The sequence below is a fragment of the Enterococcus sp. AZ109 genome, assembly GCF_051714625.1.
Taxonomy (GTDB): Bacteria; Bacillota; Bacilli; order Lactobacillales; family Enterococcaceae; genus Enterococcus_A.
Genome location: NZ_JBIOSF010000001.1, coordinates 403,700 through 461,370, shown reverse-complemented (window position 1 = coordinate 461,370; position 57,671 = coordinate 403,700). Strand labels below are relative to the sequence as shown.

52 protein-coding genes, 1 pseudogene and 1 riboswitch (2 of these 54 running past the window's edge) are annotated in these 57,671 nt (G+C 39.7%); of the genes and pseudogenes, 40 read left to right on the top strand and 13 right to left on the bottom strand.

Features of this window, described 5'->3' with window-relative positions:
- The 3 genes from IGI42_RS02215 to IGI42_RS02205 all read right to left on the bottom strand — a co-directional run.
- Nucleotides 1–604, bottom strand: the 5' portion of a protein-coding gene (locus IGI42_RS02215) for a transposase (RefSeq protein ID WP_438714017.1). It extends 113 nt beyond the left edge of the window; the window shows 604 of its 717 coding nt (coding positions 1–604); its start codon is at nucleotides 602–604; its stop codon lies off the left edge, out of view.
- Entirely contained in the window at nucleotides 594–2,123 is a 1,530-nt protein-coding gene (locus IGI42_RS02210) for a DUF1538 domain-containing protein (RefSeq protein WP_438714016.1), read from the bottom strand. The genes IGI42_RS02215 and IGI42_RS02210 overlap by 11 nt, the downstream gene beginning before the upstream one ends.
- A 123-nt stretch (nucleotides 2,124–2,246) precedes the next feature.
- Nucleotides 2,247–2,702, bottom strand: coding sequence for a MarR family winged helix-turn-helix transcriptional regulator (locus IGI42_RS02205; protein WP_438714014.1), 456 nt, complete (start codon nucleotides 2,700–2,702; stop codon nucleotides 2,247–2,249).
- Between the two features lie 295 nt (nucleotides 2,703–2,997).
- Between IGI42_RS02205 and IGI42_RS02200 the strand changes: the two genes are divergently transcribed.
- Together IGI42_RS02200 and IGI42_RS02195 are read left to right on the top strand one after the other, a co-directional pair.
- A complete protein-coding gene (locus IGI42_RS02200; protein WP_438714013.1) occupies nucleotides 2,998–4,437 on the top strand; it encodes a PLP-dependent aminotransferase family protein in 1,440 nt (479 codons plus the stop codon).
- A complete protein-coding gene (locus IGI42_RS02195; protein WP_438714012.1) occupies nucleotides 4,421–5,149 on the top strand; it encodes a nitroreductase family protein in 729 nt (242 codons plus the stop codon). Before IGI42_RS02200 ends, IGI42_RS02195 begins: the two co-directional genes overlap by 17 nt.
- A gap of 119 nt (nucleotides 5,150–5,268) precedes the next feature.
- Here IGI42_RS02195 and IGI42_RS02190 read toward each other — a convergent pair whose 3' ends face one another.
- The gene (locus IGI42_RS02190) at nucleotides 5,269–6,180 is read right to left on the bottom strand and encodes a LysR family transcriptional regulator (protein ID WP_438714011.1); all 912 of its coding nucleotides are present in this window, start codon (nucleotides 6,178–6,180) and stop codon (nucleotides 5,269–5,271) included.
- Nucleotides 6,181–6,298: 118 nt separating this feature from the next.
- On the opposite strand from IGI42_RS02190, the gene IGI42_RS02185 reads away from it, so the two are divergent.
- From IGI42_RS02185 to IGI42_RS02130, 12 genes are all read left to right on the top strand, one after another.
- Nucleotides 6,299–6,955, top strand: coding sequence for an L-threonylcarbamoyladenylate synthase (locus IGI42_RS02185; protein ID WP_438714009.1), 657 nt, complete (start codon nucleotides 6,299–6,301; stop codon nucleotides 6,953–6,955).
- Nucleotides 6,956–6,960: 5 nt separating this feature from the next.
- Complete coding sequence (locus tag IGI42_RS02180) at nucleotides 6,961–7,470, top strand: YbhB/YbcL family Raf kinase inhibitor-like protein (protein ID WP_438714007.1); 510 nt, start codon at nucleotides 6,961–6,963, stop codon at nucleotides 7,468–7,470.
- Between the two features lie 84 nt (nucleotides 7,471–7,554).
- Nucleotides 7,555–7,724: riboswitch (M-box (ykoK) riboswitch) on the top strand.
- A 159-nt stretch (nucleotides 7,725–7,883) separates the two neighbouring features.
- Nucleotides 7,884–10,484: a magnesium-translocating P-type ATPase gene (gene mgtA / locus IGI42_RS02175; protein ID WP_438716998.1), complete on the top strand. Its 2,601-nt coding sequence runs from the start codon at nucleotides 7,884–7,886 to the stop codon at nucleotides 10,482–10,484.
- 384 nt (nucleotides 10,485–10,868) lie between these two features.
- The gene (pdhA, locus tag IGI42_RS02170; protein WP_438714006.1) at nucleotides 10,869–11,978 is read left to right on the top strand and encodes a pyruvate dehydrogenase (acetyl-transferring) E1 component subunit alpha; all 1,110 of its coding nucleotides are present in this window, start codon (nucleotides 10,869–10,871) and stop codon (nucleotides 11,976–11,978) included.
- Nucleotides 11,979–11,980: 2 nt separating this feature from the next.
- Nucleotides 11,981–12,958: an alpha-ketoacid dehydrogenase subunit beta gene (locus IGI42_RS02165; protein WP_438714004.1), complete on the top strand. Its 978-nt coding sequence runs from the start codon at nucleotides 11,981–11,983 to the stop codon at nucleotides 12,956–12,958.
- A gap of 20 nt (nucleotides 12,959–12,978) precedes the next feature.
- Nucleotides 12,979–14,628, top strand: coding sequence for a dihydrolipoyllysine-residue acetyltransferase (locus tag IGI42_RS02160; protein WP_438714002.1), 1,650 nt, complete (start codon nucleotides 12,979–12,981; stop codon nucleotides 14,626–14,628).
- Between the two features lie 7 nt (nucleotides 14,629–14,635).
- Nucleotides 14,636–16,042: a dihydrolipoyl dehydrogenase gene (gene lpdA / locus IGI42_RS02155; protein ID WP_438714001.1), complete on the top strand. Its 1,407-nt coding sequence runs from the start codon at nucleotides 14,636–14,638 to the stop codon at nucleotides 16,040–16,042.
- 231 nt (nucleotides 16,043–16,273) lie between these two features.
- On the top strand, nucleotides 16,274–18,589 hold the full coding sequence (locus tag IGI42_RS02150) for an FtsX-like permease family protein (protein WP_438714000.1): 2,316 nt from the start codon (nucleotides 16,274–16,276) through the stop codon (nucleotides 18,587–18,589).
- Nucleotides 18,590–18,600: 11 nt separating this feature from the next.
- Entirely contained in the window at nucleotides 18,601–19,359 is a 759-nt protein-coding gene (locus tag IGI42_RS02145; protein WP_438713999.1) for an ABC transporter ATP-binding protein, read from the top strand.
- A gap of 73 nt (nucleotides 19,360–19,432) precedes the next feature.
- Nucleotides 19,433–20,122: a response regulator transcription factor gene (locus IGI42_RS02140; RefSeq protein ID WP_438713998.1), complete on the top strand. Its 690-nt coding sequence runs from the start codon at nucleotides 19,433–19,435 to the stop codon at nucleotides 20,120–20,122.
- Nucleotides 20,109–21,026: a sensor histidine kinase gene (locus IGI42_RS02135; protein ID WP_438713997.1), complete on the top strand. Its 918-nt coding sequence runs from the start codon at nucleotides 20,109–20,111 to the stop codon at nucleotides 21,024–21,026. The genes IGI42_RS02140 and IGI42_RS02135 overlap by 14 nt, the downstream gene beginning before the upstream one ends.
- Before the next feature lie 127 nt (nucleotides 21,027–21,153).
- Nucleotides 21,154–21,897, top strand: a complete 744-nt coding sequence (locus IGI42_RS02130; protein ID WP_438713995.1) for a hypothetical protein — start codon at nucleotides 21,154–21,156, stop codon at nucleotides 21,895–21,897.
- A 94-nt stretch (nucleotides 21,898–21,991) separates the two neighbouring features.
- On the opposite strand, the gene IGI42_RS02125 is transcribed toward IGI42_RS02130, so the two are convergent.
- Both IGI42_RS02125 and IGI42_RS02120 read right to left on the bottom strand, forming a co-directional pair.
- Nucleotides 21,992–22,339: a type II toxin-antitoxin system PemK/MazF family toxin gene (locus tag IGI42_RS02125; protein ID WP_438713994.1), complete on the bottom strand. Its 348-nt coding sequence runs from the start codon at nucleotides 22,337–22,339 to the stop codon at nucleotides 21,992–21,994.
- Nucleotides 22,333–22,605, bottom strand: a complete 273-nt coding sequence (locus IGI42_RS02120) for an AbrB/MazE/SpoVT family DNA-binding domain-containing protein (protein ID WP_438713992.1) — start codon at nucleotides 22,603–22,605, stop codon at nucleotides 22,333–22,335. The genes IGI42_RS02125 and IGI42_RS02120 overlap by 7 nt, the downstream gene beginning before the upstream one ends.
- Before the next feature lie 211 nt (nucleotides 22,606–22,816).
- Between IGI42_RS02120 and IGI42_RS02115 the strand changes: the two genes are divergently transcribed.
- The 4 genes from IGI42_RS02115 to IGI42_RS02100 all read left to right on the top strand — a co-directional run bounded on the left by IGI42_RS02115 (nucleotide 22,817) and on the right by IGI42_RS02100 (nucleotide 24,662).
- Nucleotides 22,817–23,056: a helix-turn-helix transcriptional regulator gene (locus tag IGI42_RS02115; RefSeq protein ID WP_438713991.1), complete on the top strand. Its 240-nt coding sequence runs from the start codon at nucleotides 22,817–22,819 to the stop codon at nucleotides 23,054–23,056.
- Nucleotides 23,049–23,363 carry a hypothetical protein gene (locus IGI42_RS02110; protein ID WP_438713989.1) on the top strand — a complete coding sequence of 105 codons (315 nt, stop codon included), beginning with the start codon at nucleotides 23,049–23,051 and terminating at the stop codon, nucleotides 23,361–23,363. The genes IGI42_RS02115 and IGI42_RS02110 overlap by 8 nt, the downstream gene beginning before the upstream one ends.
- A 3-nt stretch (nucleotides 23,364–23,366) precedes the next feature.
- The gene (locus tag IGI42_RS02105; RefSeq protein ID WP_438713988.1) at nucleotides 23,367–23,576 is read left to right on the top strand and encodes a hypothetical protein; all 210 of its coding nucleotides are present in this window, start codon (nucleotides 23,367–23,369) and stop codon (nucleotides 23,574–23,576) included.
- Nucleotides 23,577–24,170: 594 nt separating this feature from the next.
- Nucleotides 24,171–24,662: a GNAT family N-acetyltransferase gene (locus IGI42_RS02100; RefSeq protein WP_438713987.1), complete on the top strand. Its 492-nt coding sequence runs from the start codon at nucleotides 24,171–24,173 to the stop codon at nucleotides 24,660–24,662.
- A gap of 37 nt (nucleotides 24,663–24,699) precedes the next feature.
- On the opposite strand, the gene IGI42_RS02095 is transcribed toward IGI42_RS02100, so the two are convergent.
- On the bottom strand, nucleotides 24,700–25,062 hold the full coding sequence (locus tag IGI42_RS02095; protein WP_438713985.1) for a hypothetical protein: 363 nt from the start codon (nucleotides 25,060–25,062) through the stop codon (nucleotides 24,700–24,702).
- Nucleotides 25,063–25,200: 138 nt separating this feature from the next.
- On the bottom strand, nucleotides 25,201–26,448 hold the full coding sequence (locus IGI42_RS02090) for a PucR family transcriptional regulator (protein WP_438713984.1): 1,248 nt from the start codon (nucleotides 26,446–26,448) through the stop codon (nucleotides 25,201–25,203).
- A 125-nt stretch (nucleotides 26,449–26,573) separates the two neighbouring features.
- On the opposite strand from IGI42_RS02090, the gene IGI42_RS02085 reads away from it, so the two are divergent.
- On the top strand, nucleotides 26,574–28,511 hold the full coding sequence (locus IGI42_RS02085; RefSeq protein WP_438713982.1) for an FAD-dependent oxidoreductase: 1,938 nt from the start codon (nucleotides 26,574–26,576) through the stop codon (nucleotides 28,509–28,511).
- Nucleotides 28,512–28,931: 420 nt separating this feature from the next.
- On the opposite strand, the gene IGI42_RS02080 is transcribed toward IGI42_RS02085, so the two are convergent.
- Both IGI42_RS02080 and IGI42_RS02075 read right to left on the bottom strand, forming a co-directional pair.
- Nucleotides 28,932–29,468, bottom strand: a complete 537-nt coding sequence (locus IGI42_RS02080; RefSeq protein WP_438713980.1) for a ClbS/DfsB family four-helix bundle protein — start codon at nucleotides 29,466–29,468, stop codon at nucleotides 28,932–28,934.
- 283 nt (nucleotides 29,469–29,751) lie between these two features.
- Nucleotides 29,752–30,393 (bottom strand): type 1 glutamine amidotransferase family protein, encoded by a 642-nt coding sequence (locus IGI42_RS02075; RefSeq protein ID WP_438713979.1) that lies wholly within the window; start codon nucleotides 30,391–30,393, stop codon nucleotides 29,752–29,754.
- Nucleotides 30,394–30,521: 128 nt separating this feature from the next.
- Here IGI42_RS02075 and IGI42_RS02070 point away from each other — a divergent pair, with 128 nt between their 5' ends.
- From IGI42_RS02070 to IGI42_RS02050, 5 genes are all read left to right on the top strand, one after another.
- A complete protein-coding gene (locus IGI42_RS02070; protein ID WP_438713977.1) occupies nucleotides 30,522–31,454 on the top strand; it encodes a helix-turn-helix transcriptional regulator in 933 nt (310 codons plus the stop codon).
- A gap of 108 nt (nucleotides 31,455–31,562) precedes the next feature.
- Complete coding sequence (locus IGI42_RS02065) at nucleotides 31,563–32,498, top strand: ABC transporter ATP-binding protein (protein WP_438713976.1); 936 nt, start codon at nucleotides 31,563–31,565, stop codon at nucleotides 32,496–32,498.
- 16 nt (nucleotides 32,499–32,514) lie between these two features.
- Nucleotides 32,515–33,255, top strand: coding sequence for an ABC transporter permease (locus IGI42_RS02060; RefSeq protein WP_438713974.1), 741 nt, complete (start codon nucleotides 32,515–32,517; stop codon nucleotides 33,253–33,255).
- Nucleotides 33,252–34,214 (top strand): ABC transporter permease, encoded by a 963-nt coding sequence (locus tag IGI42_RS02055; protein ID WP_438713972.1) that lies wholly within the window; start codon nucleotides 33,252–33,254, stop codon nucleotides 34,212–34,214. The genes IGI42_RS02060 and IGI42_RS02055 overlap by 4 nt, the downstream gene beginning before the upstream one ends.
- A 32-nt stretch (nucleotides 34,215–34,246) precedes the next feature.
- Nucleotides 34,247–36,808: a LuxR C-terminal-related transcriptional regulator gene (locus IGI42_RS02050; protein WP_438713971.1), complete on the top strand. Its 2,562-nt coding sequence runs from the start codon at nucleotides 34,247–34,249 to the stop codon at nucleotides 36,806–36,808.
- A 276-nt stretch (nucleotides 36,809–37,084) separates the two neighbouring features.
- Here the strand turns inward: IGI42_RS02050 and IGI42_RS02045 are convergent, their stop codons facing one another.
- Both IGI42_RS02045 and IGI42_RS02040 read right to left on the bottom strand, forming a co-directional pair.
- Nucleotides 37,085–37,693 (bottom strand): DUF2922 domain-containing protein, encoded by a 609-nt coding sequence (locus IGI42_RS02045; protein ID WP_438713969.1) that lies wholly within the window; start codon nucleotides 37,691–37,693, stop codon nucleotides 37,085–37,087.
- A gap of 59 nt (nucleotides 37,694–37,752) precedes the next feature.
- Nucleotides 37,753–38,136: a hypothetical protein gene (locus IGI42_RS02040; RefSeq protein ID WP_438713967.1), complete on the bottom strand. Its 384-nt coding sequence runs from the start codon at nucleotides 38,134–38,136 to the stop codon at nucleotides 37,753–37,755.
- A 963-nt stretch (nucleotides 38,137–39,099) separates the two neighbouring features.
- Here IGI42_RS02040 and IGI42_RS02035 point away from each other — a divergent pair.
- From IGI42_RS02035 to IGI42_RS01980, 12 genes are all read left to right on the top strand, one after another.
- A complete protein-coding gene (locus IGI42_RS02035) occupies nucleotides 39,100–39,372 on the top strand; it encodes a UPF0223 family protein (RefSeq protein ID WP_438713966.1) in 273 nt (90 codons plus the stop codon).
- 44 nt (nucleotides 39,373–39,416) lie between these two features.
- Nucleotides 39,417–40,175, top strand: a complete 759-nt coding sequence (locus IGI42_RS02030; protein ID WP_438713965.1) for an inositol monophosphatase family protein — start codon at nucleotides 39,417–39,419, stop codon at nucleotides 40,173–40,175.
- A 108-nt stretch (nucleotides 40,176–40,283) separates the two neighbouring features.
- On the top strand, nucleotides 40,284–42,125 hold the full coding sequence (gene typA, locus IGI42_RS02025; protein WP_438713963.1) for a translational GTPase TypA: 1,842 nt from the start codon (nucleotides 40,284–40,286) through the stop codon (nucleotides 42,123–42,125).
- Nucleotides 42,126–42,965: 840 nt separating this feature from the next.
- A complete protein-coding gene (locus IGI42_RS02020; RefSeq protein ID WP_438713962.1) occupies nucleotides 42,966–43,268 on the top strand; it encodes a DUF1507 family protein in 303 nt (100 codons plus the stop codon).
- Between the two features lie 3 nt (nucleotides 43,269–43,271).
- Nucleotides 43,272–44,465 (top strand): FtsW/RodA/SpoVE family cell cycle protein, encoded by a 1,194-nt coding sequence (locus tag IGI42_RS02015; protein ID WP_438713961.1) that lies wholly within the window; start codon nucleotides 43,272–43,274, stop codon nucleotides 44,463–44,465.
- A gap of 5 nt (nucleotides 44,466–44,470) precedes the next feature.
- The gene (locus IGI42_RS02010; RefSeq protein ID WP_438713959.1) at nucleotides 44,471–47,896 is read left to right on the top strand and encodes a pyruvate carboxylase; all 3,426 of its coding nucleotides are present in this window, start codon (nucleotides 44,471–44,473) and stop codon (nucleotides 47,894–47,896) included.
- 12 nt (nucleotides 47,897–47,908) lie between these two features.
- Nucleotides 47,909–49,024, top strand: a complete 1,116-nt coding sequence (locus IGI42_RS02005; RefSeq protein ID WP_438713958.1) for a CAP-associated domain-containing protein — start codon at nucleotides 47,909–47,911, stop codon at nucleotides 49,022–49,024.
- Nucleotides 49,021–49,446: a YlbF family regulator gene (locus tag IGI42_RS02000; RefSeq protein WP_438713956.1), complete on the top strand. Its 426-nt coding sequence runs from the start codon at nucleotides 49,021–49,023 to the stop codon at nucleotides 49,444–49,446. Before IGI42_RS02005 ends, IGI42_RS02000 begins: the two co-directional genes overlap by 4 nt.
- Nucleotides 49,439–49,780 (top strand): YlbG family protein, encoded by a 342-nt coding sequence (locus tag IGI42_RS01995; protein ID WP_438713954.1) that lies wholly within the window; start codon nucleotides 49,439–49,441, stop codon nucleotides 49,778–49,780. Before IGI42_RS02000 ends, IGI42_RS01995 begins: the two co-directional genes overlap by 8 nt.
- 278 nt (nucleotides 49,781–50,058) lie before the next feature.
- Nucleotides 50,059–50,649, top strand: coding sequence for a 16S rRNA (guanine(966)-N(2))-methyltransferase RsmD (rsmD, locus tag IGI42_RS01990; RefSeq protein WP_438713952.1), 591 nt, complete (start codon nucleotides 50,059–50,061; stop codon nucleotides 50,647–50,649).
- A complete protein-coding gene (gene coaD / locus IGI42_RS01985; protein WP_438713951.1) occupies nucleotides 50,650–51,144 on the top strand; it encodes a pantetheine-phosphate adenylyltransferase in 495 nt (164 codons plus the stop codon).
- Complete coding sequence (locus tag IGI42_RS01980) at nucleotides 51,125–52,180, top strand: SepM family pheromone-processing serine protease (protein ID WP_438713950.1); 1,056 nt, start codon at nucleotides 51,125–51,127, stop codon at nucleotides 52,178–52,180. Before coaD ends, IGI42_RS01980 begins: the two co-directional genes overlap by 20 nt.
- Nucleotides 52,181–52,225: 45 nt before the next feature.
- Here IGI42_RS01980 and IGI42_RS01975 read toward each other — a convergent pair.
- Nucleotides 52,226–53,169 (bottom strand): annotated as a pseudogene (locus IGI42_RS01975) (magnesium transporter CorA family protein).
- A 243-nt stretch (nucleotides 53,170–53,412) separates the two neighbouring features.
- On the opposite strand from IGI42_RS01975, the gene IGI42_RS01970 reads away from it, so the two are divergent.
- The 4 genes in view from IGI42_RS01970 to holA are tightly spaced (at most 32 nt apart) and all read left to right on the top strand, a layout consistent with a single transcriptional unit that may run on beyond the window.
- On the top strand, nucleotides 53,413–54,030 hold the full coding sequence (locus IGI42_RS01970) for a helix-hairpin-helix domain-containing protein (protein ID WP_438713948.1): 618 nt from the start codon (nucleotides 53,413–53,415) through the stop codon (nucleotides 54,028–54,030).
- Nucleotides 54,031–54,056: 26 nt separating this feature from the next.
- Nucleotides 54,057–54,548 carry a ComE operon protein 2 gene (locus IGI42_RS01965; RefSeq protein WP_438713946.1) on the top strand — a complete coding sequence of 164 codons (492 nt, stop codon included), beginning with the start codon at nucleotides 54,057–54,059 and terminating at the stop codon, nucleotides 54,546–54,548.
- A gap of 7 nt (nucleotides 54,549–54,555) precedes the next feature.
- On the top strand, nucleotides 54,556–56,781 hold the full coding sequence (locus IGI42_RS01960) for a DNA internalization-related competence protein ComEC/Rec2 (protein ID WP_438713944.1): 2,226 nt from the start codon (nucleotides 54,556–54,558) through the stop codon (nucleotides 56,779–56,781).
- A gap of 32 nt (nucleotides 56,782–56,813) precedes the next feature.
- Nucleotides 56,814–57,671, top strand: the 5' portion of a protein-coding gene (holA, locus tag IGI42_RS01955) for a DNA polymerase III subunit delta (RefSeq protein WP_438713943.1). The gene runs 171 nt beyond the window's last position; only the first 858 of its 1,029 coding nucleotides appear in the window; it begins with the start codon at nucleotides 56,814–56,816; its stop codon lies beyond the right edge, outside the window.

The window sequence follows — 57,671 nt, the reverse complement described above, 5'->3', positions numbered from 1 at the left end:
GTCGTTTCTTGTCCTGGTCAACTAACAAAAAGATCATTTCTTTTTCAGGTTGGATGCTGATGCCCCATTTTTTCATGGTTTCTTTGGAATCCAATCTCCGGGCGTGGAGTACCGTACCACCAGCTGATCCAGCTGCATTAGCGGCTTCCATAACTTCTTCGCTAAAACCTTGGTTGACCGTAACCATTATTAGACTATGCTTAGCATCCTTAATCATCCGTTTTTCCTCCTGTTGTATATGTTGGTGGAGCTCTTCTTCCATTTCAGAATTTAATATCTTTAAAATATAGGAGCTAGCTCCTGTAATGGGGAATGTAAAGGCACAACCCCTATTTGGCTTGTGAAGACACAACTTCTGATTAAGTTCTTCAAAAAGCTCCTGCACGCAATCTTTTAAAATAGGACAGAAAAAAACCGCTTTTCCGGATACTCCTAAGCCTAAAAGATCCATCAGCTCACTTCTGGCTGTTCCTTCTCCTGCACATAAATACTGGACTGGAGAATAGTGTGTTTCTAAAATAGTGTGGGCTTTTTTTAAGTCCTTTTGACCTACAATTAAAACCAACATACGAACAGCAGGTTTATTCGTTCCCTTAATTGTCATTTTCAGTATCCTCCAAATCCTCTATTTCGTTAAGCTCTTCCATTGATAGTTCAGCAATTCTAGCATCTCGTTTTTCTTTCACTTGATAAATGACCCCCATTATTTGAATGGCAATCAGAGGAGTCATCGCAACTAGCGCAACTACCCCAAAGGCATCAGTCATGATGTTACCGCCCAACGCTTCACAGACACCAATGCTAAGAGGGAGTAAAAACGTGCTGGTCATCGGGCCACTGGCAACCCCACCAGAGTCAAAGGCAATCCCAACAAAAATCTTAGGAACAAATTTAGTCAAAATCAGAGCGATAAGATAGCCAGGTAAAACTATCCAATAAATACTGATCCCCGTAATGGAACGCATCATGGCTAAGCCGACACTGACAGAAACGCCTAAAGAAAGTGATAAATTCATAGCAGAAGCAGAAATTGAGCCACCGGTAATGGTTTCTACTTGCCGATTTAATACTTGAATAGCAGGTTCTGCTTTTACAATGAAATAGCCGATGAGCATACCAATCGGGATAAGCAACCATTTATACTGACTGGCAGCCAGATCGCCACCAAGCAGACTTCCAACTGGTGCAAAGCCAACACTCACACCAGCTAAAAACAATACCAGTCCAATATAAGTATACACTAGACCTACGACCATTCGTAGAAAATGACGATGATGATAACGATGACTAATAAGCTGTAATGCTAAAAACATAAAAGCGATTGGTAAAATAGAAACAAGCACATCTTTGGCGTAATGGGGAAGGACCAACATAAATTCTCGCACGACATCTTGAGTCGTTACTACGCCGATAATTTCAGTTTTTGTATAATCTGCACTTTCCGGTCGAAAGAAAATACCCAGTAACATTACTGCTAAAATGGGACCGACACTAGAAATGGCTACTAATCCAAAACTGTCGTCACTAGCGTGGGCATCACTTCTGACGGAAGCAAGCCCAACACCTAAAGCAAGGATAAAAGGTACCGTGATTGGTCCGGTTGTCGCACCACCAGAGTCAAAGGCCAAAGCCAAAAAATTGTCTGGTGTAAAAATGCTGACGATAATTACAATCCCATAAAGGATCATTAGGATAATAGATAAATTGATACGAAATAAAATTCTTAAGACAGCAATCATTAGGCAAATGCCAACCCCACCAGCTATGGTCCAAACTAAGGTACTGCTGGGAATGGCTGGAACTTGGTCAGCTAAGACCTGTAAATCTGGTTCGGCAATGGTAATCATCATACCAATTGCAAAGATAGTCACAGCGAGAAACGTAGTTTTTTTTATTTTTGATAATTGTACACCAATACCTTCACCAAGAGGCGTCATGGCCATCTCTGCTCCAAGTTGGAAAAATCCCATTCCGACAATTAGCATAGCGGCTCCAGTAAGAAACATAGCAATTGTTCCAATCTCCATCGGCACAAGAAAAATACTAATAATTAAAACGATAGCTGTGATGGGGAGTACTGCTGACAATGATTCTAAGGTTTTTTCTTTTAGTTTTTGATTCATAGCGTCATTCCTTTTTTTATTATTTGTGTGATGATATCTTGTTGTAAGTAGCAAATCAGTTAGTTTGGAAAAGAGTGACCTTCAGGGATTTAATTAACTAGTTGTTAAAGTGAAAAGGGGAATTTACTTCGGTAATTTCCGCTTCTGGTACTTTGTTAGGAGATCCTGCAATTCATTCAATCCTTCTAAGATTTTCTTGAAGGAATCCTCGGCATCCTCATTGAAATATAGAGCAAATTTTTCATCGATTTTAGCGTTTATTTTAACGAATAATTGATGACCTTCATTCGTTAAACGTAAAGCAAAAACTCTTTGATCCTTTTCATCCCGATGATGTTCAATCAGCTGCTTTTCCTCTAGCTTTTTTCTAACAGTAGCAAAATTGCTTTTTAGAATACCCACTCGCTTACTAAGTTGCCCAGCCATGAGATCAGGTTCGCGCTCTAGTTCTGCTAAAATCATGAATTGCTGCAGAGTTAAGCCATATTCTTCGCAAATAGGAATGATTGCATCTTGCATGAGTTCTTTCAGTAAATGGGAACTTCGAAAAATCTCCTGTTTTAGCCTAAAAAATTCCATATGCTCCTCCTTTAGGTGTCGATAATTGACTATGCTTAGTAGGGAAAATTGTCAAAGCTAAGCTGCTGTATACGCTGAAATTTAAGCACATAGTCTTAAAATATTATCTTAATTTAAGACTATTGGAAAAAGTAGTCACTGTCAATAGCTAAAAAAGCAATTTTTAGGTTTTATCCATAGTTCTCTTTACTGAACAATACAGACAGAAGAACAAACTTAAGTGCATCAACACATTGACAGTTCTGTTAAATTGGTTTAGCGTTAAGTCATCCAATAAAGATGACGAGGTTAGAATATGTGGAAATTAGATGAGACCAAGAAAATTCCAGTTTATCAGCAGATTATGGAACAGGTGATCGAGTATATCCAAACTGGACAGTTAAGTCCCGGGGATCGGCTACCTTCAGAGCGGAAGCTCGCTGCTAGCTATCAGGTAAATCGTTCAACTGTTGTCCATGCTTTAGAAGAATTGGTCAGTTTAGGCTGGATCGTTCGCCAACAGGGTAGCGGTACCTTAGTCAATGAAGGGAGATGGGGACGCAGCGCAACTCCTCGGATGAACTGGCGCCAATTATTGAGTCGGGAAACACCACGGACTGAGCCTTATCTGGTTGAACTGCAACACAGGATAAATGATCCTGAAGCTTTGGATTTATACACGGGGGAGCTGCCGCTGGATTTGATTCCGGATTTTCGTCTGCCGGCTTACACCTGGGAAGAATTGTTGGTGGAAGAAAAGAAACAAAAAGCGCTAGGCTATCCGCCGTTGCAAAGGGTGATCTGTGAACGTCTTGCTCGTGAACAAGAGCTAGCGGTAGGCACAAACGAAGTGCTGATTACTTCAGGTGCCCAGCAAGCTCTTTTCTTATTGCTACAGGTGATGTTGGAAGCTGGGGATAGTGTGGCTATCGAAGATCCGTCATTTCTATATTCTCTGCCGATCTTTGACACTGCTGGCGTACGATTATATGGTGTGCCCATGGATAAGGAGGGAATGCAAATTGATGCTTTAGAACAACTAATTTTAGTTAAGAAGATTAAGTTGATTATCATTAATCCAACCTTCCAAAATCCGACTGGGAGTACCATGACTTTAAAACGACGAAAAGAATTAATCGCCTTAAGTCAAAAGTACCAGTTGCCTATAGTAGAGGATGACGTGTTTAGCGAATTAAATTTCGAAAAGCTGCCGCCTTCGTTAAAAACATTGGCTCGCCATCAAGTGATTCATTTGGGGTCATTGTCGAAAGTTTTCGGATCTTCTATTAAAATTGGCTGGATTATTGCCGATCAAAATCTGATTCAGCGCTTAGCTGAAGCTAAGCAAATGATGGATTTCTCTATAAGTGTATTTCCCCAAGTTGTGGCTTATACAGCATTAACTGATCAGAATTTTTCTACCAATCGTCAGCAGCTAATTGACACGTTGAAGCAAAAGCGTGACTGCTTTTACCGGTATGCCGAGACTGTTGCCGACGATTGGCATTTCGAACCGATTGCTGGTGGTCTATATGTTTGGTTGCACTGGCGCCATCAAAAATTAACGCGTAAAGATTGGTCACATTTTTTACAAGAAAAACTCTTAGTAGCCCCCTCATTTCTCTTCAGTAATGATACAATGGCTATGCGGGTAAATTACACGCGGATGACGGAAGAGGAGTGCCGAATCTTTTTCGTCAAACTGAAAAAAATATCGGGATTAATAGGAGGACGTAAGAGTGAAAGAAGCAATTGAAGTGATGAATAATCATCGCACATACCGTGACTTTGATGAAAACTACCAATTAACAGAGGACGAATTAAACCAAATTTTAACTGCCAGCCGTCAAGCACCGAGCTGGATGAACGGTCAAATGTACAGCATTGTCGTGATCAAGGATCGAGACATCCGCAAAAAACTTGTAGAAATGAATCCTGGCAATCCCCATATGCTAAAGAGTTCAGTATTTTTATTGTTCTTAGCTGACTTGAAACGCACACAAAAAGTTGCTGAGCATTATCAAGTAGATTATCCAATCGCTGAAGGCATCGATCCATTGATTACTGCCGTGACGGATACAGCTTTAGCACTTGAAAATGCCGTTATCGCTACTGAAGCTCTAGGTTTAGGGAGTGTCGTAGTAGGAAGCATTCGTAAAGACATCAAAGAAATCAGTGAACTTTTGCATTTACCAGACTACGTTCTGCCGGTTGCCGGTCTGAGTATTGGTAAACCAACTGTAGAAATGCGCATCAAACCACGTTTGCCTGAAAAAGCAGTAATCCACTATGATGGCTATCAAGACTACGATTATCAAGAAATCGAAAATTATGATAAAACGATGGAAATTTTTGCTGAGGCCAGAGAGACTAAGCTGTGGAGCAAAAAATTTGCGGATTATTTCAGCAATAAACCAAATACTGGTGTAGATACATTTGTGAAAGAACAGAAATTTTTAAAAGACTAAAGTTTAACGCCTTCCTCATACAAAATGAGCGAAAGGCGTTTTTATTTTTTTGAATCTTTTAAAAGACTGTATGAAAACCTTTTTTATAGAAGACTTTGACGATTAAACGATCGTCATTTCTAAACATTGCGTGTACTGTCAGTAAAGTGGATGCTTTTTGTTACGGATAAAAAATCTACTAAAATTTGTTGGAACGCTTGAATCGCAGGGTTACTTTTTTTGTAGCAAAAATAAATAGTGGAGACTGAGGAAACGGGTAATTGATCAATTTCTAGAAGCAACAGCTTGTCATTTGTTATTTCTTCAAGCACCGAGCTATATGGAAGAAAAGCATAGCCGATGGCGTTCAAAAGAAAGCTCTTAATCACATCAATCTGAGTTAAATTCATAGTTGTAAGATTCGGATATAATTCTCGAAGGTAGGGAATAATTTCTTCTATATAATAAGGATGATCATTCACTAACATACGATGGGTTGCTGCTAACTGCTGGAAATTTAAGTTTGAAAAGTCCTCATGATTAGGAATCACCAATACAATGTTATCTTCCCAAACTTTTTGATAGGCTACATTTTTATTCTGCGGTTCTATTCGGGATAAGCCGAAGTCTACTTTGTTCATTAAAATATCTGTTTCGATATCCATTGATTTTACTACCTCAAGTTGCAAATCGATCTCTGGATGCTGTGAAAGTAAATGCTTATAGAACTTGGGCATAAGGGTACTTGCGATGAAAGGAGCCGTTGCGCAGGAAAATTTCTGTTGAAACCCACTTTCAAAGCGATTAATTTCTTCTAACCCGTGTTCAAATTCTTTCAACATCGCTTGTGCAGTTGGTAGAAACAAGCGACCGACTTTGGTAAGTTCCACATTTCGTCCACTTTTTTCAAACAACTTGCTATCCAGTGATTTTTCCAGATTACGGATGTGTTGACTGACAGTAGGTTGAGCCAAGTAAAGTTTTTCAGCAGTTTTACTGTAGTTGGAGTATTTGGCTGCGATCACGAATGTTTGAAGCCATTTTAATGCCATTCTTTCACCTCATTCAATTGATTACGAATCATAATGGAAATTCAATTAATTAATTATTAGATCTGATGTTTTCACTAGTATACACTGAGTATTAGAAGGAAACGAGAGGAAGAATGTCATGAAAGAAAAATTATTAACGCCATCAAAAACAAATTTCCAATTAGCTAGTCACTGTATTAACGAAGGCGGAGTCATTGTAACACCCAGTGATACAAATCTGGCATTAACCCTTGATCCATGGAATGAAGCAGCAATTGAACGGGCTTTCGCCATCAAAAAACGTCCGGCTAACGCAGCATTGACATTGTTTTTCCTTCAGCCATTGGACTGGCAGAAATATGCTTCGATCGAAAATCAAGAGATCGTTGAAAAACTAGTGAATGCTTTTTGGCCAGGACCATTGAATATTATCTTGAAGGCAAAAGCTAACGTACCGCCAAAGATGCTCTGTGGCAGTGAGACAGTCGCTATGAGTTGTTTAAGTAATCCGGTATGGCGTAGTTTTATGGAGGTACATCAGCATCCGGTTACAATGATCTCAGCCAATCTTTCAGGTCAAGCGGAAGGTATTCTGGTAGATATGAAGATCGTGCTAGAACAGGTGGGAAGATCAGTGGATTATATTATAGTAGGTGAGTCCCAAGGAACAACGACTTCTAGTACGATCATTGATCTGACTGTTGAAACACCGACGATTATTCGGTTAGGGGACATTACACCAAAAGATATTGAAGCTGTGATAGGCTTACTGCCGAAAATAAAAGAAGGGAAGTAAATGAAATGAGAATTGAAACAATATTTGAAGATGGAATGATTCCAGCAAGATTTGGAAAAGCCGCTGAAAATGAAGACATCAGGGCAGGTAATCCTGTTAGATCGTTTCCCTTTTCCATCAAGGAGGCTCCAGATGAAACAAAATTTTTTGCCTTGACCTTAATTGATTATGATGCGGTACAAGTCTGTTCATTTCCTTGGATTCACTGGCTGATGGCAAATATTCCAGTAGCTTTAACTGACATTCCAGAAAATTTCAGCTTAACCAATCAAGCACCAACGATTCAAGGTAAAAACAGTTTTTCCAGTTCTTTTTTGGCAGGTGATTTTTCTGCGATCGATGAATTATTTGTTGGGCCAACACCTCCAGACCAAGATCATATTTATACCCTAACCGTGTACGCTTTACCTAGTGAACTTGATTTGCAGTCGGGGTACTTTTTAAATGAATTTTTAAAAGCGGCAAATAGCTGTACGTTGGCCAAAGCTGAAATTCAGCTGATTGGAAGAGCGTGATTGAGAAGAACTCCTTTCTCACGTGATTCTAATTGCCTATTAGTTGACACATACGTGTATCTTTACTATAGTGGAATTGGAAATTAAATTAATTGTTAGGTGAGGCTCCTATATGGACACAAGCTGCTGCCGCGAAAGAATCGAGAGAGTCTTAGTTGGTGGAACAGGGATCATCGTGAAGGTGATTCATAACGCAGCTGACAGATCAGTCTGTCTACGCCCTATAGTGCTAAAGCTCGACGATGACCATGATTGCTTTTGCGCGTGCTCATTTTCGAGTGCGCGTTTTTTCGTGTGCTAAAGTATAGAAGAAAGGTGAGGATCAATGGATCATCCAGACAGTAGTCGACCGAAAAATAATAGAACCGTGGAGGAGATGAATGTTTTCTCTGCAAAGAGGAGGAAATACGATGATGAACAAAAAGAACCTCATCGCTCGCAAAGTAAGCAAAGATCAAGAGTTGAAAAAACTCGCTCAATTATCTGATCGTGATCTATTCTTAAATCTGCGTACGTCGTTAAAAGGCTTATCAGAAGAGGATGCCAAGGCACGTTTGGAAGAATATGGTCCCAATGAAGTATCTGCACAAAAGCCAACGCCTGCAATCATTTTATTTTTTCAAGCATTTAATGATTTATTTGTATATGTATTAGCGTTATTAATGGTGGTATCAATTCTGACTTCTGATTATGAAGCGGCTATTGTTATGGGAATTATGATTTTAGCTAGTGTGCTGATTACCTTTATTCAAGAATATCGTTCCCAAAAAGCCAGTATTGCGTTGCGAGAAATGATTGAAAATACGGCAGCGATTACTCGAGAGGGTCAGACGAAAGAAATTCCGATGGACGAAGTAGTTCCAGGGGATATTTTAACTTTGGCAACTGGGGACATGATTCCAGCAGATGCAGTGTTAATTTGGACAAAAGATTTGTTTGTTAATCAATCTTCATTAACAGGCGAATCGATGCCAGTAGAAAAATCAGCTACTGTGGTCGATGACGATGAGAACAATGCTTTAGATATGTCTAATTTAGTTTTTATGGGGACGGATGTACTCAGTGGTCAAGGACGTGCAATCATTTTAAAAACGGGTCAGCAAACCTTTTTCGGTGACATTGCGAAAAATGCGACCACCAAACGGGGAAAAACTTCCTTTGATATCGGCTTAGCCCGAGTGAGTAAAGTGTTGCTGCGCTTGATTATGGTGCTTTTTCCTTTAGTATTCTTAATTAATGGTATTACAAAAGGTGATTGGGGGAACGCCTTCTTCTTCGCCATTGCTGTAGCGGTTGGTTTGACCCCTGAAATGTTGCCAATGATCGTCAGCTCAAACTTGGCTAAAGGAGCTTTGACCCTCTCAAAACATAAAGTGATCGTCAAAGAACTGCCGTCGATCCAAAATTTAGGCAGTATGGACGTGCTTTGTACCGATAAAACGGGCACGATCACTGAAGACCGCGTAGTACTGGTGCAGCACTTAGATCCGTTAGGTAAAGAAAATACCCAAGTACTGGATCTGGCATTTTTGAATTCGAATTATCAAACCGGCTGGAAAAATCTGATGGATATTGCTGTAATTAATTACTATGAAGAAGAAAAGCGCCAATTGCCTTTTAATGAGATTCAAAAGATTGATGAAATTCCCTTTGATTTTTCCCGTCGCCGCTTAACGGTTGTTGTGAAGGCTGATGAACATCAATGGATGATCACTAAAGGTGCTGTAGAAGAGATGGCATCGATTTGCAAATATGTGGAAATTGATGGTAAAGTACTGGAATTTACTGAAGAATTGCACCAACAATTAAAAGAAGTGAATGAACGGATGAACCGTCAGGGGATGCGAGTGATCACTGTAGCTGTTAAACGGGATGCCCACGATGAAGCGGTTTACAGCACGGAAGATGAAAAAGATATGACCTTAATCGGTTTCATGGGATTCTTAGACCCAGCTAAAGAATCGGCAATTACCGCAATTGCTTCCTTACACGAACATGGAGTTGCCGTTAAAGTATTAACAGGTGACAATGCGATTGTAGCGCAAAAGGTTTGCCAAGACGTAGGTATTGACGCACAACGCTTCGTATTAGGCAATCAAGTCGATCAAATGAGTGATGAAGAATTGCAGCAAGCAGCTAATCAGACTCATCTGTTCGCTAAATTGAACCCGATGCAAAAGGCTCGGATTATTGAAGCTTTACAAACAACTGGACACACAGTCGGCTTCATGGGTGATGGAATCAATGACGCACCCGCACTACGAAAAGCCGATGTAGGAATCTCCGTGGACACCGCTGCCGATATTACGAAAGATGCTAGCTCAATTATTTTGCTGGAGAAGAGCTTGAATGTACTAGAAAGTGGTGTAATCGAAGGCCGAAGAGTATTTAGTAATATGATGAAATATATCAAGATTACGATTAGTTCTAATTTTGGAAATGTCTTCTCAATCTTAATTGCTAGTGCTTTCTTGCCATTCTTACCTATGCTGTCCTTGCAATTGCTATTACAAAATTTGATTTATGATATCGCTCAATTAACGATTCCATGGGATCACGTGGATGAGGAAGAACTGCTGACGCCAACTAAATGGGAAACCAAAGGGTTGATGAAGTTCACTGTTTGTATTGGACCGGTCAGCTCGATTTTCGATGTAATTACCTTCTTGGTGATGTGGTTTGTTTTTGGTGCAAATACAATAGCCAATCAAAGCTTATTCCAAACAGGATGGTTCATGGTAGGACTTGCAACTCAAGCTTTGGTCGTCTTAATGGTAAGAACCCGGAAAATCCCTTTCATCCAAAGTCGACCATCCTTGCCGGTTTTCGGCAGTATTATGGCTGCAGTGGTTATCGGGATGTTGATTGTTCTGACACCATTTAGAGAACAGTTCGAATTTGTCCAATTACCTGCCAGCTATTGGATTTGGTTTGTGGGAATTGTCGCAGCTTATATGGTTGCTGTGCAATTGGCTAAGTATCTCTACATCAAAATTGCAAAAGAATGGATATAATTGTAACAGAGTGACGAATTTCGTTACTCTGTTTCTTTTTTTGTGTTTAGAAGAAGAATTCTCAGATTGCATTGTTTCTAATTTCACATAATATTTATCTTATCCCTTCGGAAAAGAAAACGTTGATCGGTTAATCCTTCAACGGTGCTATTGGATAGAACGTTTTCAATCTTTCATTGGATAAAGGACTAAAATTAGAAGAGATTGTTTTTTTTATCACAATATCTTCAGGAAAATCGCTTCATTTTCTTCAAAATACCACAGCATATTGGTTGTGTTTCCTTAATAAAAATGTTACTTTAGATATGTAAGCAACAGAACAATGATACAGATTGAAGGTCTGTGTTACTTTCTAAAGACTTAAAGAGAGGATTGTGTTACAACATGGCAAAGAAAAAGAATGCAATTGATTTTGAAGCCCTGCTGGAAAAAATCAATGCCGATTTCCCAGTATATCAAGCACTTGATCAAGAGGGGAAAGTCGTAAATAAGGATTTAGTTCCTGACTTAACAGATGAGGAATTAGTAGAATTAATGACTAGAATGGTATGGTCTCGTGTATTGGATCAACGTTCAACTGCATTGAACCGTCAAGGTCGTCTTGGCTTTTATGCACCAACCGCAGGACAAGAAGCGAGTCAACTGGCTAGCCATTTCGCTTTTGAAAAAGAAGATGTATTACTTCCTGGTTATCGAGATGTTCCTCAGCTTGTTCAACATGGACTTCCATTGTCAGAAGCATTTCTATGGTCTCGTGGCCATGCTGCCGGTAACCTATATGCTGACGATTTGCAAGCACTTCCGCCACAAATTATTATTGGCGCACAATACGTGCAAGCGGCTGGTGTAGCATTGGGTCTTAAAAAACGCAACAAAAAGAACGTAGTCATCACTTACACGGGTGATGGTGGTTCTTCTCAAGGTGACTTCTATGAAGCTATCAACTTTGCAGGCGCTTATAAAGCCAATGCAGTTTTCTATATTCAAAATAACGGTTTTGCAATTTCGACACCACGTGAAAAACAAACCGCAGCAACTACACTAGCACAAAAAGCTATTGCAGCTGGAATTCCGGGTATTCAAGTGGATGGCATGGACCCACTAGCAGTATATATGGTTTCTAAAATGGCTCGTGAATGGGCAATTAACGGAAACGGACCTGTCTTAATTGAAACATTGACTTATCGTTATGGTCCACATACCTTGTCAGGTGATGACCCAACTCGTTACCGTACCAAAGATATGGACAGCGAATGGCAACAAAAAGACCCATTAGTGCGCTTCCGTAATTATTTAACGGAAAAAGGACTATGGTCTGAAGAAAAAGAAGAACAAATCATTGAACAAACAAAAGACGAAATCAAGCAAGCAATTGCGGATGCTGACCGAGCACCAAAACAAAAAGTATCGGATTTCTTAAAAAATATGTATGAAGTACAACCACAAAACATTAAAGAACAAATTGAATTCTACGAAGCGAAGGAGTCGAAATAAACATGGCACAAAAAACAATGATCCAAGCAATTACAGATGCCTTAGCTCTGATGCTTGAAAAAGATGAAGATGTCCTAGTTTTTGGTGAAGACGTTGGTAAAAATGGCGGCGTATTCCGAGCAACTGAAGGGCTGCAAGAAAAATTCGGTGAAGAACGCGTATTTGATACACCACTTGCTGAATCTGGTATCGGTGGCTTAGCATTCGGATTAGCACTTGAAGGCTTCCGTGCCGTTCCCGAAATCCAATTCTTCGGCTTCGTATTTGAAACCATGGATGAAATCGTCGGCCAAATGGCTCGGACGCGTTACCGCATGGGTAATACACGTAATCTGCCAATCACGATTCGTTCACCATTTGGCGGCGGCGTGCATACACCTGAACTTCACTCAGATAACTTAGAAGGGTTGATGGCGCAATCACCAGGTTTACGTGTAGTAATTCCATCAAATCCATACGATGCAAAAGGCCTATTGATTGCATCTATTCGTAATAATGATCCAGTGGTTTTCTTGGAACACATGAAGCTTTACCGCTCATTCCGTGAGGAAGTTCCAGAAGGTATTTATGAAGTGCCATTAGATAAAGCGGCAGTTACTAGAGAAGGAACTGATGTGTCAATCATCACTTATGGAGCAATGGTTCGTGAAGCAGTCAAAGCTGCTGACAACTTAGCAAAAGAAAACATTAGTGTTGAAATTATTGACTTACGTACGGTTGCACCACTAGATGTAGAAACAATCATTAAATCAGTGGAAAAAACTGGCCGTGTAGTTGTTGTACAAGAAGCTCAAAAACAAGCGGGCGTTTCAGCGCAAGTAATTTCTGAAATTTCCGAACGTGCTATTCTTTCATTAGAAGCACCAATCGGACGTGTTTCTGCTCCAGATACGATTTTCCCATTTGGACAAGCAGAAGGCATCTGGCTTCCTAATGCAGCAGATATCGAAGCAAAAGTGAAAGAAATCGTAGAGTTTTAAGAAAAGGAGCGAATACAAACATGGCTTTCAAATTCAAGCTGCCAGACATTGGTGAAGGTATCGCAGAAGGCGAGATTGTTAAATGGTTTGTAAAACCAGGCGATAAGATCGAAGAAGACGATACATTATTAGAAGTACAAAATGACAAATCTGTGGAAGAAATTCCTTCTCCTGTTACAGGAACAGTTAAAAATATTTTAGTTGAAGAAGGTACTGTTGCCAACGTTGGCGACGTACTAGTTGAAATTGACGCACCTGGTCACGAAGATGAGGAAGAAGAAGCATCTCCAGCACCTGCTGAATCTCAAACTCCTGCGCAACCAGCAGCGGTACCGACTGAAGCTGCCAGCAATGGCGGTGGCGTTTTCCAATTCAAATTACCGGATATTGGTGAAGGAATTGCAGAAGGCGAAATCGTTAAGTGGTTTGTAAAAGACGGCGACAAGATTGAAGAAGACGATACTTTATTAGAAGTCCAAAACGACAAATCAGTCGAAGAAATCCCTTCTCCAGTTACTGGAACAGTCAAGAAGATTGTTGTGTCTGAAGGAACAGTAGCCAATGTTGGCGATGTTCTAGTGGAAATCGATGCACCGGGACACAATAGCGATACAGCAACCAGTGCACCAGCTGAAGTAAGTAAACCAGCTGAAAAAGTAGAAACATCTGCTGAAGCAGGAACGGTTGTAACAGCAGCTGATCCAAACAAACGTGTGTTAGCAATGCCTTCAGTTCGTCAATACGCTCGTGAAAAAGACGTAGACATCAGCCAAGTGAATCCTACTGGTAAAGGTGGACGAGTAACTAAAGAAGATATTGACACCTTTGTATCTGGCGGCGGACAAGCAACAGCTAAACCAGCTGAAAGCACTGAAGCAGCACAAGAAACAACAGCTCAAGCTTCTACAGCAACTGAGTCTGCAAAACCAGCAGCACCAGCGAAACCTTACACTTCAGATATGGGCGAAATGGAAACCCGGGAGAAACTGACACCAATGCGTAAAGCAATTTCTAAAGCAATGGTCAACAGCAAGCACACGGCTCCACACGTAACCTTGCATGACGAAGTAGAAGTTTCAAAACTTTGGGATCACCGCAAGAAATTCAAACAAGTGGCTGCCGACAATGGCACAAAACTTACTTTCTTGCCGTATGTTGTTAAAGCATTAACTGCAACAGCGAAGAAATTCCCAGTCTTGAATGCTTCAATTGATGATGCCGCTCAAGAAATTGTTTACAAAAATTACTACAACATTGGTATCGCAACTGATACGGATGCTGGCTTATACGTACCAAATATTAAAAATGCTAACATGAAGGGCATGTTTGCAATCGCTGATGAAATCAACGAAAAAGCTGCCTTAGCTCATGACGGCAAACTTTCTGCTGACGATATGCGCAACGGAACAATTACAATTTCAAATATCGGTTCAGTTGGCGGCGGCTTCTTTACTCCAGTGATTAACTATCCAGAAGTAGCGATCCTGGGAGTAGGTACAATTGCGCAACAACCAATTGTCAATGCTGACGGCGAACTAGCCGTTGGACGAGTAATGAAATTATCTCTAAGCTTTGACCACCGCATTGTCGATGGTGCAACTGCACAACAAGCCATGAACAACATCAAACGTCTATTGGCTGAACCAGAATTATTACTAATGGAAGGATGATAGAAACATGGTAGTTGGAGATTTTGCTATAGAATTAGATACAGTCGTTATCGGTTCCGGACCTGGCGGGTATGTTGCCGCTATCCGGGCTGCTGAAATGGGTCAAACCGTGGCCATTATTGAACGGGAATTTATTGGAGGCGTCTGTCTGAATGTCGGATGTATCCCTTCAAAAGCCCTAATCTCAGCTGGACACCATTACCAAGAAGCCCTAGATTCTTCTACTTTTGGTGTGACTACTGAAAACGTAAAATTAGACTTTGAAAAAACCCAAGAATGGAAACAAAACGGAGTCGTAAATAAATTGACTTCTGGTGTGAAATTCTTGTTGAAAAAACACAAAGTTGAAATTATTGAAGGAGAAGCTTTCTTCGTAGATGACAAAACTTTGCGTGTAATCCATCCAGATTCAGCGCAAACTTATTCATTCAACAATGCCATTGTGGCAACCGGTTCTCGCCCAATCGAAATCCCAGGATTCAAATTTGGCGGACGTGTGTTGGACTCAACTGGTGGCTTATCGTTGAAAGAAGTACCGAAAAAATTTGTCATCATTGGTGGCGGCGTAATCGGTGCTGAACTAGGTGCAGCCTATGCTAACCTAGGTTCAGAAGTAACAATTATTGAAGGAACACCACAAATTTTACCTACTTATGAAAAAGACATGGTGAAAATTGTCGAAGATGACTTCAAGAAAAAAGGTGTCAAGATCATCACTTCAGCGATGGCCCGCGAAGCTGTAGACAATGGCGACAGCGTAAGTGTTCGTTATGAAGTGGATGGCAAAGAAGAAACCATCGAAGCAGACTACGTAATGGTAACTGTCGGTCGCCGACCTAACACCAACGACATGGGACTAGAGCAAGCAGGCGTTGAAATGAACGAACGCGGCTTGATCCAAGTGGACAACCAAGGTCGTACCAATATTCCAAATATCTATGCAATTGGGGATGTTGTACCAGGAGCTGCTTTAGCTCATAAAGCCAGCTACGAAGCAAAAATCGCTGCTGAAGCCATCTCTGGCAAGAAAGTAGCCGTGGATTACAAAGCAATGCCAGCTGTTGCCTTTACTGATCCTGAATTAGCTTCTGTTGGTATGACGATCAAAGAAGCCAAAGAAGCCGGACTTGAAGCAAAAGCCTTCAAATTCCCATTCTCTGGCAACGGACGTGCCTTGTCACTTGCTAAAACTGAAGGCTTTATCCGCCTAGTAACTACTGTTGAAGACAACGTGATTATCGGTGCTCAATTAGCTGGTGTTGGTGCCAGTGACATGGTTTCAGAATTAGCATTAGCGATCGAATCAGGTATGAATGCTGAAGACATCGCCTTGACCATTCACCCACATCCATCATTAGGTGAAATTGTGATGGACGCTTCCGAGCTAGCGTTGGGAATGCCAATTCATATTTAATAGCAGATTTAATGAAGCAGAAGATGCCGCTTGGTGTCTTCTGCTTTTTTATTTACATTGAAAGCTTGGATTTTTCTTAATCAGGATACTATTTCAGCGTTTTTGTCTAATGTTAAGTGGAATCTTCTTCATTTATTTTAATATTCAGTTAACACTTCTTGTACATTCAGAAAACCTTGGCTGGTTATAGTAGAGACAGTTCTTATTATAAAGGAGTTAGGAGTGAACAAGATGTATTTTAGAATTATAAAAAATGACGTGCTGCAAAGCAAGCTAATCACGATTACAACAACGATGTTTGTCACGGTAGCAGCTTTGTTGGTGGCTTTGGCAATCATCCTTAGTATCAATTTGTCGGGGGCGATTGATACCTTGCTAGAAAAATCCGAGGTTCCTCATTTGATGCAAATGCATACCGGGGATCTGGATGAGGATCGGATGCAGGCGTTCGTTAAAAATAATGACAATGTGGATCGTTATGAAGATTCAATGTTTTTAAACATTGAAGGATCGAAAATTCAGGTGGGGGAGTACAACTTTTCCGACAATGTTGATGACAATGGCTTGGCAACCCAAAACAAGCAGATGGACTATTTGCTGGATGAGAACAATCAGCCAATTTTTCCGAAGCCAGGTGAGATGTATGTACCTATCTCCTTGAAGAAGGCAGGTACCGCAAAGCTCGGTGACAAAGTGACGATTGCAGGCAGAGCGTTTAAGGTGGATGGTTTTGTCCGAGATGGCATGATGAACTCGCCCATGACCGGATCGAAACGCTTTTTGGTCCACCAGGAAGACTATGATGCGCTGGTTCCATCCGGTACGCCTGAGCATATGATTCAATTTCGCTTAAAAGATTTGTCTAAGCTCAATGAGTTTGAAGCGGCTTATCGCAAAGCGAACTTGGAGATGAATGGGCCGATGTCTACTTACAAATTGTTCCGCCTAGCAAGTGCGATATCTGACGGTATGCTGATCGCAATTTTATTGTTAGTCAGTTTACTGGTAGTTTTGATGACGTTCCTGTGCATTCGATTTACGTTATTAGCGAAGATCGAGGCGGATTATCAAGAAATTGGTGTAATGAAGGCCATCGGGATGCAAGTACGTGACGTCAAGAAAATCTATATGGCCAAATATGTTGCCATTGCAGCTATCGGCAGCTTATTGGGTTACTTGATTTCATTGCCACTTAGCAACATTCTGCTTGAAAATATCAAGCTGACTTTTGGTGAAAGCAACAATGAATATTTAAGTAAGCTACTAGCAATTGCTGGAGTCTGCATCGTGCTGGGTCTGCTGACTTTGTATGTTTCGTTACTGCTGAACCGGTTTAAAAAGATTTCAGCAGTGGAGGCGATTCGTTTTAGTGGAGCCAATGAGAAAATTTCCAGCAAAACCGGCTTTAATCTAAGACGTCTGCAGATGCTTTCGTACAATATGCGCTTAGGGATCATCGATATTGTCAACCGGAAGAAAATATATGTGACAATGCTGCTAGTGTTTATCATTTCTTCTTTTATCATGGTTGTGCCATGGATGACTTATCATACAATTTCTGATGACTCATTTGTTAAATACATTGGTTACAGTGAAGATGTTGATGTGGTAGCTAGTTTGTATGATTCGCCGAATAGCTTGGATCAAGAACAGGCGATTGAACAGCTTTTAGCCAATGATCCAACTGTTGTAGACTACAATAAAATTGTTGCAAAAAGCTTCAATGTTAAAGAAACAAAGTCGGAAGGTATTTTGCGGATTGAACTAGGCAATCATCAAAAATTCCCGGTGGATTATCAAGCAGGTAAAGCGCCCATAGCTGAAAACGAGATCGCATTATCAACGATTAATGCGGAAGAATATGGCAAGAAGGTAGGAGACACCTTAACGATTATTCAAAATGACAAGGAAAAGCAGCTGACTGTAAGCGGTATTTACACTAATACCTTTAATGGAGGGAAAACGGCAAAAGCTTGCTTTAAGGATGAGGAAACGGAAAAAATGTTTACCAACGTCTATGTCCATTTGAAACCTAATGTTGATGTGGAAGCTAAGGCTGATCAATACAAAAGGGACCTGTCTTTTGCAAAGGTCAACAGTGTTCCCGCCTTTCGAGAGCAGACCATTGGACCAACTGTACGCTCGTTATTAGTAGCCGCAATTGGGGCGATGATTACTGCTTTGTTGATTACAGGATTAATTACTGCCTTATTTATGAAGCTGCTGGTGACCAAAGACAAACGCGAAATTGCCACCTTGAAGGCTCTTGGTTTTACCAATCAGGATTTGGCCAGTCAGTATTTGACTCGTAGTATTGTGATCTTGGTACTGGGATTGTTTACCGGAGCAATATTAGCGATGACAGTGGGTAAAGGGATGGCAGGAGTATTGGTGTCCTTTATGGGCTTAAGTTCTGTCCGTTTTACCGGGAGTCTGTCGATTTACCTAGGTTGCCCATTACTAATGATTATAACCACTGTTTTAGCAACAAAACTTGTAACCAACCGTACCGGCGAGATCGAAGTTGCCGAGAATTTGAAAGATTAAGGATGATGAAAATGAAAACACTGATTCAAGGGAAAAAAATAATTAAAAGTTTTGGCGACGGCTTGGAAAAGGTTCAAATACTTAAAGACGTAGATATCCAAATCGAAGAGGGACAATTCGTAGCGATAATGGGGCCATCTGGCTCGGGTAAGTCCACTTTGATGTACGCTCTCAGCGGCATGGACACGATTGATTCTGGGGAGGTTATCTTTGATGATCAAGTCATCAATCAAATGAATGAGGTAGAGTTGGCGGATTTACGTCGACAAAAGATGGGCTTTATCTTCCAGCAGCCGACTTTTTTGAAAAACTTGTCTATTATCGACAATATCATTCTACCTAATCTGAAAGAAAAAGCGAGTAGCATGGATGATTTGGCAAAGAGGGCGGAGGACTTAATGAGCAAAGTTGGCATTGGTGAACTAAAGGATCGAAAAATCAATCAGGTTTCTGGCGGACAGCTGCAGCGAGCGGGCATTTGTCGGGCATTGATGGGTCAACCACGAGTTATTTTTGGTGATGAACCTACTGGGGCATTAAATTCTAAAGCCGCTCAGGAGATTTTGACTATTCTGTCGAAAATTAACGCAGAAGGAACAACGATTATTATTGTGACCCATGATGCTAAAGTTGCTGCTCAAAGTGAACGGGTGCTATTTGTGGGAGACGGTCAGCTGATAGATGAGCTGTATCTAGGGAAATTTAATAATCAAGCGTTAGAGCGTCGTATGGAATTGGTTACTCAAACTGTGGTTAAGACTGAAATCTAAAAATAGCTGCAATTTTTTATCGGCTGTGTGATAAACTTTTAGTAAAGAAATTAGGCAGGGTGAGTTGGGAAAAATGACGTATACGATTTTGCATGTTGATGATGAAAAAGAGATTATTAAGCTGTTGAAGATGTATTTGAAAAGCGAAGAGATGACACTGTTAGAGGCTTACAATGGTGAGCAAGCCCTAGAGATTATTCACAAAAATCATATTGACTTATTGATTGTAGACGTCATGATGCCAAAGATAGATGGCTTCGAGCTGATTCGCACTGTTAGAAAAGTGAGTAATATGCCGATCTTAGTCATTTCTGCTCGCGTAGAAGCTTCCGATCGGATCTTCGGTTTGGAGATAGGGGCGGACGATTATTTGACAAAACCCTTTGATCCTCATGAAGCCATTGCTCGGGTGAAGGCGTTACTACGACGGTACCATGGGTTGGGGGTTGTGGGAAAAGACTCTGGGGCTGAATTGGTGGTGGGGGATTTGAAGCTGGATCTTCATTGCTGTCTCGCAGTTGTTTCTGGTCAAGCAATAGAACTGACGGCAGTAGAGTTTCGCGTATTAAAGCTGCTGATGGAGCAGCCGGGACGTGTATTTACCAAGGAACAAATTTATGCGCATGGCTGGGAGGATTCTTTAACCGGCTATAACAATGTTCGTGTCATGATGAGTAAACTAAGAGAAAAAATCGGCAACGAACGTATTCGTACAATTCGGGGATTGGGTTATCGATTGGAGGTGGCAAATGAAGGATCTTAAGCGAGCAATATTAAAGGCTTTTGTCGCTTACTTTTTTGGACTGACTATCACGACTTCTTTGTTGGAAGAATTATTCAGCGGAGTCATTTCACCGCAGTTTCCAGAGGAGTACCGGCTAATTATCATGCCGGTGTGCGGAGTATTGCAAATCTTATCTATTGTGCTGTTTTCCTTTTTGTTCTATCGCAGTCTGGATCGGAAAATTACCAAAAAGAGCCAACAGCTGGCTAAAGAGCAAAGTACCCTTTTCGCTAATATTGCCCATGATCTAAAAACACCCTTAACTAGTATTACTGGATTTTCTAAAGCTTTATGCGAGGATATCGTAAAACCAGAGGAAACAAAAGAGGTCTCAGCAATTATCTATCAAAAGTCAGTGGTTGCTAATGAACTGCTAGATTTGATGTTTCATTATACTAAATTGAATTCTGCTGAGTATGTGTTGAAGAAAAAAACAGCAGACATCAGCTATCTGCTAAAAGAGACAATAGCGGATAATTATGACCTATTAGAACAACACGGAATCGAATTAGTCTTAACTTTACCTGAAGAACCGCTCTATTGTTTAATCGATCAAACAGAAATGAAACGTGTTTTTTCAAATTTGATTGTCAATGCCTGTAAACACAACCCACCTCAAACTAAGTTAACAATTTCTATCGGTCAGGCGAAGGGTAACGCCACGATTATTTTCGCTGATAACGGTACACCGATTCCTGCGACTAAACGTGAGCGTCTGTTTGAGCCCTTTGTTAGTGAAAATGAAACTGAACGTAATTTCAAAGGAAGCGGGTTAGGATTAGCAATCACTAAGAGTATTATCGAAAAACATGGTTTCACTATCGATTTAAGCCATAATGATGGTGAATATGTGAAAAAATTTGTTATTAATCTTATGGAGTGATATATATAGCTGAGATCTAACGCTCTCCACCTAGTCATATTTATTGACAGTCCAATAACTTGAACGTTTATAATTAAAAGAGATAAACGAAAAAGTAAGGTGATTAGGGAAAAGGAGTAGCAAGGTTATGGAAGTTTTGGAAGAAAATCTGATGAATCTGTTGGTGGTTATCGGCTTTGTCGTCATTCATTTAGGATCTCGGTACTTTTTGTTGAATAAGCTAAATGCCGAATTTATGATGTCTTTTGCAGCCGGTGTGGGCGTATCGTATGCAATCATTCATCTGCTACCGCAGCTAGCGTATTCGCAATCGGTACTGGTTGATGAATTCGGCTGGGATTCAGGTATACATTACACACACACGATTTATGCGATTGTTTTGTTGGGGTTAGTCATTTCATACGTTATGTACAAATTGGAAGAACACAACTTTGCGATCGTGGAAAAGCGTGATCTTACTAGTGCTGAAATTGCCTATTTTTGGTCTGATATCTCTTTTTATGCCATTTATAACGTTATGATCGGTTATTTGGTGATCGCAAATACTTTTTCTGGTCACTTTCATATTATGACTTATTTTGTCGCTTTTGGCCTGCACTTTTTAATGAATGATTGGTCGTTAAGTCATCATCATGGAGAAATGTATTACATACGGGGCCGCTACGTACTTTCTTTAAGTATTGTCGTTGGAGCCGCGTTGTCACTTTTAATCCAATTGCCTTATTCTGTCGTTCTGTCGATTGAGGCGTTTATTACCGGGGCGATGCTGATGAACATTATTAAGTTCGAGCTGCCGGATGGAAATCAGGGGAGTATTAAGTCCTTTTTGATTGGGACAATTTGTTCCAGTGTCTTGTTTATTTTTGTGTAAGCTTATAAATTTTATAGAAATAGGGATCAGGGCAGGTAAGCTGATCCCTATTTTTTTAGGTTTGGACTCTGAAAATGTTGAAATAATCATCAGTTTAGTTGTTCTTTTCAAACACTGCTTTCACTTTAACTAGCAGCTCATTAAGAAAAGATTCATTTGCTTTTTCTAAAAATTTGCACTCTCTAGCTTCGTAATCAATTGTTACTAGCTGATCCAGCATTACCTTTCCTTTTGTTTTCATTCCATGCTCTGGTTTTATTTCAATGTAAAGGGGATAGTTCCTGAGCGTAGTTGAAATGGGGGCGACGATCACAATTTTTGAATATTCGGCAATAACTTTGTGACTTAGAACAATATAGGGTCTACTGCCGGTTTGTTCATGTCCGGCACGTGGAGCGGTATTTAATAACAGAATATCACCTTGCATGGGAGTTCTTACCATTTTTCGTTACCTACTGATTCGCCTAAGTCTTGCAATTCTGTGCGAATCCCCTCCGCATTATAGTCTGCAAATAGCTCATTGATAGTAATTTCTTCAGGGGTATTTTCCTTTAAAGCTTCAATGATAAGTCTCTTTTTGCCGTCCGTTTCCTCAGTTACTACTGACAAGGTATCATTCGTTTTGATATCCAAAAACATCATCAAACTTTTTGATAATCGAACACCATTACTATTTCCCCATTTTTTAACATTTAACCGTTCTTCCATTATGATTTCTCCTCTCATGTTTATACTATGTATAAACTTATTGTATCATTTTAGTATAATTATGTATATACACTCGTCATGATTTGATAGTGAATTTATTGCTGCAGATTAATTACAGGTAGTCATCCGCATTTAAATATACCATTACAGTATAAGTTTACTTTACTTTAGTATAGAAATACTTTATGGTGGAGGTGTGAGGTGAGGACGAGTGAAGAAACAGTTGAATGACTCTATTGTAAATAAAGTCTATGAGCATAGAGTGCTTGCAAGGCTTTCTCAGCGGGAACTTGCTGAGCAGGTCGGGGTTTCAAAGCAAACGATTTTTGTGATGGAAAAAGGAAATTATGTACCTTCATTGATTTTAGCGTGTCGTATCGCCAAATTTTTCAACGTTGATATTGATGAAATATTTCAGTATGTAGAGGATGGAGGAACAACTAATGAATAATCTTGATCAATGGATTAACAGCAGTCCTAGTTTATCAAATACTCTGCTTGTTTTTATGTGTTTGGCTGCTGCAGTAATAGTTCTCAGCGTTTTTCTGATTTTCTTTAAAATGGGTGACGACGAACGATCCGATTTATTGGCTTACAAGACCGCCGCGATAGTTCTCTTGATCAATTGTGGGTTAAACAGTGGATTGTTGTTTTATACGGTTCATAATTGGAAATTATTCTTGTGTGCCAATTTTGTGATTGCTGCGCTAATTGGATTGTTCTTCGCAAGTGCTAAATATGTAAAGTTTGTGAGGTAGCAAATGGCTGAATATGAGAAAGACTTCGTCATGAGACAAGCAAAGGATCTAGCTAAAGGACTAAGCCAATTCTTGGAACAAGACGCTATAGATCAAATTCTTGATGTCAATCAAGAAAGTACTCAAAAAAAGCAATTGGATAAATTTATCGAAAACGAACTAGAACGGATTAAGAAAGATGAAGCGAAAAATCATGATGAAGTTGAAGATTAGCTGCCCAAAATAATCGATACATCTCAAATTTCATTTACATCCTAAATACAATGCTATATTCTTAAGATAAAGTATTATAATGAGAAGTTATTATGAAAAAAATCATTGTATGGAACATCAGGCAGATAATACGAACACTCATCTTCCTGGGTTTTTAGTATATTGGTGTACCCACGCTTACGAATATGGTTACGCAGAGCGCATAAGTTTTTGGTTGTTCTTCCCGCTATCAATCATATTTTTTTGTTGGGTTTTAATCGGACAGATTACAATAATCAAAGTTGGAAGAAATCGACTTGAAGCGGTGACTTTTTTCGGTCTAGAAAAGAAAGACTTTGATAGGCGTCACATCACAGTAAAGTTTGGCAAAAGGGTGAAACCACACTACAGAGCGGTAACGATGTACCCCATCGATATCGTCGGCAATCATACATCCAAAAGAACAAGAATCAACTGTGATTGGGGAAGGTCTGAATCTTTTAAGGAATTTTGGGCAGGCCTGTAAACAGAAAGACAAATCTGTTTTTCGGATAATTTCCCTAGTGTGTTACAGTGTTTATATCCATCTTGGAAATAATGATAAGAAGTGATCATGTGAAGATTAAATTTAGAACACCGACTGAAAAAGATATTGATGACATTATGGCAATTGAAAATGCTGGCTTTTCTCCAGAGGAAGCTGCTACAAGAGAAGCTATGCTTGAACGGATTAGGATAATAGGGGATAGCTTCATCGTAGCGGTAAACGAGGAAGATGATCCGCTGGGCTACGCTGTCGGACCGGTCATACCAGAGAGATACCTGTACGACGAATTATTTGAAAAGACGATTCCAAATCCCAAGACTGGAGGGTATCAGTCTGTTCTTAGTCTTGCAGTTGCTCCCAATTATCGGAAATTTAGTATTGGCAGCATGCTGCTGAAAGAGTTGGCAAAAGTCTCTAAAGAACATGATAGAGCAGGAATAACTTTGACCTGTTTAGAAAACGTGATTCCTTTTTACGAAAAAAATGGATACCAAATAGAAGGTATATCAGATTCTCAGCATGCAGGGGAAATTTGGTACAATATGGTGTTAGATTTATAGAGCTGGCTAATTAGTCGGTTTTTTTGGTTATAACCATTTAGCCAATAGAAGTTTTTCGATAATGCCTATCAAGCGATTCCCACCATTTTGTTGCAAAATACACCACCAGAAGTCCAAAGATTATCTGAATAATCCCACCAACATAGTTGTACAGCAAATAATTCAATAACAAAATACCAACTTGTGAAATGATTAGTAGGGATAACAAAGAAACTTGATTCTTTCGGGGAAAAGAATGAACAATCAAATAAACAGAAACACTCGAAGCTGCTACTATAGCTAATAAAACCAAAGACGAAAATAGAGTCCAATTGCGAAATACGTTCGTTCCGATGGACATAACTGCAAATACGGAAGTACTCATGGCTAATAGCAGCCAGGTTGGGATCTTTTTATTCATTAAAATGTTCTCCTTATCATTCAACAATAGTTTAGTTGCTTTATGGAATGAAATTTTTGGAACATGAGTATAGCATATTCAGGTTTTGTGAAAAAGTCTTACCTTACTAAAGGTTTACTGTAGCTTAACCACTTCAAACTAATGCTCTTCCAATTTTTCCGCCCAACGAAACAGCTTACTGGAATGATAAAATTTCAGCAGCAATTCTCCTTCATTCACATCACCAATCAACTCTCCAATATGCTTGAGTTTTTGCTGCATGGTATTTCGATGAATATACAAGCACTCAGCAGATTTCCGGATATTGCAGCTATTCTCAAGATAGGCGACGAGTACTTCTTCAAAATTGGTCTGATGAATCGTGTCATATTCTCGAATAATCTTAAATTCCTGACATAAGTATAAATCGTAATTGATGTCTTTAGGCAGTTTGTACAGAAGCGTACTGACTAGAAAATCATTGACATCAATCAAACCAAATTTATTCTTTTTTAAAATATTAAGTACATGAAAAGTGTCTACAGCCTGATGATAATAAATAGGCAAGTCGTACAAGTCTGTAAATAAGGGAGAGCATATGGCAGCAAGATTGTTCTTTTTAAGCAAGGTACTGATTTTCTTCTTAGCCCTATCAAGCTCTCGTTCATTGTCCGAATTAATCACTAGGATAACATTCTCGTTATAAATCACGCTCTTGCTGATAGAGACCGTTTCATCTATCTTTCGCTGTAAGTATTGATCGTAATAGACACTACTATCATCTTTCTTCAATGGCACAAAGATTAAATGAAACAGCTTTTTAGTATGCCAGTTAGCAGCAGTAAGGCGTTCTTGGAACACTTCATTTCGAGGAATTCTAGACTCCAGCAGTTGCAACATAATACTTTCATGAATATGATTGCTTAAGCTTAGATCTTCATAGCGAGAGGCTGCAAATGCGACTTCTAAAATCTTACATAAAATCTCAACTAAAATAATATCTTCTTCCGAAATTTGTTTGTTTGCTTGGAATAGGCCAAAGTAGGCAATGATTTTATTGTCCCCCTTCAACTTTTGAATAATTCTTGGAACCTCTTTACCAACACTATAATCGATAAACACTGGCTGATCATTCTCATGAACAGAGGAGGTCACACCGTCTCTTCGGAACAAGCGAATGGACTCGGCACTGCAATATCCGTATTTTTCAGCATCATTCCAAACTAGATCATCAAAAGGCTGGCCAGTTGGGTTACTCATATGAATCACGCGATAACTGGAGCTGGTCAAAATAATTGGGTTTTCAAAAAGGGTTGCAGCAGTATGTAATAAATCGATCATATCTCTTGAATTGTGAAAAGAATCATAAAGTCTCAATTTGCTATCTTCGATGAATTTCGCGTTCATGGTCGTCCTCCTGAGTGCATTTTGACTATTATAGTATCACAGATATGTTATCCTGCACATTGTTTGCGAGAAAAACAGATGCTAGAATTTACTCATGTTAATAAATTAACAAGGGGGAGTAGCGTATGAAGACGAATTATCCAAATCTATTTTCACGGGGACAAATTGGGACACTGAAGCTGAAAAATCGCATGGTAATGGCACCGATGGGGACCTTCTCTGAAAATCGAGATGGCACGCCGTCAAAGGCGCAGCTGGATTACTACGAAGCACGTGCCAAAGGTGGTTTAGGAATGATCATCACAGAGGTGCAGTACGTCACCAACAAGACTGATCCGTGGATCGATTACATCACGACGGCTGGTACCGACGAGCAAATGAAAGGCTGGGCATTGCTGACTGAAGCAATTCATGCCCACCAGTGTAAAGTCTGTATTCAATTGGGCTGCGGCTTAGGAAGAAATGCCTTCCCATTTTCAGATGATCAAATGGTTAGCGCGTCTGAAGTGCCATCCTTCTATTTTCCAGATCAGTTGTGTCGGGCATTTACGATTGAAGAAATTAAAGATATCATTGAAAGCTTTAGAATTGCTGCAAAGAACGCCATTGTTGCAGAAGCAGATGCGGTGGAAATTCATGCCCACAGCGGCTATATTCTCGACCAGTTCATGACACCTGCTTGGAACAAACGGACGGATGAATACGGTGGCAGCTTTGAAAACAGAATGAGAATTGTAAGAGAAATTTATCAAGTGATTCGGGAAGAAGTTGGACCAGATTTTCCAGTTTTACTGAGAATGGCTGCTTACCACGATTTTGATGGCGGAAGAACCTTGGAAGAAAGTATCGAAATCGCAAAATATGTAGAAAACTTAGGCGTTGATGCTCTAGATATCGATCTAGGCTGTTACGAAAGAAAACAATGGGTAGTGCCGGCCATTTATGCTGGAGATTCTTGTATGGCTGAAGCCGCTTATGAGATTAAAAAGGTCGTAGATATTCCTGTCTTGAATGCGGGAAGTCATACACCGGAATCGGCAGAACAGTTAATTGCCGATGGAAAAATTGATTTTGCCATGTTTGGTCGCCAAGTGATTGCCGATCCAGACATGCCTGATAAGCTTAAAAACAATCAGCGAGAAGATGTTAGACCTTGTTTGTTGTGTAATGAAGTTTGTGTTAGACGTTTGTATCAAAACCGAGTCATTTCTTGTGCCATCAATCCGCAAGCTGTTTTTGAAGCGAATTATCCATTAACTCCAGCTGAGAACAAACGAACGGTTGCGGTTATTGGAGGTGGACCTGGCGGGATGGAAGCCGCTCGTGTGGCAGCAATTAAGGGACACACTGTAACCATTTATGAAAAAAGCGATCGATTAGGCGGTCAATTAGTAGCAGCATTAACTCCGCCATTCAAATCTAGATTGCGGGCATTTGTGGAATGGCAAAAACGGCAATTGAAAAAGTTAGGTGTTACAGTGGTCTACAACAAAGAAATTACCGAAGCTTCGCTTGAACTGGCTGAAGCCGATGAAGTAATCATCGCTGTCGGAGCAGTTTCAATCAAACCGAACATTCCAGGAATTGATCTTCCAAATGTTGTCGATGTAATGGAAGCTCATCTAAATGCTGAAAAAATCCAAGGGGATAAAGTAATCGTAGCCGGCGGCGGACTTTCAGGCTGTGATAGTGCTCTGGAGCTGGCCATGGATGGAAAACAAGTAGCAATCGTTGAGATGTTAGATGAGATTGCACCAAATGCTCTGTTGGATAATCGTAATCCATTGCTTTTCAAATTAGAAGATTACAAGGTAGAACTGAAAACGGGGCATAAAATCACTGAATTTAGAGAAGGTAGTATCGTTGTAGAACACGACAATGTTATCGAAGAATTAACTGCAGATACTGTGATTACCTCCTTCGGTACAAAAAGCTTAAGTGATGCAGCCAACAAAATTGCGGACAAATATCCTAATGCCGCTATAGTCGGCGATTGTGATGAAATTGGACAAGTTGCTGAAGCAGTTCGAGGCGGATTCTTTGCCGGTTGGGCAATCAGATAATTAAATTAAAGTTGAAAGTGTATGAAATGGCGGAAAGACGTCCATTGCATACACTTTTTTTGCAGCTAAGTATCTTTGAATTTCAAGTTATCTACCAGAATTAGCACGGTTACTATCGCAAATTAAAAGAAGTTCTGCATTATGGAAAAGCAAAAATTTAGTAGTAGGCATCTGATGATTGCGGTGGCTTATTTTATCCTTACCAGGGCTGCGGTTGTTGTTGGCAGCATTTTTTCAAAGTAATCGGTATTTTCTTCGTGATGATTAGTGTCATCTATTTTTTATCTGAAGAAAAGAAAAAAATCGTGGCTAAAGCTGTTTTAAAACAAAAAAACATCGAGCCAGAAATGCTCGATGCTAAAGCAATACGAATTGCCCCTGCCAAGGTATTAGTAGTATATCATAGGATAAAAATCACTGCTAGAACTTCAAGGATTTCTTGAATTTTCGCGTTTTTTTCGCTGCCCATTCGTAGTGGCTGGAGGTGGCAGAAACAAAATAGCTGCCTAAAGTACTTCCGCCAACCCAAGGAAACATGCCTTTAGTGAACAATTCACCATTTGAAAATGGTTCGGCCAGCTTAATGACTGCAGCATGGCTTTCTTTCAACAAAACTAGTGCATCCTCATAGGAAGTATTTTGATGTTTTTCCCAAAACTCAACATTCATCTCACCGTAAGACTTCCAATTGTAGCCTTCTTTCAAAAACGGTTTTTCAATTCCTGCAAGATTCGCATTCACCCAGTTAAGCAGCAGCTGATGCCATTCATATAAATGGATTAATACATCCCGAAGATTCTTGTCTCTCTCCCAGTGGGCACCTTTTTCCTTAGACACATCAAAAGTAAACGTTCTATTTACGTGATCAGTTGGTATGGAGTCCAAAAGATTCATTAATTTGTTAAACGAGTCATTTCCTGTTTGAATTAGGTCGCTCTTAGTAGTCGGTCTTGCCATTGAGAATTCCTCCTTGAGTTCTGATAAGATAATTTTGCAGAGCGTTAGATGATGAGATTCAACCCATCTAACTTATATTCTTATTGTAAGCCAATACGTAACGTGCTGGTCAAGGAAAAACAAAAAAACAGAAAACTACTGGCTATTACTTATTTTATCCGTCGATTGCTGCGGCACCGAACGCTGACAGCAGGATATTCAGACTTGTCAGCGGGCTTTTTATGTTAACGAGTATCGCTTATCTGTACATCAGCAGTAGCACAGCTAATTCCTTCCAAAAAAGCTATTCGTTTTCAGCCCTTGCTGGCAAACTTTGCATCAGAGCATAGAAATGGTTGGCATCGCCTGTACGAAAATAATCATACCAAGCAGCTAGTGTATCTGGTTGAAAAACATCTAAATACTCAATGATCTGTCTCGTCCAAAGTAAAATTCCTGTAGAACTAGCAGTGATAAGATTACTATCGGTTACAGATGGCTGGTCGATATAAAAACTTATTCCTTTATATTCTGGTGCCACCATTTCAAGAAAGCCGGGTCCATTGCTAGTATGTGAGCGAGTATCCAATAATCCAAAGTTAGCAAGAGCAGCAGTAGCTCCGCAAATTGCACCCACCAGAGCACCGAAATCTAGAAATTCAACTGCTTTTTTAAGAATAGCGGTATGCTTCGAATTGTTCCATGTATCTGACCCAGGTAACAACAAGACATTTGTTTTGCTCACAATAATTTCATCAATTAGACAATCAGGTACGATCGTCAGTCCACCCATCGTTTTGAATGGCTCTTTAGAACTTCCGACCATTTTGAGGGAAACTTGAGGTGCATCTTTTTTGAAAAAGCGTCCCGAATTCAACTCCGCAATCAGATACCCCCATTCCCAATCAGCTAAACCTTCAAGAACATAAACGTAAATTGTCGACATAATTTTCCTCCATTTTCATTATATAAGTAAATCCCCTTGTTTCTAAATTCAGTATACTTGGCAATTGTTGACACCTGTATGGCAACAATCTAAACTAAGTAGAAGAACTTTTGAAAGGCGGCCACAAAATGAAGGTTAACAGGCTAATCAGCATCATCATGATCCTCCTCGATAAAAAGCGGATAAGCGCTCAAGAATTGGCAGAGATGTTTGAAGTTTCGCCCCGTACCATCTACCGGGATATTGACACAATCAACCTAGCAGGGATTCCGATTCGCTCAACTCCAGGTGTGGGCGGTGGCTTTGAAATTATGGAAAAATATAAAATGGATCGTAAGGTCTTTTCCACGGATGATCTTTCGACTCTATTAACGGGACTGTCTAGTCTGTCCAACGTAATCCAAGGTGACGAGCTGGTAAATGCTCTTGCGAAGGTAAAAAGCTTTGTACCAGCCACCGCCGCAAAGGATATTGAACTAAAAACCAATCAAACTTCCATCGATCTAAGTCCTTGGATGGGTAATCGCAACATTCAAGCCTATTTAGCGACGATCAAAAACGCCTTGCAGGAGAATCAGCTGGTGACCTTTGAATATGCTGACAGCCAAGGCAATAAAACCACACGAACAGTCGAGCCCTATCAGTTGGTGTTAAAAAATAGTCATTGGTACTTTCAAGGATATTGTCGCAGCAGAAGTGATTATCGTTTGTTTAAGCTAACTCGTATATCCAACCTGCAACTAAAACAGGAATACTTCACCCCACGAGAATATCAAAAACCGCAGCTGGACATGACGGATATGATGGCGACAATGCAAACAACCATCAAAATTCGGATTCACCAATCAGTGATGGACGGAGTGCTAGATTTTTGTCCCTTTGAAGAGTTTACGCCAGATGGAGACGAGCATTATATCGTAAACTTTCCTTTTATCGAGAATGATTACTACTATAATAGTCTGTTCAGTTTGGGCGACAAATGCGAGTGTTTAGAGCCGCCCCATGTCCGAGCAGAAATGAAACGCAAGGCTCAAGCGATAGCTGCTTTGTATGAAAATTAAAAATCAAATTCTCCACTCATCCCTCCACCCAAGGAGAAATCAGCCATATGGTTGATTCATCTTTGGGTGTTTTTTTGTACGATGAATGTATCGAAGGAGGCAACAACTATGAAACCATTAATCAAAGTTACGCAACTAACCAAAGCCTATGATAAAAAAGAAGTCTTGCATGGCATCACTTTTGAAATCAAACAAGGGGAGATTCTTTGCTTGCTAGGTCCAAACGGTGCAGCCAAAAGCACCACCATCAATATGCTATGCGGTTCACTGAGTTTTGACCAAGGTGAAATTCTTTACAAAGGGCAGTCCATCAAGCAGCTAAAAAAAGCTTTCAAAGCAGAGCTCGGGATGGTACCACAGGATATAGCCATTTATGAAGACTTGAGTGCTGAGCAGAATGTCCGTTTCTTCGCCTCGTTGTACGGATTAAAAGGAGCAGCTTTAAAAGAAGGAATTAACTTTGCGCTGGAATCTGTCGGTTTGTTGGAGCATCGCAAAGAAAAAGCTCGGACATTTTCCGGCGGAATGAAGCGGCGGTTGAATATCGCCTGCGCCATTGCCCATCATCCAACACTCTTAATCATGGATGAGCCAACAGTCGGGATCGATCCCCAATCCCGCAATCATATCTTGCAGTCCATTCGAAAGATGCAAGCTGGCGGCATGACCATTCTCTACACAACCCACTATATGGAAGAGGTGGAGGAGATTTCTACCCGGATCATTATTATGGATCATGGTTCTATTATCGCAGAAGGGACCAAAGAGGAGCTGAAGGGCAAAAACCAAGAACGTAAAATTCTGGTTGAACTGGAGGCTCCCCATACCCAAACATTTGATGAATTCTATCAAATTGAAGGGATCAAAGATATTTCGCTTTCCCAAAATGATTTAACGATTACTGCTATCAAAGGGATTGAAAATCTGGATCATATTATTCAGTCTTTGCTTCAACGAAAAGAGAAAATTCAAAATATTGCGATTCAAACAGACAATTTGGAGACCGTCTTTCTTGATTTGACAGGGCGTTCGTTAAGAGATTAAGAAAGGGGAGAGAAGGATGTATCGCTTTGTAAAAATGATTCAACGAGACTTTATGAATCTGTTATTGAACCCGACTTGGCTGATGTTTTGCTTAGGGTTTCCATTTTTGCTAGTTTCGATTATTGGTTTTATGACGAAGGGGCTATATGGCGGCAATTTCACTAGCTATGATTATTATGGTGTCACCCTGATGTTTTACTCGGCTTTGTATACAGGCACGTTTTCGGCTAATAGTTTTATGGAGGAACGGATCAAGCAAGCCAATCTGCGCAGTCTATACACCCCCATCAGTCAGTGGGAAGTTCCTCTAGCTAAGACGTTAGCAACTTTTTTCTATACGCTAATTTTCTACACCTTCATTGGATGTGTGCTGATGTTTTTGTTTCAAGTGAACTATGGAACAGAAATCTTCAAACTATGGCTGCTATTTGCTGGTACAAATTTTGCCAGCAGCAGTTTAGGAGTATTGATGTGTTGCATCTTTAAAAGTGAAGGAGTAGCTAATCAAATCTTGAGTATCATTACCAATATAGTTGCGATTACTGCTGGTCTGTTATTTCCGGCGAGCGCTTTAGGTGAAACATTTTCGAAGATAAGCCAAGCATTGCCTGTTTCAAAAGTCGTTCAAATGGCGTTCCAACTGATTTATGACAATAATAGCCAACATTTTCTGATTACCTTAGCTGGAATCGGGATCGTATCAGTGCTCTTGGTTTTTGCTTCACAAATGGCCTTTAAAGCAGAGGCGTACTTATGATAGAACTAATGAAAAATCATCTATTAAGAGCGCAAGAAAAGAAAGCCCGACTGCTGATGATGGTGGGACTAATCGTGGTGGCGTTCGGGCTAGCGTTGTTTTTAAACAATCGTACTCAGGCGAATTTAAATTTAGCCGTCGTGGGGAACAATCCATCAATGGTTCAGTCGGATTCGTTGAAAATTACTAAACTAGAGACCGTGCCGCCAGCGTCCGATTTGGTTATGGGCAAGTATGATGCTGTGGTGGATTTTTCCAGTGGGGAACCTGAAATTACCACTTTTAAAGATCAGTCTTTTAAGGACCGTCTGAAAATGATGGTAGCAGGCGAGAGTGGTAGCAGTGCTTCGGCGGTAAAAAAGCAGAGTAAAGCATCTCGTATTTTAGGCTATATTTTGATGTTCTTGTTAATGGCAGGCGTGACCAATACCTTTGTTTATACCGAAGACAAAGAGCGGCACTTGATGGAGCGCATGATTGCCAGTGGCCTTTCTCAAGGAAAGTTGTTTGTATCCTATGTTATTTTTCTATTTTGCCTATTAGTTGTTCCGACTTTTCTGATCTTTGTTTTGGCTGATAGGCTGTTCTCTGTTGACCTAGGTATGTCCTTAGCTAACTACGTATTTCTGATTGGGTTAATTTGTCTGATTGGTACCAGCTTTGCCTTATGCAATGCAGCTTTTTTTAAAGATGGCGACCAAGCCAGTATGATTGGCTCCATGATTTTAGTGATAACCAGTCTGGTTTCGGGAAGTTTTTTCTCCCTAAGTAATGAAGAAAACTGGTGGAATGGTATAATCAATATGCTACCGCAAAAACAATTTTTGCAACTAGTCGAATACGTTAGTAGCGGCGAAAGCATTCAAAGCAATTATCTTGTGATCGTTTACCTGCTAGGACTTAGCGGCATCTTCTTATCCATCGCCATCACAAAAAATCGCCGAACGTACTTACGATAGCTATAAAAAGTAACTACTGAAAGGACCACTCTATGAAGAAATTAGTCAGCAGCCGTATTACACCGCCAGTGTTAAAAAAGAATAGCATCACTCGAGCTGGTCTGATCAGAAAGATTGAGGGGGGCTTTGATAAAAAAGTGCTGGTCCTGGAAGCCGGTGCAGGTCATGGTAAGACTTCGAGCTTAAGGCAAGCTCTAACCAGCTTAAAGGAAAGCCAATGGTGCTGGTTAAGCTTAGCCAACGAAAGCAATGATTCTACGACTTTCTGGAGCTACATACTGGAAACTACCAGCTCTTTTTTAGCTGGAGAAAAGGATGCAGCTTATGATTATTTTCAACAATGTCTGCAAGCGGGCAGCTTTACCGATTTTGGTCTGTTCCTAGTAGAGTTATTGCCGCAGGATCAGGAGATTTATCTCATCTTGGATGATTTTCATTTCGTCACTGATAAGCAAATAGCAGATTCGTTAGATGTCTTTATCGCAGCGCTGCCAATGAACCTGCATTTAGTGCTTATTACTCGGTATAAGCCAGCTGTTTATTTGGGACAATTAATGTTGGAGCAAGACCTCCAGTATTTGACGGAAAAAGATTTTCTGCTGTCAGACCTGGAAGCCAATGAATTGATTACGTTGAATGGCTTTGGCAGCTTGTCTTTGGAAATTCGTCAAGAATTGGTGATTAAGGCCAATGGTTGGTTAGGCGGCTTACAACTGCTATTGTTGTCCAGTGATTTTTCTAATCAACAGCGGGGGAATCAGGCTAAGCGCATCGTTTCAGATTATTTGGCTAAAGAAATATTGGATAACCTGCCAAAAAAAGAACGTAATTTTCTGATTCACACAGCGTATTATCCCTTTGTTTTTTCCGAGTTAAGTCAAGCCGTATTCCCAGATATCGTTTATTCAGAGATGCTAAAAAGACTGCAGGAGCAGAATTTGATGCTAACGGTTCTAAGCGGTGAAAAGGAACGTTTTACCTATCATCCCTTACTGCGGGAGGCATTCGTGGAAACCTTTATGCAGCAACCGCAATCAGAAATCAATGCCCAACTGACTGTCGGTGCCGCTGTTTTCCGGGAAGCCGGCTATTTAGATGAGTGCCTAAGTTTGCTATTGGAACTAAAGGATTATTCTAAAATAATGGAAATCATTGTGAACCAGCCGCAAAACCTGCGAACAACTTTCTACATCCAACAAGTGCCTGATGAAATAGCGACAAAAAATATCGACTTTGCTTTTCAGAAATTATTCTATTACTACATTAGATTAGATTATAAAAAATTAGAGGAACTGATAGCTGAGCTAGAAAGAAGTTATCCTGATTTGCAAGAAATCGGTGCCTTTGATGGAATGCGGTTGCTTTTAGGAAGCGACTTTGAACAGATGCAAAGGATCGTACTTAGCAAAGAAGAAATTCTAGCCTTGCCGTTGAACAATGTGTCTAAAGCCTTTTTATACTTAAAGGGCGCCATGATATTATATTACGCCAATGATTTTCGCAAAGCCCTAGAATATGTCTATGAAAGTCGGGTGTTAAATCGAAATAGCGGCGATTTTTTTATCAATTACATGAGTCAGACCTTTCTCGCTCAAATTTATGAAGAAATCGGTGACTTTAAACAAAGTCTGCATTTGTTGTTTGGTACCTATGATGAATTGGGTCATTACAGTAATGGTGGGAAGGAAACAGCCAACTATCATTTGAGTTTTGACTTAACCATCGCAGGTGTCTATTTGAAAAAAATGGCGCTCGCAGAAGCCGAAGCATCCTTGGCAAAATTAACACGGCAAAAGCATCCCCACATGCGGGCCTCGTATCTCTACAATTATGCTGTGCTGTTGTACCTGAAGGATGAAACCGAAGCGGCTTTAGAAGTCGTCCGGCAACTCTTTTCAACGGATTATTATCAAAATCCCAGAACAAATTCAGGTCTGCTTCGCTATATGTTGAAAAGTGATCAACTATCTGTCGAAAAACAAGAAGACCTTATTGGTGACTACAAGAAAGAAAAACAGCTATCTATCAGTAATACTTTATTTTACGGTATGCTACTATCAGCTGGGAATCAAAATGAAAAAGCAAGAGGCATCACCGATGATTTACTAGAAATTTGCCGTAAAGAACGGATTTATTTACGGATCATCGGCGCCGATTTGCTAAAAATTGAGCTGCTGCTAAAGGAGCAAGCTATTAATAAACGAGTACTTTGCAATTTGTACCACGAAGCCATTCATTACGGTAACGAATACGAAATCCTAAGTGAATTTTTCATCTATCGCAAGGAATTAAGTTGCTTGATCAAAGAAATGGGCAACGAGCTGTTAGAAAATTTAAACACCGAAGAACGCTTATTCCATCAAAAAATTTTGAAGCTACTGCAGTTGGGCAAAGTGCAAATACTAAGTCATCGTGAAATGGATGTTCTTAACGAGTTGGCGTTAGGACTTACTAACAAAGAAATTTCTGCTAAGCTCTATATATCTGTAGCAACTACGAAAACTCACATACTGAATATTTACCGCAAGTTGGAAGTTAATAGTCGGGTACAGGCGATTGAAGAAGCCCGGCGGTTGGGTATTTTGAATGAATAGTCATTTCTCCAAATCAATCGGCTGAATACCGAAAGAAATTGTCTCATTATCAAGCAATGGAAAAAATGAATGATTTGAATCATTAATTATCAAATACCACAATCTATATACGCTCTTATTCTTAGGCAGTGCTAGCATAAGTAATTACTTTAGAATAAAGTTCTGGTGACTAAGTTCTTTTCATTATAGAATTGTCAAAGAACGCAGTCTCTATTCATTAATTGACCAAATACATCACCGCGATAAAAATCAGTTTATACTGATTTTTATTGGGAGTTATTCAGCACTAGGTGGGTCATGAGGATTATCTGGATATCGCGCCTGTTGCTGATGCCTGTTTCTACGATGAAACATTTCTTTGATAAAATTGTAAGAGCTTAAGCGTTTTTTCGGCGCAAGCTCTTTTATTTGTGACTCTTCACTGTCATGAATTGTTAAATCTGTTTCAGAAGCTACTACTGAATCTCCCTTCTTTGATAAGGGAACATGAGACACGCGGGGAATTTCTCGGTAGTTGCTTTGTGCCTTCATTTCTTCTAATTTCTGTTGATTATCCACTTCCTCGACTTTCTTTTCTTCCGGTACTTCAACTTGCTCGGTGACTGGCATGCGATTCAATAACGATTGATTCAAAGTAACGGGTTCGTTGGCATCGCCGAAAAATTCCTCCTTTTCGAAAATCGGTGTTTCAATCGTTTCGACGTATTGGGCGCTGACTACTTCTTGGAACAAAGCCACACCGTCTTTTTCAAAGAGATCTAAGGTGGTTAGTAGTTCTAAATTTTCTTTGACTACTTCGGGACTTAAGTCAATATTTGGGTCTTTCATTATTAAGTTATGTTTCTTTCCAGCATCGTTGAGGAAGGTTCCAACTAATTTAATCATTCTAATAACTCCTTTCGTAAGTTTTTGGCATAGAGGGACAGGACAATGTGTTAGCAGTCTCAAGGTACCGCTGTTTCAGACGGACGGAATTGAGCAATAAGTGAGCCAGCGATGGACTTGGCTTTTTCAATGAAATTGCGAATGGGAAAGACTCTTAAACATAATTTCTTCCATTCAGACGCATCAAAATATTCAGCGAAGTAATAGAAGAATCGTTTCATAGTTCTGGTTGCTTTAGTTTTCGTGAAGAGATACTTCACTAGATCCTGCAAGACCAATGCAAATTCCTCTGCGCCTAGCTGGTAGCGGACCCGTAAAGCCAGCAATAATTTAATAGTAGTGGCACCATCTTGCGTTTCGTCGTAATATTCGCCGATACGCTGTTCAAGTGTTTCGCGAGTGAGATTGAAGATTTGATAGTCAGTGAATGGTTGTTGTGACATAGTAATACCTACTTTCTTTTTTTAGTGATTTTTCTTCTAATTGTTATTTTCATTCGATCAATTTTTTATGGTTGTATTTTTGATTTTTTATGAGTTGTGTTCTATCTGCGGCCGTTGACTAAAAGATAAACCGTTTTTCCAGAAAAAACAACGTGTCCTTATTTGCAAAAGACCCCTCTTATTTGCACAGCAAAAATACAGAAATGCGATCATAGCAAGTTTTCAAAATTTTTCTATTAGAAAAAAGTGCAAATAAGAGGGGGGTAAAAATATTTAGCGATTTAGTCAAAAAGCGAGCAAAAATGACTGTGAATATGTTCTTATATGCTTCCTTAAATCGTAGTAAACAAGAGGGATCTATTTGTTTTCTAGTTATTTAAACGTATTTAATCGTTTCCTACTATTTTGTCTGTTGATGAGATGCTCTTCAGAAAACTTGGAAACAGCTCTACTTGTTGGCTGATGCCCTGCCAATCGTTTCTAAGTTTTCGCATTCTGTTATTTTCCCTCTGCTGTCTTTTTTTGGTGTTAATCTAATATTTCGTTTTTTTGTCCCGGGCGTTGATTAAAAGATAAATCATTTTTCAAGAAAAGACAAAAGCGCTAACGTGCAAAAGACCCCTCTAACGTGCACGTTAAAAATAGAAGAATGTTGATAAATCAATGTTTTTGATTTTTAAGGGTGCACGTTAGAGGGGGTAAAAAAAGTTAGCGAGTTGGTAGAAAAAGGCATAAAAAAAGACTGATCCATTTTCTAAGAGCATTCAAACTTTCCCTTGATATGATTTTGGTTATTCTTTTCTGTGTTATTTAATGGACTTGGATAGATGGGGGATTTCCTTGGTTATATTTTAACTAACATCTGTCGAGATTTTAATAAGTAGTTTCATTAGCAGCACTTGCTCAATTTGCCGCCTTGCTAGTCAATTTGTGGTAAAATAGACTGGAATGGAGTGAAAGCTTTTGGATAATTATAGTTACCCAATCGATCCTGAGTGGAGTAGAGAAGAAATGATCGCAGTGATTGATTTTCTGAACTTAGTTGAACAAGCTAATGAAACTGGTGTGGAGACGCAGGTTTTTTTAACTGGTTATCAAAAATTTAAACAGGTAATTCGCAGCATTGGTGAAGAAAAGAAAATCGGACGTGAGTTTGAACAAGTAAGCGGCTATTCACTGTACCGAACAGTCCAAGCTGCCAAACAAGAGCCGAAGAAGCGATTCAAATTAAGTTAATTAGGATAGCAAGTTAAATTGAACTTATATAGTAGGAGGATAATATGGAAAGAGAAATTATACAGTGGATTTATGAAGCAGGTGGGAAGATTAAAGACGCATTGAAAGAAGACACCTTGCAGGTGGATCACAAATCAGGCAGAACGGATATTGTAACAAATGTGGATAAAGAAATTCAGGACTTTCTAGTAAGTAAAATTGAAGCATTTGACCCTGAGGCAAAAATTTTGGGCGAAGAAAATGGACAAGATACTACGCCTATTGATAAGGGGCGTGTTTTTGTAATTGATCCAATTGATGGGACCTTAAATTTTGTGTATCAAAAGGAGAACTTTTGTATCATGATTGCCGTCTTTGAAGAGGGGGTTGGCCAGTTAGGCTTCATCTATGATGTAATGAGAGACGACTTATTCTGGGGTGGTCCTAAGGTAAATGCAGTTTATCATAATGAAGAAAAAATTTCAGCGCCTGCTAATAAGAAGTTAGAAGAAGGTTTGTTGGGCGTGGGTGTTTCAATTTATGCGAATAATTACCAACATACCAAAGATATTGGTGTGCAAACGATGGGAGTAAGAGTTCTTGGTTGTGCAGGATTAGATTTCATAGCTATCTTGAAGGGAACTCAAATTGGCTACTTAAGTTTATTGAGCCCGTGGGATTATGCTGCAGGAAAAGTGATGATGGATCATTTTGGAATGGCGACTTGTGGAGCAAATCAGCAACCTTTAAAATTCTCTGGTCGGGAATATTTTATGGGGTTGACACCGGCAGCGATGGAGCAGGCAAAAGCGTATAAAGATTAAGAAGTATAAGTTTTCAGAAAAAATGAAAATGTTTTACTAACAATTCACCTGAATATCTGCTATAATGGCTTGTCGAGTGACTTGTTACAAGAAAAGGAGCAATTTATAGTGAAATACAGAGATGATATTCGTAACGTTGCAATTATCGCCCACGTCGATCATGGGAAAACAACGTTAGTGGATGAAATGTTGAAACAATCAGATACGTTAGACAGCCACGTAAGCTTACAAGAACGGGCAATGGATTCAAATGCGTTAGAAAAAGAACGCGGCATTACCATTCTTGCTAAAAATACAGCAGTAAACTACAAAGATTATAAAATCAACATTATGGACACACCAGGACACGCGGACTTCGGCGGCGAAGTTGAACGGATTATGAAAATGGTTGACGGCGTATTATTAGTTGTCGATGCCTATGAGGGTACCATGCCTCAGACTCGTTTTGTGTTGAAAAAAGCGTTGGAACAACATTTGATTCCAATCGTAGTTGTAAACAAAATTGACAAACCTTCTGCTCGTCCAGAAGCGGTTGTTGATGAAGTATTGGAATTATTTATTGAACTAGGTGCGGATGACGATCAATTGGATTTCCCAGTGATCTATACTTCAGCGATCAACGGAACTTCAAGTTTGTCTGATAATCCAGAAGACCAAGAAGATACAATGGTTCCAATTTTCGATACCATTATCGAAAAAATTCCTGCACCAGTTGACAACAGTGATGATCCATTGCAATTCCAAGTGTCTCTATTGGACTACAATGATTATGTTGGACGTATCGGAATTGGTCGTATTTTCCGTGGAAAAATCAGCGTTGGTGACCAAGTGTCATTGATTAAACTAGATGGTACAATCAAGAACTTCCGAGTGACTAAAATCTTTGGTTTCTTTGGTTTGAAACGTTTGGAAGTCAAAGAAGCGAAAGCCGGCGATTTGATTGCTTTGTCAGGAATGGAAGACATCTTTGTTGGAGAAACAGTAACACCTGTAGACCATCAAGATGCGTTGCCAATTCTGCACATTGACGAACCTACGTTGCAAATGACTTTCTTGACTAACAATTCGCCATTTGCGGGCCGTGAAGGTAAATACGTTACTTCTCGTAAAATTGAAGAACGTTTAATGTCTGAATTGCATACCGATGTTTCGTTGCGCGTAGAGCCAACTGACTCTCCTGATGCTTGGATCGTTTCTGGTCGTGGCGAATTGCATTTGTCGATCATGATCGAAAATATGCGTCGTGAAGGTTACGAATTACAAGTATCTCGCCCAGAAGTTATTGAGCGTATGGTAGATGGCGTTCGTTGTGAACCATTTGAGTTGGTTCAAATTGACACTCCTGAAGAATATATGGGTAGTGTAATTGAAGCTTTGGGTCAACGTAAAGCAGAAATGCAAGACATGATCCATTCTGGTAATGGTCAAGTTCGTTTGGTATTCTTAGCTCCAGCTCGTGGTTTGATCGGTTTCACCACTGAATTCTTATCAATGACTCGCGGCTATGGTATTATGAATCACACCTTTGATCAATACTTGCCAAAAATCCAAGGAAACTTAGGCGGCCGTCGTAACGGTGCGTTGGTTTCTGTTGATAACGGCAAAGCAACAACTTACTCAATCATGAGTGTGGAAGAACGTGGAACTGTCTTTGTTGAACCTGGTACTGAAGTTTATGAAGGCATGATCGTCGGCGAAAACAGCCGTGACAAAGACCTTGGCGTAAACATCACTAAAGCAAAACAAATGACTAACGTTCGTTCTGCTAACAAAGATCAAACGTCTGTGATCAAAAAACCGCGTGACTTGTCATTGGAAGAATCATTAGAATTCTTGAATGATGATGAATATTGTGAAATCACACCAGAAAGCATTCGTTTGCGTAAACAAATCTTGAATAAAGCGGAACGTGAAAAAGCTGCGAAGAAAAACAAAGTGATTGAAGCGTAAAGTTCAAAATAATGATGGGAGCTCCTGACTGTGAAGTTAGGGGTTCTTTTTTTGGGAAAATTTAAGAGATTTAATGCAGGCGGGCTTCTTTTTGCGTATGTGAATGAAAACCCAATTTTGATAGAGAAGCTGTCGCCATGGATACCAACGGTGACAGCCTATCTATGAATATTGCTTTAAGCCTACTGAAAAAGGCTACCGATCGATTTGATTGCAAAATCAACTAGATTATCAGTCGAAGAGATATAAGATCACTTAAACTAGTGACAGGTGGAAAAGTAATTTATTAGTTTAATAATATGAGGATGATAGAACAATGAAGTTTTTAACTGGGAAGTTAGCTTGAATTGAAACTTCAGTGCTCTTTTTGATAATAAGTAAACAAGTAAATGATTATTAAATAAGATAATAATATCGCAATTGAAAATAGAGGTAATCACTATCTATTAGAAAACTCCCTTACCCCATAATACAAAGGGGTATCACAGGGTAATATATTTTATTAACAAGAGATATCTCGGTGGGAAGTTGTGAGGTCAATATAAGAGTAACCGTAACCAAAATGGTAAAACAGTTTGAAGCAAATAGTGGTGTTTTAATGTTTTTTTTGTTATGTTTCACATCTCTCTTATGTTTCATGGAAGCCAGCGGAAAAAAATGCGGAATGAGCAGTTTTCATAGGATATTTCGGGTTTGTCATCTTGTTGTAATATTCGCCACCTGTGTACAACTTGAAAATCCGAACAAAGAATTTAATTAAAGCTTAGTTGCTCCTTTTTTTCTCCTTTTTGCATTTTTTCTGTGCTATAATATTGAAACTAAGGATAGGAGGGAAGCAAAATGGAACCTATTTCTTCTGATTTTGCCGTAAAAATATTAATTGATGATGCCAAGCGCATCAAACTGCTGATTCAAAATCAACACAATAGTTTGTGTATTTCGCAGTGTAAGGCGTTTGAAGAAGTTGTTGATACACAAATGTATGGCTTCTCGCGTCAAGTATTCTTCGCAGAACGGATTGGTATTCTTAAAAAAGGAGAAGGCCAACAAATGTTAAGCGATTTAGAATCTGAATTGAATCGTTTGTACACTGAGCTGTACGAAAACCGTCAAGAAACTAATGAAACTAGCAAGGAGGCATAATCCTTGCCGAAGTCCAAGTTAAGGAAGCGTCACTTTTTAGATTATAGTATTTTAATTCCGTATTTAATTTTGTCCGTTGTTGGATTGATTTTTGTGTATAGTTCTACCTCATATTTACAAATTGTTCAAGGCGGAGATCCGGCCTCTTATGTAAAAAATCAGTCTATTTTTTGGCTGTTGAGTCTGATCGTCATTATATTAATGTACAAAATGAAAACCGATGTTTTAAAAAGTCAGCAATTAATTGTTTTTGCAACGTTGATAATCTTTGTCCTGTTGATTCTTACGCCTTTTATCGGTGAGGAGGTCAACGGTGCTAAGGGCTGGCTTAATTTTTTTGGATTTAGTTTGCAACCGGCAGAATATTTGAAGATTATGGTGGTTTGGTATTTGGCTTACATATTATCTAAGCGCCAAGAAACGATACAAGATAACTTTTGGGCAGATATGAAACGGCCTTTACTTTTAGTTTTCCTTATGGTTTTTTTAGTCGTTATTCAACCTGATATGGGGAATGCCGCAATCATCACATTGTTAGCAATAATTTTGCTGCTGGCAAGTGGTGTCAATTGGTTTTACACCGTGATTATCGGTGGTGCTGGCGTTGGAGTAAGTTTTCTAATGATTGAGCTATTAACTCATTTTGGTCGACACATTATTCCAGAACGTTTTCAGTATATTGTTAGTCGTTTTGAAGTATTTAAAAATCCTTTTATTGATGAATTGGATCAAGGACATCAATTGGTTAATGGGTATTATGCGATGTTTAATGGAGGCTGGTTCGGTCGCGGACTAGGCAACAGCATTGAGAAAAAAGGTTTTTTAAGTGAAGCGCACACCGACTTTATCTTCGCCATTGTGGCTGAAGAGGTTGGTCTAATTGGTGCATTAGTTATTTTAGCTCTGTTAATCTTTATGATTATACGGATCTTTTTAGTGGGAATTCGATCGAAGAAACCATTTAATTCATTGATTTGCATTGGGATCGGAAGTTTATTTTTATTACAGGTTTTTATTAATCTTGGTGGTTTGCTAGGTTTGATTCCACTGACTGGGATTACCTTCCCGTTTTTAAGTCAAGGTGGGAACAGCCTATTAGTTTTGTCTGTTGGTGTTGCGTTTGCGCTAAATATTAGTGCGGATGAGAAACGGACGAAACTTGCAATAGAATATGAATATTTGAAAAGTCAGGAGTGAAGTGAATGAAAAAAGTTTTGGTGGCCAATCGTGGTGAAATCGCAACAAGAATTTTCCGAGCTTGCAGCGAATTAAATATTAAAACAGTCGGAATTTTTGCACAAGAGGATAATTACTCCGTGCACCGCTTTAAAGCGGATGAAGCTTATTTAGTGGGTGAAGGGAAGAAGCCGATTGATGCTTATTTAGATATCGAAGACATTATTCGTATCGCTAAAGAAGCTGGTGCAGATGCGATCCATCCGGGATATGGATTCTTGTCTGAGAACCTTGATTTTGCTAAGCGCTGTGAAGAAGAAGGTTTAACATTTGTAGGACCTTCATTGCATCACTTGGATATTTTTGGTGATAAAATCAAAGCGAAAACAGCTGCATTAGATGCCGGCATTTCTTCTATTCCTGGCTCTGATGGTCCAATATCATCAATCGATGATGTGTTGGCATTTGGTGAGTCTCATGGTTATCCAATGATGATCAAAGCAGCTTTAGGTGGCGGTGGTCGTGGAATGCGGGTAGCGCATAATGAAAAGGAAGCGCGCGAAGGCTATGAACGGGCAAAAAGTGAAGCGAAAGCAGCTTTTGGCAGCGATGAAGTCTATGTTGAAAAATATATTGGCAATCCAAAACATATTGAAGTACAAATTTTAGGTGACAGTCATGGAAATGTTCTGCATTTATTTGAGCGGGACTGTTCTGTACAACGTCGCCATCAAAAAGTTGTCGAAGTTGCGCCATGCTTATCTCTGAGTGATAAACAAAGAGAGGAAATTTGTAATGCAGCTGTTCAACTGATGAAGCATGTAGGCTATATTAATGCTGGCACTGTAGAATTTTTAGTGGAAGGTGATGAGTTTTACTTTATCGAAGTGAATCCACGGGTTCAAGTGGAACACACCATTACTGAAATGATTACAGGAGTCGATATTGTTACAACACAATTATTGATTGCTCAAGGTAAAGAGCTGCATAAAGATATTGGTCTGCCAAAACAAGAAGATATTACAATGAATGGTTCTGCGATTCAATGTCGGATTACGACGGAGGATCCATTGAATGGCTTTATGCCTGATACTGGTAAGATTGATACGTATCGTTCACCAGGGGGCTTTGGCGTTCGTTTGGACGTTGGGAATGCCTATGCGGGTGCAGTCGTTACGCCGCACTTTGATTCATTATTGGTAAAAGTGTGTACCCATGCCTTGACGTTTGACCAAACAATTCAAAAAATGCAACGTTGTTTGCGAGAATTCCGAATTCGTGGTGTGAAGACCAATATTTCATTTATGAACAATGTGATCAGTCATCCGGTATTCCAAAGCGGGGATGCGAAAACAACCTTTATTGATAATACGCCTGAATTGTTTGAATTTCCGCGGGTAAGAGACCGTGGTAATAAAACCATGCGTTACATTTCTGAAATTACGATTAACGGTTTCCCAGGCATTGAGAAGGAGAAAAAGAAATTCTTCGAAGCGCCTCGTATGCCGAAAGACCTGACAGTAAAAAATATCGAAACAGCCAAACAAGTATTGGATACTAAAGGTCCTGAAGCTGTGGCGGAATGGGTGAAGAAACAGGAAAATGTGTTGCTGACTGACACAACCTTCCGTGATGCCCACCAAAGCTTATTGGCAACGCGAGTTCGTACCAACGATTTCGTGAAGATTGCCCAAGCAACTGGTAAAGCAATGCCGGAATTATTCTCTAGTGAAATGTGGGGTGGTGCGACCTTTGATGTGGCTTACCGTTTCTTAAGCGAAGATCCTTGGAAACGATTGAAGCTTTTGCGCAAAGCGATGCCGAATACCTTGCTGCAAATGTTATTTCGCGGCTCGAATGCGGTAGGCTACTCCAACTATCCAGACAACGTGCTGGAAGAATTCATTAAAGAAGCAGCTCATAAAGGGATTGATGTCTTCCGTATTTTCGACAGCTTGAACTGGATTCCGCAAATGGAAAAAAGTATTCAATTTGTCCGGGATGCTGGCAAGATTGCCGAGGCGGCGATCTGCTACACTGGGGACATTTTAGATGACAATCGTCCTAAATATAACGTACAATACTATAAAGATATGGCTAAGGAACTAGAAGCAACTGGGGCTCATATTATTGCGATTAAAGATATGGCTGGTTTGTTGAAACCACAGGCAGCTTATCGTTTAATCAGTGAGCTGAAGGCTACGACCGATCTGCCGATTCATTTGCATACTCATGATACAGCTGGCAACGGCATTATCACTTGCTCAGCTGCGGTTGAAGCCGGTGTGGATATTGTGGATGTGGCGATGAGTGCCATGAGTGGTGCCACGAGTCAACCGAGTATGAGCAGCCTGTACTATGCGCTGCAAAACGAAGGAAGAACACCAGATCTTGAGCTGGCAAATGTCCGTCAGCTGAACCATTACTGGGAAGATGTGCGTCCATATTACCGTGGCTTTGAAAACGGGATTGTGGCGGCTCAGACCGAAGTGTATCAACACGAAATGCCGGGAGGACAATACTCCAACCTGCAGCAGCAAGCCAAAGCTGTTGGTTTAGGTGATCGCTGGGATGAAATCACAGAAGTTTATCATAATGTTAATATGATGTTTGGCGATATTGTTAAAGTAACGCCTTCTTCTAAAGTAGTCGGCGACATGGCCTTGTTCATGGTGCAAAACGACTTAACGGAACAAGATATTTACGATCGCGGTGAAGAATTAAGCTATCCAGATTCTGTGATCAGCTTCTTCCAAGGGGACTTAGGTCAGCCAGTTGGCGGCTTCCCAGAAAAACTGCAAAAGATCATTTTACAAGGTCGTCCGGCTTTGACCGAACGCCCAGGCAAATTTGCTAAACCTGTTGATTTTGCGGAAGTTAAAGCGGAATTAGCGGAATTAATCGGCTTTGAACCAAGTAAAACTGATGTCTTAAGCTACTTAATGTATCCGCAGGTATTCTTAGATTATCAAAAATCTTATGCCCAATTTGGCGATGTAACGCTGTTAGATACACCAACCTTCTTTGCTGGTATGCGTCTAGGTGAAACCATCAATGTCCAAATTGAAAAAGGCAAGATCTTAATCATTCGCCTTGATGAAATTGGCGAACCAGATATCGAAGGCAACCGTACCTTGTTCTTCAACTTGAACGGTCAACGTCGTGAAATCAACGTCAAAGACACGTCAATTAAGAGTACAGTTCAAGCCAAACGCAAAGCGGAACCAACCAACCGGGAACAAATCGGAGCGACCATGTCTGGTTCGGTCTTGAAGGTCCTAGTGAAAAAAGGCGACACTGTCGAAAAAGGTCAGCCGTTAATGGTGACTGAAGCGATGAAGATGGAAACCTCTATCGACGCCCGCTATGATGGTGAAGTTGAGCATATTTATGTAGCAGAAGGTGAAAGTATTTCTTCAGGAGACTTATTAATCGAAGTAAAAGAAAAATAGGAGGGTAGTGTTGTGAAAAGAGTCTTAGGTTTCATCGGTATCTTTATCATTGTTTTGATCGGGTATTATGTGCAGCCGATTCTCTTTCCACCCGCTATCACTAGTACGCCGGTCGAACCCCCCAGTCGACCGGCTAAACGTAGTTCTCTTCGACACGAGACGGTAGCAACTGCTGGTTGTGCACAATATATCGGTTTACCAATTAGTGAAGTTGAGCCTGATATTGGTTCTCCAATTAAGATAGAGTCTAGTGGCTTTCTTTTTGAGATGCGGACGTACCCGATTGAGGGGGGACTTCTACAGGCAAATGTGGTAGAAGGTACGATCACTGCTTTAAAGGTGATCGGTGCTGAAAATAAAGAATCACCCTTTGTTTTTGGGATGACTAATAGTGATTTGGCAAAACAAATGACGTTGTCTTCTAATTTCGCCGTTGTTTACAACGACGAACCAATTGACATCGAATTAACAGAGGATGACATGCGTTTTCGTCCCTTAATCGCTTTTGATAACGGGACCTTTGCGATTCCTTTTTTTGATGGAACAAATGAAAAACTTTTTTCAGTAGCGTATTTGGATATTGAGACGTTGCTTCGAGTAATGCCTTACCATATTTACAGTGGAAATCCATTATCGTTTCAGGCTCAGGAAAGTAATTTCGATTGGGAACAAGTGAATCAACAAAAAGAGCAACAGGTGATAGACGTTGTCAATTTATATCGTTCTTTTCAAAATTTGCCTGCTTTTGAGACAAGTATAGCAGTCACTGAAGAAAGTGAAAATATGCTAGTGGATTTTTTAGAGGATCCGCAAAATGTATTGTCCCGTGATCGTCAGGATGAATGGGCAACTCTTTCAGAAGCTCGTGCTGGCAACTTCTCTTTCAGTTTAAGAGACAAGGAATTTCAAAACTTAGCTAAGAACCAGTCGATTGATCAGAAAGGTGGATTATTTTATTCGCCGGTTATTGATCCATGGTTTAGTCTATTTAACTGGATTAGCCAAGACAGATGGGCAAATCGTTTTTCAAAAGAAATGGATTATCAACTGGGCGTTGCATTTAACCAGCAAAATGTGCTAGTCTTGTTACAAGAATCAGAACGAATAAAGGAAAGTGACGAACGTTGATTATAGATGAAGCATTATTTTCCTTGGAGGATCAAACACTGCATTTAATAGAGTGTGTAAAACACAGCCAAGTCTTTCAAAATTATTTGCTTAAGAAGAAACAAATGGACAACTGTCCAGAAGTTAGCGAGTTGAAGCGTCAGTTTTTAGTTGAAAAAGAACGTTTTCAACGAGTCGCTGATTATGGTAAATTTGCACCTGATTATATGGAAAAGCAAAGAAATGCGCGTCGTGCCAAAAGGACATTGGACATGAATCAAAAAGTAGCAGAATTCCGCATAGCTGAAACCGACCTTCAAAACTTGTTGGACGAAATCAGTCAGACACTCGCACAGACGGTCTCACCGGATATCAAGGTAGATGCTGGAAATCCTTTTTTTGAAACAGGTAATCATCATTGTAAGGGGACTTGTCATGGATAATACAGAATTCACAGTACAAAAAAGGCGAGGAATCGTTATTTGGGTCTATTCGCTTAAGCAGTTAAAAACTTTAAAACGTTATGGACTGATTCATTATGTTTCACGTAAGATGAAGTATGTTGTCTTATATGTTAACGAAGAGGTCTTAGAAGAATCTGAAGAAAAACTGCGAGCACTTCATTTCGTGCGCCAGGTAGAGCGATCTTATCGTCCGGATGTGGAGATGAATTTCGCTGATCGAATTGGTACGAAAGCTGCATACCAGGTAAAAGAAGAAGAAGAATTGGATGTAGTAGAAGCAAATACAAAAATCCGGTTAGCTGAAACCGTATAATAATTAAAGGCTGTGCAAACTTGCACAGTCTTGTTTTTAGTATAGTTAAGTATAGCAATTTAAGCTTTGTGTATCTTTAAGGCTAGGAAGGTTTGTAAAATTGGACAATGCTGATCAGTATGCCGCTGGCCTATCCATCGTAAAAAGCTTATACTTTCTTCACGGTCAAAAAAAGATGAAAAATGTCTGATTTAATCAAACATTTTTCATTTTTTTCTTTTATAATATAAACAGCTTTGCAAAACAGTAGGAATTCTTCATAGGATTTAGTATGATAGATGAGAATTCCGAAAAAGAAAGGATACCCAACAATGCGAGTGGTAGCAGGAGAATTTGGTGGTCGTAAGTTGAAAACATTAACTGGTAAAACAACACGTCCAACAACTGACAAAGTAAAAGGGGCTATGTTCAACATGATCGGTCCATATTTTTCAGGAGGCAACGTGCTTGATTTGTTTGCTGGAAGCGGCTCACTGGCAATCGAAGCAGTGTCTCGCGGCATGGATCAAGCCTTTTTAGTGGAAAAGAACTTTCGAGCTATGTCAATTATTAAAGAGAACGTAGCGATGACTAAACAAGAAGATAGCTTCCATTTAATGCAAATGCCTGCTAATACAGCGATTCAGCAGCTAAGTGAACAATCTATCACTTTTGATTTGATTTTGCTAGATCCTCCATATGCGGAGCAGGAAATTACAAAGCAATTAAATGCATTAATGCGAGAAGAACTAGTTGCACAAGAGGCGGTTGTTGTTTGCGAAACCGACAAATCGATCGTGCTGCCGGAAACAATTGGTCAATTTGTCCAAAGAAAAAGACAGGTTTACGGATTGAGTGCAGTAACCATATATGATTGGGAGGCGAAATAGATGAAACGAATTGCTCTTTTTCCAGGTAGCTTTGATCCATTGACGATGGGGCACCTAGACACAATAGAACGAGGAGCCAAGTTGTTTGATGAATTAATTATTGGTGTTTTTGTGAATACTACTAAGAAGAGCCTTTTCACCGGTGAAGAACGCTTGACGTTAGTTAAAGCCTCTGTTGCTCATCTAGAGAACGTACGTGTGATTACTCAAGCCCAGAAACTGACGGTAGAAGTAGCGGAAGAGTTAGGCGTAAAGTTTTTACTGCGAGGTATTCGTAGTGTGAAGGACTATGAGTATGAAAAAGAAATTGCCTTAATGAATCGGCATTTGGACCAACAGCTAGAAAGTGTCTTTCTATTAGCGGCACCGGAATACAGTCATGTCAGTTCTAGTATTTTAAAGGAAGTTATGATATTCGACGGGGATGTGCGTGAGTATCTTCCTCAACCAGTCTATGAAGCCTTAGAAAAGAAGCGTGAACAAATTGAAAAATAAAAAAGCTCCTATTAAACAGCTGCTGCTAATTTTAGGAATTATCCTATTCGCAGCTTGTATGATTGTGCCGATTCCTTACTATGTGGAACAACCAGGTGCAACGATTGATTTGAAGGATCTGATCACAGTGAATCAGAAAAAAGATGATGAGTCAGGCTCTTTTAGTTTAACATCTGTCGGCATTCGAAGGGCGACAGCTTTTAGTGCATTGATGGCGAATTTTAATCCGTTTGAAGATGTTGTTTCGGCCGAAGAACTAACTGGTGGTGCATCCAATGATGAGTATCAGCAAATGCAACAGTTCTATATGCAGTCCTCACAAAATGCTGCAATTGAGCAAGCACTAAAACTAGCGGATAAGCCTTATGAGCTCGAATATAAAGGAGTTTATATACTTGGAGTTGAAGAGAACTCTAACTTTGCAAACGAAGTAAGTGTAGGTGATATTGTCACTCAGGTGGACGGCAATACATTTACTAGCAGCAAAGAGTTAATGGATTATGTGAAAAGCCAGAAGGTTGGTCAAGAAGTGACGGTTACCTTTACTCACGATGGCGAAACGAAGGAAGCTACGGGAAAACTGATTGAATTACCTAGTGATAAAAAGCCGGGCATCGGCATTACCTTAACTGATCATACTGAAATTAAGTCCGATGAGAATATCGATATTGACGCTGGAAATATTGGTGGACCATCTGCAGGACTTATGTTCACATTAGAAATATACGAACAGTTAATGAATGAGGATATCCGTCAGGGTGAAAAAATTGCGGGAACTGGAACCATTAGTTCTGACGGTACGGTAGGCAGAATTGGCGGCATTGATAAAAAAGTTGCCAGTGCGGTAGAAAATGGCTCAAAGGTCTTCTTTGCACCGGATGATGAAATTACTGATGAGATGAAAGAAGTTCAACCTGATATTAAAACGAATTACCAAGAGGCAAAAGAAGCTGCTAAAAAGCTTGGAACAGACATGAAGATCGTTCCAGTGAAAAATGTTCAAGATGCATTGGATTATCTAAAAAATATGAAGTAGTATTTATAGCTATGCTGGCTAAGAAATTCCAGCATAGCTATTTTTTTATTTTGTGTAGTCTTTTTTACTCAAATGAACAGCAGCTAAGATACTTAGCAGGGCCGCCAATCCTAGTACCGCAAAAAAAGTGATATTCGATCCTTCTCCAGGAATTCCTCCCGTGTTCATTCCCCATATGCCAGTAATTAAGGCAGGTATAGAAATAATTAAAGCGGCTGAATCTAGATACTTCATCAGATGGTTCAAGTTGTTATCCATCATGTCTGAGAACAATCCTCCGACCGTTTCTAGTAAATCTCGATAGATTTCAATCAGCTGTTCCGCACGATCCTGACGAAATTCGATATCATAAATGAGTTTTGCATCGTTTAAATTTTCTGCAAAATCGGTCGTTTCCCATAGTGCTTTTAAAGTTTTTGTTTGGCCTTTTAGGGTATGGTCAATAAAGACAACATCTCTTTCCGTATCAGCCATACGAAATAATTCATCATTTTTAGTGGTTTTTCGAGCAGCTTGGTCTAACTCGTCAATGGTTTCCTTCACTCGAAGTAGTTCAGCAATGTAGTGGGTGTAGACCATTAAAATAACATAAGCAACTAATTTTTCTAACGAAGTGGTCTTTTCTCGATACTTTTCAAAGAGCCGATCAATAAATTCTGATTTTTTTTTGCATGGGTAATCATTAACGTATCTGACATAATAAAAATTAGTGGCTCTAATCTTTTTTCAATTCGTAAATCTGTATCAGAAGAGAGATTCGTTAGTACGAGAATATACGCATCGTTTAACTTGGTTCCTTCTAAACGCTCTAATCTAGAGACTTCCTCCGCTTGTTCAACACCTTTGAAAATATCATCCGGCAGGTGATATTGCTCAATAATATCCTTCTGTTCCCCCTCAGTTAAGTCTTGTAAGGCCATCCAATTTCCGTTTGTTTTATCACTTTTCGTTATACCAGTATTTTCCGATAGATGATAATAGTTAATCATTTAGCATTCGTTCCTTTCTTGCTCTTTTTATAATAAAGGGTTGAGTTTATGTGCGTATTGTTGTTTTTTTTAATGTACTAAGGCCCGTTACATTCCTCAATATAATGGTTTGCTTATTACGATTATCATGAAAAAGCATTGAAACTGTCAATAAATCTGTTTTCAGCCAAAAGAGTCTTTTTTATTTTTCTGAGAAAATAAATTAACTCTTTTGCGTATATTAAACTAGAAAGGAGTAGAATAGTGAAATTTGATGAACAGCAAAAAAAGGTCGCAATGCTTGCTGGAGGAGCAGTCTTTTTTCTAATCTTATGGTTGGTGCTTCGAGCACCTGCCAAGACAGCTAGTGAGGAGTTGCTTTTTACTACACAAGAAACCACCACGACTTCTACTACGAATAGTCATGACCAAGCTACTGTCGATTGGTTTGTAGATTTAAAAGGTTCAGTAGTAAGTCCAGGAATGTATCGCATTAAGGAAGGGATGCGATTAATGGATGCAATTGAACTAGCAGGTGGTTTTAGCGAAGAAGCAGATCGAAATCAAGTGAATTTAGCCAAGCTATTGTCAGATCAAGAAATTATTTATGTTCCAAAAGTAGGGGAAGAAATCCCGATTATCCAAGAGACTGGGCAAGGAACTATCGCGACTGACAAAAGCGAAGACACAGAAAAAATTAATATCAATACAGCAGATTCGTCACAATTGCAGCAACTATCTGGAATCGGTGTAAAGAGAGCTCAGGACATTATTAATTATCGTGAAGAAAACGGCAGCTTCCAATCGATAGAAGATTTAATGAATGTTTCTGGGATCGGTCAAAAGACGCTTGAAAATTTACGCAACTCGATTACAATATAAGAAAGAAACAGGAGAGGAAGAAGAAGTTGACCACTGAAAGAATTCCTTGGGACCAGTATTTTATGGCACAAGCCGTTTTATTATCTTTACGTAGCACTTGTACCCGTTTGGAAGTGGGCGCTACAATTGTTCGCGACAAACGCATTATTGCTGGAGGCTATAATGGTTCAGTGAGCGGTGATGTTCATTGTATTGATGAAGATTGCTACGTAGTGGATGGACATTGCCTTCGTACAATTCATGCAGAAATGAACGCTTTGTTGCAATGTGCAAAATTGGGAATTGCGACTGATCAAGCAGAAGTTTACGTGACTCATTTTCCTTGCCTGCATTGCACAAAAGCTTTACTGCAAGCGGGTATTAAGAAGATTCATTATTTAAAAGATTACCGCAACGATCCTTATGCGGTAGATTTAATCCGTCAAGTAGGCGCTAGCGCTCACCAAGTACATTTAGAGAGTAAGTATTTTTCGAAGCTTCAATTAGGAGAAGATGCTGCCGCATTACCTAAAGAATAAGTCCTATTTGAAGAATTATCTTATATTGCCGATTTTAGTTGCTGCTCTAACGGGAAGCTTGTTTTATCATTTCCATTGGGTATTCATTTTGTTCCTCATTGTATTGTTGATTCGAATCTGCTGCATGAACAACCACAGGTTAGTAGCTGTGACTGTTTTGTGCAGTTTTTGTGTTGGTTTTAGAGCCTTTATTTATGTCCAAAGCTTCCAGACACCACCTGAAAAAATCCATGAGGAAGTTCTGCAAGTTTTTCAAGACACGATCAAAGTCGAAGGAAATTCACTGCGTTTTTCAGCAAAAAATAAAACTGGAAAATATCAGGTTTATTATCGATTGAAAAGCGAGGAGGAGCAAAAGCTTTGGCTACAAGAACAATTGCCAGATTATGTATTACTGAACGGGTCTTTTTCCCAATCAGAACCTGTGCGTAATTTGCATGGCTATGATGTGCAAAAAAATAATCTTAGTCAAGGAATAATGGGTACAATTCAAGCTGATTCAGTAGTTAGTAAACGAATCAGAGGGTACTCTTTTTCTAAATTGCGGGCTCATTTGATCTTTCATACGCAAAAAAAATTTCCCAAACGGCTAGCTAGCTACCTAAATGCTTTAGTAATAGGGTATAAGGATGAGAATTTTGAAGACTATACAGAGGGCTATCAGCTTAGCGGTCTAATGCATTTGTTCACACTATCAGGCCTGCATATTCAATTCTACTTAGGTGGCTTACAACTGCTGTTGACTCGCTGTGGGATGATCCGTGAGTCACGGTTAGCTGTTTTAGTGATTGTTGGTATTGCTTTAATTTTTTTATGTGGAGGCGGAGCCAGCGTATTGCGAGCGGTAATCAGTTATTTGGTCGCATTTATTTGCCAAACATTTGATTGGCAGTTGTCAGGTCTAGATAAGTGGGCACTTATGCTTTTTTTATTACTTTTAATTCGTCCGTTAGTATTTTATTCGGTGGGCGGACGATTAAGTTTATTTTTCGCATTAATATTATTGCATTTGAAATATATTTCCTCAAACAATCTAGCACAGAGTTTAATATTTCCATTTCTAGCATTTCCATCTTTGCTCTATGAATTTTCAGAGTGGTCCATTGTTTCAGGAATATTTACGCTTATGATGATGCCAGTGTTTAGCTGGGTAATCTTACCCGGTTGTCTTTTTTTATTTTTCGTGAGCTTTCTTATGACACCACCAGTATTCATATTGGAGGTATTGGAAGGTGTATTCTTACTATTAGAGAAAGTCCTATTAATAGGCTATATTCCGTCTATAGTAATTGGTGAACCCAGCTTTTTGTTATTTATTGTCATGATTATTTCCCTAATGTGGTTGATTCATCGATGCAAATATCATGAGAAAATTTTGAAGCCAATTGTCTTACTCTTATGTATGACGCTAACGATTCCTTTTTCGAGTCGAGGGCTGGTCGCCTTCATCGATGTGGGACAAGGCGATAGTATTTTTATTAAGCTTCCTTTTCATGGTGAGACCTTTTTAATTGATACAGGTGGTCGCTTGGGATTTAAGCAAGAGGATTGGCAACAACGAAAATTAAAACCGCCTTCGGATTACAACATCTTGCCATTGGTTAAAGGAGAAGGATATCGAACAATAGATCACCTGATTATTACCCATAATGATGCCGATCACATGGGTGAATTACTAAATGTGACAGAAAAATTAGTAGTAAAAAACTTATACTTAGGCAAAGGGTCAGAACAAGAGCTAGTACCTGTTTTAAAACAGATGAAACAAAGACCAAAGATCCATTTAGTCAAGGAAGGTGATAAAATCGGCAAGCAGCTTAGTCTTCATGTTTTATCACCTAAAATTAGTGACGGAAGCAATAACAGTTCACTAGTCACTTATCTTTCAATCAATGGCAAGCGTTTTTTGTTAACTGGTGACTTGGAAAAAGCCGGTGAAGAAACACTAATCAAAAATTACCCTAAACTACAAGTGGACATTTTGAAAATAGGCCATCATGGCAGTAAAACCTCCACCAGTCCTGCCTTTTTGAAACAACTTGAACCAGATGAAGTTGTAATTTCTGCTGGGAAAAATAATCGTTATGGTCATCCGGCTTCTGAAACGCTGGAGACCTTGCAAGCAGAAGAAACAACGATCTACCGAACGGATCAACAAGGGATGATTTATTATGAATGGTATCCTTTTGGGCAGTCGGAAAAATTAAAAACCATGATAGCTTTTCACGAATAATCATGGTAGCATAAAACAGCAGGAGGGAAGTCATGAATACACACGAAGCACTTCAAGCCATTCGCAGCCAACCGCTGCAGCCGGTTTATCTAATTACTGGAACAGAAGATTATTTACAGCAGGAGCTGCGCCAGGCCTTTATGGAGCGGATGAAAGCGGATGATTTAGAAGAATTGAACTTTATGTCCTTTGACATGGAGGAAAGCACTATTGATCAAGTGGTGGGAGAAGCTGAATCTATGCCCTTTTTCGGCGATTATCGTATGGTCTTTGTCGAGAAGCCTTATTTTCTTACTGGTGAAAAGAAAGCTTCTGCGCCAGAGCAGGATATTGATGCCCTATTGAACTATCTGAAGCAACCGCTGGACTCAACTGTGTTAGTCATTTGGGCAGCGTATCCCAAATTAGATGCCCGCAAAAAAATCACTAAAGCACTCAAAAAACAATCTGTTCTGATTGATGCCGCACCTCTTCAAGAAGGCGATCTTCGAAACTTTTTGCAACGTTATATTAGTAATGAAGGGGCAAAAATTTCTCGAGAAGCGTTCGATTTATTTTTGCGGTTAACGGATTTTGATCTGTCGAAGGCAATGAATGAATTGAATAAGCTGCTGCTGTTTGCAGGAGAGGGTGGGACCATCACGTTACAGCAGGTAGAAGACTTAGTACCCAAGACGTTGGAGCACAATGTTTTTGAACTGACTGAGCAGGTGCTAAAGGGCAATGCGGAGAAGGCCTACCAAACATATGAAGAACTGCATATTCAAGGGGAAGAAACGATTAAATTAAACGCTATTTTGATTGGTCAGGTTCGTTTACTGTTGCAGACAAAAATTTTACAAAAGATCGGTTATCAGCAAGCAAATATTGCTGAAACATTAGGAATTCAT

Excerpts from the sequence above, each read along its gene's own strand:
- IGI42_RS02050 (WP_438713971.1), top strand. The coding sequence starts at position 34,247 with ATGAAGAAATTAGTCAGCAGCCGTATTACACCGCCAGTGTTAAAAAAG.
- IGI42_RS02210 (WP_438714016.1), bottom strand. The coding sequence starts at position 2,123 with ATGAATCAAAAACTAAAAGAAAAAACCTTAGAATCATTGTCAGCAGTA.
- IGI42_RS02060 (WP_438713974.1), top strand. The coding sequence starts at position 32,515 with ATGTATCGCTTTGTAAAAATGATTCAACGAGACTTTATGAATCTGTTA.
- IGI42_RS02070 (WP_438713977.1), top strand. The coding sequence starts at position 30,522 with ATGAAGGTTAACAGGCTAATCAGCATCATCATGATCCTCCTCGATAAA.
- coaD (WP_438713951.1), top strand. The coding sequence starts at position 50,650 with ATGAAACGAATTGCTCTTTTTCCAGGTAGCTTTGATCCATTGACGATG.
- IGI42_RS02105 (WP_438713988.1), top strand. The coding sequence starts at position 23,367 with ATGGCTGAATATGAGAAAGACTTCGTCATGAGACAAGCAAAGGATCTA.
- IGI42_RS02030 (WP_438713965.1), top strand. The coding sequence starts at position 39,417 with ATGGAAAGAGAAATTATACAGTGGATTTATGAAGCAGGTGGGAAGATT.
- IGI42_RS02010 (WP_438713959.1), top strand. The coding sequence starts at position 44,471 with ATGAAAAAAGTTTTGGTGGCCAATCGTGGTGAAATCGCAACAAGAATT.
- IGI42_RS02140 (WP_438713998.1), top strand. The coding sequence starts at position 19,433 with ATGACGTATACGATTTTGCATGTTGATGATGAAAAAGAGATTATTAAG.
- IGI42_RS02065 (WP_438713976.1), top strand. The coding sequence starts at position 31,563 with ATGAAACCATTAATCAAAGTTACGCAACTAACCAAAGCCTATGATAAA.
- pdhA (WP_438714006.1), top strand. The coding sequence starts at position 10,869 with ATGGCAAAGAAAAAGAATGCAATTGATTTTGAAGCCCTGCTGGAAAAA.
- IGI42_RS02120 (WP_438713992.1), bottom strand. The coding sequence starts at position 22,605 with ATGGAAGAACGGTTAAATGTTAAAAAATGGGGAAATAGTAATGGTGTT.
- IGI42_RS02075 (WP_438713979.1), bottom strand. The coding sequence starts at position 30,393 with ATGTCGACAATTTACGTTTATGTTCTTGAAGGTTTAGCTGATTGGGAA.
- IGI42_RS02160 (WP_438714002.1), top strand. The coding sequence starts at position 12,979 with ATGGCTTTCAAATTCAAGCTGCCAGACATTGGTGAAGGTATCGCAGAA.
- IGI42_RS02200 (WP_438714013.1), top strand. The coding sequence starts at position 2,998 with ATGTGGAAATTAGATGAGACCAAGAAAATTCCAGTTTATCAGCAGATT.
- IGI42_RS02145 (WP_438713999.1), top strand. The coding sequence starts at position 18,601 with ATGAAAACACTGATTCAAGGGAAAAAAATAATTAAAAGTTTTGGCGAC.
- IGI42_RS02165 (WP_438714004.1), top strand. The coding sequence starts at position 11,981 with ATGGCACAAAAAACAATGATCCAAGCAATTACAGATGCCTTAGCTCTG.
- IGI42_RS02040 (WP_438713967.1), bottom strand. The coding sequence starts at position 38,136 with ATGTCACAACAACCATTCACTGACTATCAAATCTTCAATCTCACTCGC.
- IGI42_RS02055 (WP_438713972.1), top strand. The coding sequence starts at position 33,252 with ATGATAGAACTAATGAAAAATCATCTATTAAGAGCGCAAGAAAAGAAA.
- IGI42_RS02130 (WP_438713995.1), top strand. The coding sequence starts at position 21,154 with ATGGAAGTTTTGGAAGAAAATCTGATGAATCTGTTGGTGGTTATCGGC.
- IGI42_RS02090 (WP_438713984.1), bottom strand. The coding sequence starts at position 26,448 with ATGAACGCGAAATTCATCGAAGATAGCAAATTGAGACTTTATGATTCT.
- IGI42_RS02080 (WP_438713980.1), bottom strand. The coding sequence starts at position 29,468 with ATGGCAAGACCGACTACTAAGAGCGACCTAATTCAAACAGGAAATGAC.
- IGI42_RS02185 (WP_438714009.1), top strand. The coding sequence starts at position 6,299 with ATGAAAGAAAAATTATTAACGCCATCAAAAACAAATTTCCAATTAGCT.
- IGI42_RS02205 (WP_438714014.1), bottom strand. The coding sequence starts at position 2,702 with ATGGAATTTTTTAGGCTAAAACAGGAGATTTTTCGAAGTTCCCATTTA.
- IGI42_RS02180 (WP_438714007.1), top strand. The coding sequence starts at position 6,961 with ATGAGAATTGAAACAATATTTGAAGATGGAATGATTCCAGCAAGATTT.
- IGI42_RS02125 (WP_438713994.1), bottom strand. The coding sequence starts at position 22,339 with ATGGTAAGAACTCCCATGCAAGGTGATATTCTGTTATTAAATACCGCT.
- IGI42_RS01995 (WP_438713954.1), top strand. The coding sequence starts at position 49,439 with ATGGATAATACAGAATTCACAGTACAAAAAAGGCGAGGAATCGTTATT.
- IGI42_RS02110 (WP_438713989.1), top strand. The coding sequence starts at position 23,049 with ATGAATAATCTTGATCAATGGATTAACAGCAGTCCTAGTTTATCAAAT.
- IGI42_RS02045 (WP_438713969.1), bottom strand. The coding sequence starts at position 37,693 with ATGATTAAATTAGTTGGAACCTTCCTCAACGATGCTGGAAAGAAACAT.
- IGI42_RS02095 (WP_438713985.1), bottom strand. The coding sequence starts at position 25,062 with ATGAATAAAAAGATCCCAACCTGGCTGCTATTAGCCATGAGTACTTCC.
- IGI42_RS02135 (WP_438713997.1), top strand. The coding sequence starts at position 20,109 with ATGAAGGATCTTAAGCGAGCAATATTAAAGGCTTTTGTCGCTTACTTT.
- mgtA (WP_438716998.1), top strand. The coding sequence starts at position 7,884 with ATGAACAAAAAGAACCTCATCGCTCGCAAAGTAAGCAAAGATCAAGAG.
- IGI42_RS02150 (WP_438714000.1), top strand. The coding sequence starts at position 16,274 with ATGTATTTTAGAATTATAAAAAATGACGTGCTGCAAAGCAAGCTAATC.
- IGI42_RS02085 (WP_438713982.1), top strand. The coding sequence starts at position 26,574 with ATGAAGACGAATTATCCAAATCTATTTTCACGGGGACAAATTGGGACA.
- IGI42_RS02190 (WP_438714011.1), bottom strand. The coding sequence starts at position 6,180 with ATGGCATTAAAATGGCTTCAAACATTCGTGATCGCAGCCAAATACTCC.
- IGI42_RS02020 (WP_438713962.1), top strand. The coding sequence starts at position 42,966 with ATGGAACCTATTTCTTCTGATTTTGCCGTAAAAATATTAATTGATGAT.
- rsmD (WP_438713952.1), top strand. The coding sequence starts at position 50,059 with ATGAGAATTCCGAAAAAGAAAGGATACCCAACAATGCGAGTGGTAGCA.
- lpdA (WP_438714001.1), top strand. The coding sequence starts at position 14,636 with ATGGTAGTTGGAGATTTTGCTATAGAATTAGATACAGTCGTTATCGGT.